Origin of the sequence: Zwartia vadi (assembly GCF_030410375.1) — a bacterium.
In the GTDB taxonomy this organism is placed as follows: domain Bacteria; phylum Pseudomonadota; class Gammaproteobacteria; order Burkholderiales; family Burkholderiaceae_B; genus Zwartia; species Zwartia vadi.
This window is the reverse complement of the sequence record NZ_JAUHHE010000005.1, coordinates 1-57,671: the sequence shown is the minus strand read 5'-3', so window position 1 is coordinate 57,671 and position 57,671 is coordinate 1. Positions and strand designations below refer to the sequence as shown.

General features: G+C 52.9%; 50 protein-coding genes and 3 tRNA genes (1 of these 53 running past the window's edge). 18 read left to right on the top strand and 35 right to left on the bottom strand.

The features are described 5' to 3' along the window. From nuoH to tpiA, 13 genes are all read right to left on the bottom strand, one after another. Positions 1–500: the 5' portion of an NADH-quinone oxidoreductase subunit NuoH gene (gene nuoH, locus QWY27_RS05615; RefSeq protein ID WP_290195562.1), read on the bottom strand. The gene continues 574 nt to the left of window position 1, outside the view; 500 of the gene's 1,074 nt are visible here — the first part of the coding sequence; the start codon lies at positions 498–500; its stop codon lies beyond the left edge, outside the window. Continuing rightward, positions 500–2,827, bottom strand: a complete 2,328-nt coding sequence (nuoG, locus tag QWY27_RS05610) for an NADH-quinone oxidoreductase subunit NuoG (protein WP_290195560.1) — start codon at positions 2,825–2,827, stop codon at positions 500–502. The genes nuoH and nuoG overlap by 1 nt, the downstream gene beginning before the upstream one ends. Positions 2,828–2,842: 15 nt before the next feature. After that, entirely contained in the window at positions 2,843–4,204 is a 1,362-nt protein-coding gene (gene nuoF, locus QWY27_RS05605; protein WP_290195558.1) for an NADH-quinone oxidoreductase subunit NuoF, read from the bottom strand. Beyond that, positions 4,201–4,701: an NADH-quinone oxidoreductase subunit NuoE gene (gene nuoE / locus QWY27_RS05600; RefSeq protein WP_290195556.1), complete on the bottom strand. Its 501-nt coding sequence runs from the start codon at positions 4,699–4,701 to the stop codon at positions 4,201–4,203. Before nuoE ends, nuoF begins: the two co-directional genes overlap by 4 nt. A 41-nt stretch (positions 4,702–4,742) precedes the next feature. Beyond that, positions 4,743–5,999: an NADH-quinone oxidoreductase subunit D gene (locus QWY27_RS05595; RefSeq protein WP_290195554.1), complete on the bottom strand. Its 1,257-nt coding sequence runs from the start codon at positions 5,997–5,999 to the stop codon at positions 4,743–4,745. Positions 6,000–6,001: 2 nt separating this feature from the next. Continuing rightward, complete coding sequence (locus tag QWY27_RS05590; RefSeq protein ID WP_290195552.1) at positions 6,002–6,622, bottom strand: NADH-quinone oxidoreductase subunit C; 621 nt, start codon at positions 6,620–6,622, stop codon at positions 6,002–6,004. A 61-nt stretch (positions 6,623–6,683) separates the two neighbouring features. Continuing rightward, the gene (locus QWY27_RS05585; RefSeq protein WP_290195550.1) at positions 6,684–7,160 is read right to left on the bottom strand and encodes a NuoB/complex I 20 kDa subunit family protein; all 477 of its coding nucleotides are present in this window, start codon (positions 7,158–7,160) and stop codon (positions 6,684–6,686) included. A 24-nt stretch (positions 7,161–7,184) separates the two neighbouring features. Beyond that, positions 7,185–7,544, bottom strand: a complete 360-nt coding sequence (locus QWY27_RS05580) for an NADH-quinone oxidoreductase subunit A (protein WP_290195548.1) — start codon at positions 7,542–7,544, stop codon at positions 7,185–7,187. Between the two features lie 171 nt (positions 7,545–7,715). Next, positions 7,716–8,870, bottom strand: a complete 1,155-nt coding sequence (locus tag QWY27_RS05575) for a porin (protein ID WP_290195546.1) — start codon at positions 8,868–8,870, stop codon at positions 7,716–7,718. Between the two features lie 435 nt (positions 8,871–9,305). Next, the gene (locus QWY27_RS05570) at positions 9,306–9,734 is read right to left on the bottom strand and encodes a universal stress protein (RefSeq protein WP_290195544.1); all 429 of its coding nucleotides are present in this window, start codon (positions 9,732–9,734) and stop codon (positions 9,306–9,308) included. Between the two features lie 226 nt (positions 9,735–9,960). After that, positions 9,961–10,045: transfer RNA gene (locus QWY27_RS05565), tRNA-Leu, on the bottom strand. A 70-nt stretch (positions 10,046–10,115) separates the two neighbouring features. Further along, positions 10,116–10,649, bottom strand: coding sequence for a preprotein translocase subunit SecG (gene secG / locus QWY27_RS05560; RefSeq protein WP_290195541.1), 534 nt, complete (start codon positions 10,647–10,649; stop codon positions 10,116–10,118). Between the two features lie 51 nt (positions 10,650–10,700). After that, positions 10,701–11,474 (bottom strand): triose-phosphate isomerase, encoded by a 774-nt coding sequence (gene tpiA / locus QWY27_RS05555; RefSeq protein WP_435433449.1) that lies wholly within the window; start codon positions 11,472–11,474, stop codon positions 10,701–10,703. Positions 11,475–11,565: 91 nt separating this feature from the next. Between tpiA and QWY27_RS05550 the strand changes: the two genes are divergently transcribed. After that, positions 11,566–11,655, top strand: a tRNA-Ser gene (locus QWY27_RS05550). Positions 11,656–11,722: 67 nt separating this feature from the next. Here QWY27_RS05550 and QWY27_RS05545 read toward each other — a convergent pair. Further along, positions 11,723–12,781 (bottom strand): ISL3 family transposase, encoded by a 1,059-nt coding sequence (locus QWY27_RS05545; protein WP_290195850.1) that lies wholly within the window; start codon positions 12,779–12,781, stop codon positions 11,723–11,725. Here QWY27_RS05545 and QWY27_RS05540 point away from each other — a divergent pair. Continuing rightward, positions 12,716–12,895 (top strand): hypothetical protein, encoded by a 180-nt coding sequence (locus QWY27_RS05540; protein ID WP_290195874.1) that lies wholly within the window; start codon positions 12,716–12,718, stop codon positions 12,893–12,895. The two genes, QWY27_RS05545 and QWY27_RS05540, sit on opposite strands and share 66 nt — an antisense overlap. A 119-nt stretch (positions 12,896–13,014) precedes the next feature. Here QWY27_RS05540 and QWY27_RS05535 read toward each other — a convergent pair whose 3' ends face one another. Both QWY27_RS05535 and QWY27_RS05530 read right to left on the bottom strand, forming a co-directional pair. Beyond that, positions 13,015–13,503 (bottom strand): DUF411 domain-containing protein, encoded by a 489-nt coding sequence (locus QWY27_RS05535; protein ID WP_290195539.1) that lies wholly within the window; start codon positions 13,501–13,503, stop codon positions 13,015–13,017. A gap of 119 nt (positions 13,504–13,622) precedes the next feature. Further along, positions 13,623–13,943, bottom strand: a complete 321-nt coding sequence (locus QWY27_RS05530; RefSeq protein ID WP_290195537.1) for a DMT family transporter — start codon at positions 13,941–13,943, stop codon at positions 13,623–13,625. A gap of 166 nt (positions 13,944–14,109) precedes the next feature. Here QWY27_RS05530 and moaA point away from each other — a divergent pair, with 166 nt between their 5' ends. From moaA to moaC, 6 genes are read left to right on the top strand one after another with little or no spacing between them, the layout of a single operon-like run. Next, the gene (moaA, locus tag QWY27_RS05525; RefSeq protein ID WP_290195536.1) at positions 14,110–15,102 is read left to right on the top strand and encodes a GTP 3',8-cyclase MoaA; all 993 of its coding nucleotides are present in this window, start codon (positions 14,110–14,112) and stop codon (positions 15,100–15,102) included. Between the two features lie 55 nt (positions 15,103–15,157). Further along, positions 15,158–16,381 (top strand): molybdopterin molybdotransferase MoeA, encoded by a 1,224-nt coding sequence (locus tag QWY27_RS05520; RefSeq protein ID WP_290195533.1) that lies wholly within the window; start codon positions 15,158–15,160, stop codon positions 16,379–16,381. Positions 16,382–16,402: 21 nt separating this feature from the next. Then, positions 16,403–16,660 (top strand): molybdopterin converting factor subunit 1, encoded by a 258-nt coding sequence (gene moaD / locus QWY27_RS05515; protein ID WP_290195531.1) that lies wholly within the window; start codon positions 16,403–16,405, stop codon positions 16,658–16,660. After that, positions 16,661–17,122 (top strand): molybdopterin synthase catalytic subunit MoaE, encoded by a 462-nt coding sequence (gene moaE / locus QWY27_RS05510; RefSeq protein WP_290195529.1) that lies wholly within the window; start codon positions 16,661–16,663, stop codon positions 17,120–17,122. Further along, complete coding sequence (gene mobA / locus QWY27_RS05505) at positions 17,113–17,712, top strand: molybdenum cofactor guanylyltransferase MobA (RefSeq protein ID WP_290195527.1); 600 nt, start codon at positions 17,113–17,115, stop codon at positions 17,710–17,712. The genes moaE and mobA overlap by 10 nt, the downstream gene beginning before the upstream one ends. After that, on the top strand, positions 17,709–18,194 hold the full coding sequence (gene moaC, locus QWY27_RS05500; RefSeq protein WP_290195525.1) for a cyclic pyranopterin monophosphate synthase MoaC: 486 nt from the start codon (positions 17,709–17,711) through the stop codon (positions 18,192–18,194). Before mobA ends, moaC begins: the two co-directional genes overlap by 4 nt. Here the strand turns inward: moaC and hemN are convergent. From hemN to QWY27_RS05465, 7 genes are all read right to left on the bottom strand, one after another. Further along, positions 18,191–19,588 (bottom strand): oxygen-independent coproporphyrinogen III oxidase, encoded by a 1,398-nt coding sequence (gene hemN, locus QWY27_RS05495; RefSeq protein WP_290195523.1) that lies wholly within the window; start codon positions 19,586–19,588, stop codon positions 18,191–18,193. The two genes, moaC and hemN, sit on opposite strands and share 4 nt — an antisense overlap. Further along, positions 19,570–20,781 carry an NAD(P)H-dependent flavin oxidoreductase gene (locus QWY27_RS05490; RefSeq protein ID WP_290195848.1) on the bottom strand — a complete coding sequence of 404 codons (1,212 nt, stop codon included), beginning with the start codon at positions 20,779–20,781 and terminating at the stop codon, positions 19,570–19,572. Before QWY27_RS05490 ends, hemN begins: the two co-directional genes overlap by 19 nt. Positions 20,782–21,577: 796 nt before the next feature. Then, positions 21,578–23,269 (bottom strand): GmrSD restriction endonuclease domain-containing protein, encoded by a 1,692-nt coding sequence (locus QWY27_RS05485; protein ID WP_290195521.1) that lies wholly within the window; start codon positions 23,267–23,269, stop codon positions 21,578–21,580. A gap of 9 nt (positions 23,270–23,278) precedes the next feature. Beyond that, positions 23,279–26,278 carry a type I restriction endonuclease subunit R gene (locus tag QWY27_RS05480; RefSeq protein ID WP_290195519.1) on the bottom strand — a complete coding sequence of 1,000 codons (3,000 nt, stop codon included), beginning with the start codon at positions 26,276–26,278 and terminating at the stop codon, positions 23,279–23,281. Beyond that, positions 26,265–27,680 (bottom strand): restriction endonuclease subunit S, encoded by a 1,416-nt coding sequence (locus QWY27_RS05475; protein ID WP_290195517.1) that lies wholly within the window; start codon positions 27,678–27,680, stop codon positions 26,265–26,267. The genes QWY27_RS05480 and QWY27_RS05475 overlap by 14 nt, the downstream gene beginning before the upstream one ends. After that, complete coding sequence (locus QWY27_RS05470) at positions 27,680–30,073, bottom strand: type I restriction-modification system subunit M (protein WP_290195516.1); 2,394 nt, start codon at positions 30,071–30,073, stop codon at positions 27,680–27,682. The genes QWY27_RS05475 and QWY27_RS05470 overlap by 1 nt, the downstream gene beginning before the upstream one ends. Then, complete coding sequence (locus tag QWY27_RS05465) at positions 30,070–35,490, bottom strand: DUF4011 domain-containing protein (protein ID WP_290195514.1); 5,421 nt, start codon at positions 35,488–35,490, stop codon at positions 30,070–30,072. The genes QWY27_RS05470 and QWY27_RS05465 overlap by 4 nt, the downstream gene beginning before the upstream one ends. A gap of 516 nt (positions 35,491–36,006) precedes the next feature. Between QWY27_RS05465 and QWY27_RS05460 the strand changes: the two genes are divergently transcribed. Both QWY27_RS05460 and QWY27_RS05455 read left to right on the top strand, forming a co-directional pair. Then, on the top strand, positions 36,007–36,237 hold the full coding sequence (locus tag QWY27_RS05460) for a helix-turn-helix transcriptional regulator (protein ID WP_290195512.1): 231 nt from the start codon (positions 36,007–36,009) through the stop codon (positions 36,235–36,237). 1,233 nt (positions 36,238–37,470) lie between these two features. Further along, entirely contained in the window at positions 37,471–37,743 is a 273-nt protein-coding gene (locus QWY27_RS05455; protein ID WP_290195510.1) for a hypothetical protein, read from the top strand. A 21-nt stretch (positions 37,744–37,764) separates the two neighbouring features. Here the strand turns inward: QWY27_RS05455 and QWY27_RS05450 are convergent, their stop codons facing one another. From QWY27_RS05450 to QWY27_RS05430, 5 genes are all read right to left on the bottom strand, one after another. Then, the gene (locus tag QWY27_RS05450; RefSeq protein ID WP_290195508.1) at positions 37,765–38,988 is read right to left on the bottom strand and encodes a tyrosine-type recombinase/integrase; all 1,224 of its coding nucleotides are present in this window, start codon (positions 38,986–38,988) and stop codon (positions 37,765–37,767) included. Between the two features lie 175 nt (positions 38,989–39,163). After that, positions 39,164–39,248: transfer RNA gene (locus QWY27_RS05445), tRNA-Leu, on the bottom strand. 41 nt (positions 39,249–39,289) lie between these two features. Next, positions 39,290–39,649: a Rap1a/Tai family immunity protein gene (locus QWY27_RS05440; RefSeq protein WP_290195506.1), complete on the bottom strand. Its 360-nt coding sequence runs from the start codon at positions 39,647–39,649 to the stop codon at positions 39,290–39,292. A 42-nt stretch (positions 39,650–39,691) separates the two neighbouring features. Further along, a complete protein-coding gene (locus QWY27_RS05435; RefSeq protein ID WP_290195504.1) occupies positions 39,692–40,990 on the bottom strand; it encodes a DUF3300 domain-containing protein in 1,299 nt (432 codons plus the stop codon). Between the two features lie 58 nt (positions 40,991–41,048). Further along, entirely contained in the window at positions 41,049–42,107 is a 1,059-nt protein-coding gene (locus tag QWY27_RS05430) for a serine hydrolase domain-containing protein (RefSeq protein ID WP_290195503.1), read from the bottom strand. Positions 42,108–42,311: 204 nt separating this feature from the next. Here QWY27_RS05430 and QWY27_RS05425 point away from each other — a divergent pair, with 204 nt between their 5' ends. The 5 genes from QWY27_RS05425 to QWY27_RS05405 are packed head-to-tail and all read left to right on the top strand — an operon-like array spanning position 42,312 to position 47,619. Next, entirely contained in the window at positions 42,312–43,871 is a 1,560-nt protein-coding gene (locus QWY27_RS05425) for an ABC transporter substrate-binding protein (RefSeq protein ID WP_290195500.1), read from the top strand. A 44-nt stretch (positions 43,872–43,915) separates the two neighbouring features. Beyond that, entirely contained in the window at positions 43,916–44,833 is a 918-nt protein-coding gene (locus QWY27_RS05420) for an ABC transporter permease (RefSeq protein WP_290195498.1), read from the top strand. Next, positions 44,793–45,662: an ABC transporter permease gene (locus QWY27_RS05415; RefSeq protein ID WP_435433448.1), complete on the top strand. Its 870-nt coding sequence runs from the start codon at positions 44,793–44,795 to the stop codon at positions 45,660–45,662. Before QWY27_RS05420 ends, QWY27_RS05415 begins: the two co-directional genes overlap by 41 nt. A 2-nt stretch (positions 45,663–45,664) precedes the next feature. Then, complete coding sequence (locus QWY27_RS05410; RefSeq protein ID WP_290195495.1) at positions 45,665–46,663, top strand: ABC transporter ATP-binding protein; 999 nt, start codon at positions 45,665–45,667, stop codon at positions 46,661–46,663. Then, positions 46,660–47,619 carry an ABC transporter ATP-binding protein gene (locus QWY27_RS05405; RefSeq protein WP_290195492.1) on the top strand — a complete coding sequence of 320 codons (960 nt, stop codon included), beginning with the start codon at positions 46,660–46,662 and terminating at the stop codon, positions 47,617–47,619. The genes QWY27_RS05410 and QWY27_RS05405 overlap by 4 nt, the downstream gene beginning before the upstream one ends. Positions 47,620–47,706: 87 nt before the next feature. On the opposite strand, the gene QWY27_RS05400 is transcribed toward QWY27_RS05405, so the two are convergent. The 3 genes from QWY27_RS05400 to QWY27_RS05390 all read right to left on the bottom strand — a co-directional run bounded on the left by QWY27_RS05400 (position 47,707) and on the right by QWY27_RS05390 (position 49,448). Continuing rightward, on the bottom strand, positions 47,707–48,306 hold the full coding sequence (locus QWY27_RS05400) for a thiamine pyrophosphate-dependent enzyme (RefSeq protein ID WP_290195491.1): 600 nt from the start codon (positions 48,304–48,306) through the stop codon (positions 47,707–47,709). A gap of 69 nt (positions 48,307–48,375) precedes the next feature. Continuing rightward, positions 48,376–48,912 (bottom strand): thiamine pyrophosphate-binding protein, encoded by a 537-nt coding sequence (locus QWY27_RS05395; RefSeq protein ID WP_290195489.1) that lies wholly within the window; start codon positions 48,910–48,912, stop codon positions 48,376–48,378. 59 nt (positions 48,913–48,971) lie between these two features. Then, complete coding sequence (locus QWY27_RS05390; RefSeq protein WP_290195487.1) at positions 48,972–49,448, bottom strand: Lrp/AsnC family transcriptional regulator; 477 nt, start codon at positions 49,446–49,448, stop codon at positions 48,972–48,974. Between the two features lie 154 nt (positions 49,449–49,602). On the opposite strand from QWY27_RS05390, the gene mdeB reads away from it, so the two are divergent. Together mdeB and QWY27_RS05380 are read left to right on the top strand one after the other, a co-directional pair. After that, complete coding sequence (gene mdeB, locus QWY27_RS05385; protein ID WP_290195846.1) at positions 49,603–52,239, top strand: alpha-ketoglutarate dehydrogenase; 2,637 nt, start codon at positions 49,603–49,605, stop codon at positions 52,237–52,239. A gap of 12 nt (positions 52,240–52,251) precedes the next feature. Then, positions 52,252–52,881 carry a PIN domain-containing protein gene (locus QWY27_RS05380; protein ID WP_290195485.1) on the top strand — a complete coding sequence of 210 codons (630 nt, stop codon included), beginning with the start codon at positions 52,252–52,254 and terminating at the stop codon, positions 52,879–52,881. Between the two features lie 27 nt (positions 52,882–52,908). On the opposite strand, the gene pnp is transcribed toward QWY27_RS05380, so the two are convergent. Next, positions 52,909–55,086: a polyribonucleotide nucleotidyltransferase gene (gene pnp, locus QWY27_RS05375; protein ID WP_290195482.1), complete on the bottom strand. Its 2,178-nt coding sequence runs from the start codon at positions 55,084–55,086 to the stop codon at positions 52,909–52,911. Between the two features lie 99 nt (positions 55,087–55,185). After that, a complete protein-coding gene (rpsO, locus tag QWY27_RS05370; RefSeq protein ID WP_290195479.1) occupies positions 55,186–55,455 on the bottom strand; it encodes a 30S ribosomal protein S15 in 270 nt (89 codons plus the stop codon). 182 nt (positions 55,456–55,637) lie between these two features. On the opposite strand from rpsO, the gene QWY27_RS05365 reads away from it, so the two are divergent. Next, entirely contained in the window at positions 55,638–56,195 is a 558-nt protein-coding gene (locus QWY27_RS05365; RefSeq protein ID WP_290195477.1) for a hypothetical protein, read from the top strand. Between the two features lie 27 nt (positions 56,196–56,222). Here QWY27_RS05365 and pssA read toward each other — a convergent pair whose 3' ends face one another. Beyond that, positions 56,223–56,966, bottom strand: coding sequence for a CDP-diacylglycerol--serine O-phosphatidyltransferase (gene pssA / locus QWY27_RS05360; protein ID WP_290195475.1), 744 nt, complete (start codon positions 56,964–56,966; stop codon positions 56,223–56,225). A 9-nt stretch (positions 56,967–56,975) separates the two neighbouring features. Continuing rightward, positions 56,976–57,635, bottom strand: a complete 660-nt coding sequence (locus QWY27_RS05355; RefSeq protein WP_290195844.1) for a phosphatidylserine decarboxylase — start codon at positions 57,633–57,635, stop codon at positions 56,976–56,978. Positions 57,636–57,671 lie beyond the last annotated feature (36 nt).

Genomic DNA, 57,671 nt, shown 5'->3' with positions numbered 1-57,671 from the left:
TAAGAAAGCATTTGAGCCGAAGCACGCATCGCTGCCAAAAATGCATACTTGGAGTTAGAGGCCCAACCCGCGACGATCACACCGTACACACCAATCGAAGTGATGGCCATGACGTACAACAGACCGGCATTGACATCAGCCAGAACATGCTCCGGACCAAACGGCACCACTGCCCATGCTGCGAGTGCAGGCATCAGTGTCACAACAGGCGCCAAAATAAACAGAACCTTGTTCGCCTGAGTAGGGACGACAACTTCTTTCGTCAGCAGTTTGAAAACGTCTGCAAAGGGCTGAAGTAAGCCTCGGAAACCCACGCGATTCGGGCCTAGGCGAATGTGCATGAAGCCAATCATCTTACGTTCCCAGTAAGTGAGATAGGCCACGCACAAAATAATAGGAATGGTGATGCTCAGAATCCTCAGAAGCGTCCAGACCACATGCCAAGCTGTTGGACCAATCAGATCCGTCGCAAAAGTTTCAACAGCACTGAACAATTCCATCAGGCACGCTCCACTTGAAGTTGACCGAAGGCACTGCCCAACGCGGCCGTTTGTTCAAACGCGGCGGCGATACGTACCGCACCTTGCACCAAGGTGCGGTCTGATTCAGCAATCAGGCTCACCTGCCCGGTTGAGGACTTGACACGCACAGTGTCTCCAGCTTGTACGCCCAGACCTGCGAGAGTTTGCGGGTGCATGCGCGCAACCGGCGCACGCGAAGCAGCTGTCGCCTGTAAAGCAGGCGCGCGACGCACCATTGCATCACTGCGATAGATCGGCACATCTGTGACGCGCTGTAAACCTTGGGTCGCGACAGTCACCAAACCAGGCTGTGCGTTCAGCGCATTAGACAAACGACCATCCACTCCGTTGGCCATGACCGCATCGCGCACAGTCTCGGAGGTTTCGTCTTCGAAACCATTGAGGTGCAAGACGTTACCCAAGACACGCAGCACCTTCCAAGCCGGACGGCTTTGTCCACGTGGGGCTGCAGTACCCTTAAAGCTCTGGGCTGTTCCCTGAGCATTCACAAACGTACCAGAGGTCTCTGTAAACGGCGCGACTGGCAACATCACATTCGCCCACTCGCGTGCGTTGGAGGCGTAAGGAGTCAAGGCGACCACAAAATCAGCCGCCTTGAGCGTGGCGACGGCCTGGGCACCATTGTCAGCATCCAAGAGCGGCTCAGCATGCAAGACGACATATGCCTTCAAGGCCTGGGACAACATCGATACAGCGCCTTTGCCGCCTTTCACAGGCACCGCACCGGCGAGATAACCTCCAACGGTATTGGCACCCGAGGTCAGGAAACCAAGTTTCCCGCCAGACAACTGGGCGACTAATTGAGCATTGGCGGCAATCGTGGTCGCTGTCGGAGCATTCACAGCCGTATTACCCAAGAGAATAGCCACGCGCTCACCGCTTGCGAGACTCTGCGCAATAGTTTGCGCAACGGCATCAGGCTGAATCGAAGCGAGTGCTGCGGGGACTTCCTGAGCCTTGAGCTTGCACAGGGCCACAGCAACCTGCGCAACAGTGTTCGCTAAGGCATCCGGTTGAACCGTCAAACGCGCGGTCAGCTTGAGCAAGGGATCATCACCAGCGATGTCGATGGCAGAAATCTGCGTGCCACGCTTGGCAGCCTGGCGCAAGCGCTGAGTCATCAGAGGATGGTCTTTGCGCAAAAACGAACCCACAACCAACACACGATCCAACGTATCGAGTTCGGCCACAGGAAAACCAAGCCATGGGGCGCCCGTCAAGGCAGCATCCAGCGACGCGTCAGTCTGACGCAGGCGGAAATCGATATTTTCAGAACCCAAGCCGCGAGTGACGCGCGCCAGTAGAGCCAACTCTTCGAGTGTTGAGTACTCGCTGGCCAAGGCACCAATCTGCGCGCCACCAAAAGCGTCACGCACATCCATCAACCCATGCGCAACGACCTGCAGCGCATCGGACCAGGTCGCTTCGTTCCACTGCCCGTCCTCGCCCTTAATCATTGGCACCGTCAAGCGATCTTCGTTTAATCCCTCGTAGGAGAAACGATCACGATCGCTGATCCAGCACTCGTTTAACGCCTCGTTTTCAAAAGGCACCACCCGGATGACCTCGTCGCCTTTGACTTGCACGACAAGATTTGCACCCAAACTATCATGAGGTGAAACGGAACGACGACGAGCCAACTCCCAGGTACGCGCCTGATAGCGGAAAGGTTTTGACGTCAAGGCACCAACTGGGCACACATCAATCATGTTGCCCGACAATTCAGACTCGACTGAACGGCCGACAAAGGTTGTGATCTCGGAGTGCTCGCCACGGCCCAGCATGCCGAGCTCCATGACGCCAGCAATCTCTTGACCAAAACGCACGCAACGCGTGCAATGGATGCAGCGGGACATTTCCTCCGCGGAAACCAAGGGTCCCATTTCTTTGTGAAAGACGACCCGTTTTTCTTCTTTGTAGCGAGAGGTCGAACCACCGTAGCCAACCGCCAAGTCCTGTAACTGGCACTCGCCCCCTTGATCGCAAATCGGGCAATCAAGTGGGTGATTGATCAACAGAAACTCCATCACACTTTTCTGGGCGGCGACTGCGCGCTCGGAACAGGTGTGGACTACCATGCCATTGGTTGCGGGCGTCGCACACGCAGGCATCGCCTTGGGTGCTTTTTCAACCTCAACCAGACACATCCGGCAGTTTGCCGCGATGGATAGTTTCTTGTGATAGCAGAAATGCGGCACATACACGCCAAGCTTATGCGCGGCGTGCATCACCATGCTGCCTTCTTGCACTTCGACTTTCTTGCCGTCGATGGTTAACTCAACCATAACTTTGTCCAGACCTTAGAGATAGGGGGCTACGACACATCGCTTGTGCTCGATGTGGTGTGCAAATTCATCACGGTAATGCTTGAGGAAACCACGCACTGGCATCGCAGCGGCATCACCTAACGCACAAATCGTACGCCCCATGATGTTGCCTGCAACAGAATCCAGCAAATCGAGATCCTCGGGCCGACCTTGACCATGCTCGATGCGGTTGACCATGCGGTAGAGCCAACCTGTGCCTTCACGACAGGGCGTGCATTGACCACAGCTTTCTTCAAAATAAAAATAAGACAAGCGCAAAAGCGACTTGACCATACAACGCGTATCGTTCATCACGATCACGGCACCCGAACCCAGCATCGAACCTGCTTTGGCGATGGCATCGTAATCCATCGTGGTGTCCATCATGATGTGGCCTGGAAGCACCGGCGCACTGGAGCCTCCAGGGATCACGGCCTTCAGTGCTGAACCGCCACGCATACCGCCGGCGAGTTCGAGCAATTTTGAGAAAGGTGTCCCAAGAGGGATCTCATAGTTGCCGGGACGTTCAACATCGCCGGTAATAGAAAAGAGTTTAGTGCCACCGTTGTTAGGCTTGCCGACCTCGAGATACGCTTGACCGCCATTGCGGATGATCCACGGCACTGCAGCGAAGGTTTCGGTATTGTTGATGGTTGTTGGTTTGCCATACAGCCCAAAACTGGCGGGGAAAGGCGGCTTAAAGCGTGGCTGGCCTTTTTTACCCTCGAGCGATTCGAGCAAGGCAGTTTCTTCGCCGCAGATATAGGCACCATAGCCATGAAAAGCATGCAACTGAAAACTGAAGCTTGAACCGAGAATTTTGTCGCCTAAAAAGCCAGCCTGACGCGCTTCTTCAAGTGCCTCTTCAAAACGCTCGTAGACTTCGAAGATTTCACCGTGGATATAGTTGTAACCGACCGAAATCCCCATGGCGTATGCAGCAATTGCCATGCCTTCGATCACGATGTGGGGATTCAGGCGCAGGATATCGCGGTCCTTGAATGTACCGGGCTCGCCCTCATCGGAGTTGCAAACGAGATACTTCTGACCAGGAAAGCTGCGGGGCATAAAGCTCCACTTGAGTCCTGTCGGAAAGCCCGCACCACCACGCCCACGCAAACCAGAGGTCTTGACCTCGGCGATCACTTCCTCCTGGCTCATGCCCTGAGTGAGGATCTTGCGCAAGGCCTCATAACCACCACGTTTGACGTAGTCGGCTAATCTCCAGTTGTTACCGTCGAGATCCGCCATGATTTGCGGACCGATATGGCGTCCGTGCAAGGCCATGGAATCGGCTAAAGTGCCGGGCGATGCATCCAAGCCTTGCGAATATTTAGACAGAATTGCGGCGCTCATGCTGCGCCTCCCTTGGCTGCGGCTTCTAAATCACTGATCATCGCATCGATTTTTTCGCGTTCCATGCGCACACACATATGATTGTTGTTCACCAACAAAACGGGCGAGTCACCACAAGCACCCATACACTCACCTTCCATCAGGGTGAACACACCATCGGGCGTCGTTTCGCGAAAACCGATGCCGAGTTTCTTTTTCAAGTAATCGGCGGTCATTTCACCATCACGCAACGCACAAGGCAGGTTGGTACAGACTGTGATCTTGAACTTGCCAACAGGACGCACGTCAAACATGTTGTAAAACGTTGCGTTTTCCTGAACCAAAATAGGAGGCTGACCGAGATAATCAGCAATATCCTGAATCACCTCGGGTGACACCCAGCCTTTTTCTTGCTGAGCAATCCCGAGAGATGCCATGATGGCGGATTGCTTTTGATCCGGCGGGTACTTGGCGACCTCGCGATCGATTTTTTTGTAGGCCTGTTCAGAGAGCAGCATGATTTAAATCCGGTGGTAGCACAGTCAAAGCGCAATGAGCATTAGCGGTCGATTTCGCCGAAAACAATATCCTGAGTGCCGATGATCGTGACAGCATCGGCGATCATGTGGCCGCGAGACATTTCGTCAAGCGCCTGCAAATGCACGAAACCAGGAGCACGAATCTTCAGACGGTAGGGCTTGTTCGCCCCATCGGACACCATGTAAATACCAAACTCGCCCTTTGGGTGTTCAACAGCGGCATACGCCTCACCAGCCGGGACATGGAAGCCTTCGGTGAAGAGCTTAAAGTGATGGATCAGCTCTTCCATGTTGGACTTCATCCCCGTGCGATGCGGCGGAGACACTTTGTGGTTGTCAATCATCACCGGACCGGGGTTGTTACGCAGCCACTGCACACATTGCGCGATGATGCGATTGCTTTCACGCATTTCTGCGATACGGACCAAGTAACGATCGTAGGAGTCACCATTCACACCCACTGGGATATCAAATTTCAGGCGATCGTAGACCTCGTAAGGCTGCATCTTGCGCAGATCCCAGGCCACACCTGATCCACGCAGCATGGGCCCAGTAAAGCCAAGCGCTTTTGCGCGCTCAGGATCAACCACACCAATACCTACCAGACGCTGCTTCCAGATCCGGTTATCAGTCAGCAAGGTCTCGTACTCATCCACACAAGCGGGAAAGCGATTGGTGAAGTCCTCGATAAAGTCAAGCAAGGATCCAGAACGCGCATCGTTCATCGCCTTGAGGTCTTTCGCTGAGCGGTACTGGCTGGATTTACCATACTGGGCCATCGCATCTGGCAAGTCGCGATAGACGCCGCCGGGACGGTAGTAGGCGGCATGCATCCGGGCACCAGACACTGCCTCGTAGCAATCCATCAAATCTTCGCGCTCGCGAAACGCATACAAAAACACCGCCATTGCACCCACATCAAGCGCATGGGAGCCAAGCGACATGAGGTGATTAAGCAAGCGGGTGATTTCATCGAACATCACGCGAATGTATTGCGCACGGACTGGCACCGTCACACCCATCATTTTTTCGATGGCCATGACATAGGCATGCTCGTTACACATCATCGAGACGTAGTCGAGACGATCCATGTAAGGCAAGGCCTGCAAGAACGTGCGATGCTCGGCAAGCTTTTCCGTGCCACGGTGGAGCAAACCAATGTGCGGATCAGCCCGTTGAATCACTTCGCCATCAAGCTCAAGCACAAGGCGCAACACTCCGTGCGCGGCCGGATGCTGAGGACCAAAGTTCAGGGTGTAGTTCTTTATTTCTGCCATGATTAGCGCCCTACTCCATAGCCGTCTTCGCGAATCACACGCGGAATGACTTCACGCGGCTCAATCGTCACAGGCTGGTACACCACACGCCCCTGCTCGGGGTCGTAACGCATCTCGACATTTCCGTAAATTGGGAAATCTTTGCGGAAGGGATGGCCGATGAATCCATAGTCCGTCAAAATACGACGCAGATCTGGATGGCCCTCAAAGACGATGCCAAACAAATCGAACGCTTCACGTTCAAACCAATTCACAGACGGCCAAACCTCAACAAGGGAGTCCAGTACTGGAAACTCAGCATTGATCGCATAGGTGCGCACGCGCAAGCGCCAATTGTGCTTGATCGAGAGCAAGTGTGCGACCACCGCGAAACGCGCCGCCGGCACGACCGCTGAGGCAGGCACTTCGCCCACACGACCTGCGCCGTAAGTCATGTAGTCAATGCCGCACAGATCTATACAGGTTTCAAAGTTCAAGCCTGGTTCATCACGCAAGCGCTGACAAGAAGACTGCCACTGCTCTGCTGAAATCTCGAGCGTGATCTCGTCTGTCGATAAAGTGATCTTTGCCTGCTCACCGAACAGTGTGATCAATTGTTGTTGCAGGTTTTCTAGCCTGGACATGTCTTAAGCCTGATTCAACCGCTGAGGTATCCTCATTAAAGGATGACTCAACGTATTTGATTTAACGTGCGATTGTGTTGGTCTGACGAATTTTGTTTTGCATCTGCAAGAGGCCGTATACAAGTGCCTCTGCAGTAGGCGGACAGCCTGGCACATAAACATCGACCGGAACAATGCGGTCACAGCCGCGCACAACCGAGTAGGAGTAGTGATAGTAGCCACCACCGTTGGCGCAAGACCCCATTGAAAGCACCCAACGAGGCTCAGGCATCTGATCGTATACTTTGCGCAAGGCGGGTGCCATCTTGTTGCAAAGCGTACCGGCAACAATCATCAGATCAGACTGACGTGGGCTGGGTCGGAAAATAATACCGAACTGGTCCAAGTCATAACGCGCAGCACCAGCATGCATCATCTCGACCGCACAACAGGCCAGTCCAAACGTCATGGGCCACATTGAACCTGTTTTAGCCCAATTGATGAATTTGTCAGCACTCGTGGTGACAAAGCCTTGTTTCAGAATACCGTCAATAGCCATAGGTGTCTCTCTGCATCAAGTGGGTTATTCCCAATCGAGCGCGCCTTTTTTCCATTCGTAGATGAAACCAACGGTCAGGACAGCCAGAAAAATCATGACCGTTACAAAACCAACCATACCTACCGCGCCATTTGCAATCGCCCAAGGGAACAAAAATGCAATTTCAAGATCAAACAAAATGAAAAGAATTGCTACTAGGTAATAGCGCACGTCAAATTTCATGCGTGCGTCACCAAAGGCCTCAAAACCACACTCATAGGGTGAGAGTTTTTGCGCATCCGGACGATTAGGGCCGATCAGCGAGCCCGCAGTAATCAGCGCAAAGCCAATCAACGTGCCCACCACAATAAATAATAAAACGGGAAAGTATTGTTCCAGATTCATCGAACGTTTCCGGCTGTTGAACAAAACTTTATGATTGTAGCATCCTGCACTAGAGTTTCAGCCGGAAAGACCTGCTAAAAAATAAGCGAGCCACTCAAAAGAGTGGCTCGCTTAATACTAACTAACTTGAAACAACCTAACCGAAGTCAGGCTGCCATTCTAAGCCGTTGCTTAGAATGCGTGACGCATACCGACACCAACAACAGTGCTCTTGGCAGTATCAACTGTTGCGTAGTTCTGGCTTGTACCGATGTAAGCATACAGGTTTGTACGCTTGGTGAAGTCGTATGTGTAGCCCAAGTTGTAGGAGTTCTGGTTAGATGCACCCAGATCCTGCATATTGCCGTTAGGTGTAATCAAAGTCCATGACAACAGAACACGTGAAACTGGGTTCACAGGAATTGTGCCACCAACGATGTAGGAGTTGTAACCGACGCTAGGTGCAAACACCAGGGCGCTGTTACCCGACAAGTTTGTAGCCAACTGAGCACCAGTTGAACCGGCACCGGAACCAGCCCAGAAGCCGTCACGTGTCTGGCCGTAAGCAGCAGCAATCTTCACAACTTTGAAATCGTACGAACCGCCGATGTTCCAGTTGCTGATTGTCTGGCCGCCCTGGGCAACGTTCGTGTTAGCAGCGTAGGCTTTTTCGTATGTTGCAGCAACCAAGATTGGGCCGTTAGCGTACTTAGCACCGATCGTCAACTGACGTGTGTTGTTCGAAGTTTCGAAGTTGTAGCCGGTCGCTGTACCGAATGCAGCAGCTGAAGCACCGTTCGAGCTCAAGCCAGTTGCAAAGGAGTAACCGATACCAGCTTGGAAGCCGCTCATTGTTGGTGTGCGGTACATCAAGGTGTTGCTCAGACGAACAGTGTTACCCGATGTGAAAGCGTGGCCCATGTTGAGCTGACCGAAGCCTGCTGCGAACGGGTCAAACGAACCGACCATCCAGTCTGATGTCAGGTTGGTCATGCGACCCAGGCGAACATCACCCCAGGAGTTGTTGCCAACGCCGAACCAAGCTGCACGACCGAAAATACGACCGTCCTGCTCCATCGTGCCGTTACCTAAATTGAAGCCGTTTTCCAACTGGAAGAACACACGGTTACCACCGCCGAGATCTTCCACGCCACGCAAACCAAAACGGTTACCTGACTGCGTACCGTAGGCTGCGCCAAAGTTTGAAAGGCCGCTGCCATTTGCAAAGCTGATGTTCTGGTAGCGCAAACCACCGTCGATAATACCGTACAAAGTTACTGATGATTGGGCCGAAGCGGCACCAGCAAAGCCGGCTAACAGGGCGGCGGCGAGCAGAGTCTTTTTCATTTAAGAAATCTCCGTAGATTTGAGTGACAAGAGCAACAAACAACTATTTGTTTGCCGCCCCCCTAACTCCGCTAAGGGAAGTTGACGCTATTGCATCAAAAATCGGCGGCCATGGCTATGAAACCAGACAGAAAAGATGCATATAGGGTCATTTATGTTGGGTTGTCGCAACAATACTAAGGATTTCAGTTAAAAACAGGGGGTTTACGCCCTGCTTTCTGTGGCAACGGCACAACAGCGCAAATGAGCCAAAATCGGGCATTTCGAGGCGATTTCAAAAAAAAAACGAGCCGGAAACAAATATTTCGGCTCGTCCTTTGAGTAACTTTGGGGCACTGGAGTAAAGAGATGATTTACACCATCTTTCTAAACTCCTGTCTGACTAGGTTAATAAGGAAGGACGGGGATTACCTCACCATCCATTCTTTGCCAACATTACTTCACCAATACGACTGGCTGCTTAGCCTGAGTCAACACGCGCTGAGCAACTGAGCCCAACAACATATCAGCGATCGCGCTTCGCCCTTTGGAACCCAGCACGATCATGTCGTACTTGCCCTTTTGGCCTTCAGCGACGATTTCCTGAGAAGCGTTGCCGGTGAGTATCACCATATTGTGCTTGATTCCCTGCTCGTTCAAAAACTTCATTGCTGGCTTGAGCTCCTTTTCGCTCAATTCGCGTAAATAGTCGGCAACCGCCTCTTTACCCACAAACGCTTTGGCATGACGAAGGCCTGCATCATCATGTACGCTGATCAGCGAGAGGCTCTTGGACTTGTCGGTACTGTTCTTCAACAAGTCTGCTGCGTACTTCACAGCGCGCATCGCATTTTTTGAGCCATCTGTGGCGACGAGAATTTTCATTATTCAGTCCTTCTTGGTTTGTAATAAGTGATCTTGCGTCAGGTTTTTTCGCCCGAGCGTGTACGTAGGCACAATATACCTAAAAGTTCTGGGCTTGGGTAATTGCGTAAAAGGAAAGCGGCCGAATGAGGAAAGCAGCTGTGAAAGAAAAGCGGGCTGTGCAAAGTATGCAAGATTTGTGGGGTGTGCAAGATATTCAAGATATGAAAACTTGCAAGACATTTTATGGTGCCGACGGCGAGACTCGAACTCGCACAGCTTTCGCCACTACCCCCTCAAGATAGCGTGTCTACCAATTTCACCACGTCGGCTTTTTATGTGGTCTTGATTAGCCAAAGATTGTAGCACGGCGCCACAATCTTTGACGTGTCGGCCAGCCCTTTAATTAGCTGCGGGTGCAGCAGGTGCAGAAGGTGCGGGGGGCGCTGCTGGAACAGAAGGCGTGGCGGGCACTGCGGGAACCGCAGGTGCGCTCGGCACACCAGGTACTGCATTAACAGGGGCTGAGGGGGCTGCAGGCGCTACGCCCGGAACACCTGAAACGCCAGGGACGGCTGGCACTGTCGGTGCTGTGGGTGCAGACGGCGCAACACCTGGGACTGCTGAACCTGCAGGCGGTGCAACTGGAGGCGTCTGCGTAAAGTTTTGCATGATGCCCGTGTCTTGTCCTGTGTTGCCGCGATTGGCCACATAGGCCAAGCCGATCGTTGAAATAAAGAACACAACGGCCGCCCACTTGGTTGCGCGCGACATGAAGTTTGCGGCGCCCGTGGCACCAAACAAACTGCCCGCCGAACCGCTACCAAAAGCCGAACCCATGTCTGCACCCTTGCCCTGCTGGAGCAGCACGAGAGAAATAATGGCTAGTGAAGACAGGATCTGCACAACAAGCAGAAGATTAAACATCCAAGACATTGAAACGCTCCGAAAACTAAATAGAGAGGAAGACTCTAGGCCGGCACTGCCCTAGGCAGCAATAGCCAGAAAATCCTCTGCAACTAAAGACGCCCCACCGACCAACGCACCGTCGATGTCAGGCATGGCAAACAAACTGGCGGCATTTGCCGCTTTCACGCTACCACCATACAAAATCTGTATTTTTTCAGCACCAATGCCCTTGAGTGCCGCACGAATCGCCGCATGCACTTCTTGGGCCTGCTCGGGAGAGGCTGTGCGACCTGTACCGATCGCCCAAACTGGCTCATAGGCAACCACCATTTTATTGACTGCATCCGCGCCGAGTGCCAAAACAGGTGCAAGCTGGCGTGCGATCACAGCTACGGCCTGACCTGCATCGCGCTCGGACAGAGACTCTCCCACACAGACGACGGGCGTCATCCCGGCTTTGAGCGCTGCTGCAGCCTTGTCGGCTACAAGCTGATCCGATTCAGCATGCATCGCTCGACGCTCCGAATGACCAACTAGTACATAACGGCATGCAAAATCATTGAGCATCGCACCAGAAACCTCGCCGGTGTAGGCACCATGGGCATGCACACTAATATCCTGAGCACCCCAAGCAATCAATGAGCCTTTCAACAATTGCGCAGTCTGTGCAAGATAAGGAAAGGGAACACAGACCCCCATCTGCGTGGAGGATGCAGTCCTTGGAGCAGCCAACAACGCGGTCAGCAACTTGGCGTTTTCGGCCAGATTGCCATGCATTTTCCAGTTACCAAGTACGAGTCGAGTGCGTGATGCAGTCATTTTGAGCGATGAATGAGAGAGCAGCAAACCCATGATTGTATCCTGTTGCCTAATCTAAAGGGGGTGCGTCGCCAATCCGCAGGAAAAATCTTGCTAAATCGTTTATGATTCAGCCCTTCTATATGGAAGCGTGGCCGAGTGGTTTAAGGCACCGGTCTTGAAAACCGGCGAGGGTTCACGCCCTCCGTGAGTTCGAATCTCACCGCTTCCGCCAAAAACTGGCTTTACTCCATTTAGGGGGGATGGGCATTGGCTCTACTCCATTTAGGGGGGATGGGCATTCACCAAACACGGTTAATTACGCCGTTCCAACCGCAATGAGCCAAGACTCTGATGCGGTAATTCTCAAAATTCCGAAACCCATACGCTCGTCTGGAAATCATCTCCATTTTATTGTGGAAACCCTCCGTGATGCTGTTCGTCTTGGAGAACCGCCACATTCGAACAATGGGTTCAATCCAGGACAGCATGGTATCAGCCAGCGCCTTGGCTGGACTTCGAACCAGCTGCCCGAGCAGCTCCATCAATCTGGGAATGAATCGCTTCGCTCGCTTGGCATTGAGTGTCTTCAGTGACATCAGCTTGTTTAAGCGATGCCGGGCGAAGTAAAGCGCCTTGAGAACAGGGTATCGCTCCAGATACTCCGTGAGCCTGACCTTCTGTGCCTTGCTCAAGTTCCACTGGTGCCGTCGCATCAGGCTGAGCAATCCCCGGTTCTTTCTGCCGACTGGATCCTGCAGCTGCCAGAGCTTGAGGAAGTGCTGGTTGATCAGCCTCACGACATGGAACCGATCTGCCACGATCTTGGCATTCGGAAAGTATTTACGCACGATCTGACGGTAGGTCTCAGACAGATCCATAACCACGATCTGCACCTGATCACGCCCTGGCAATCGGCTTAAATACTGCCTCAGACTGGCTTCGGAGCGCCCCAGCACCACGTCAAACACCTTGTGATTCTTCAAGTCCACCAGGGTGGTCGCGTAGCCCTTTCTACGGGTGAAGAAGTGCTCATCGATGCCCAGTACCCTGGGGCACGTCCTGCCTGACAGCTCGGACAGGCGTTGCTTGAGGTGGTGCTGATACCAGCGCTCCACAGTCGCACTGCTGACTCGGTGGGTCATGGAGAGCTTGCGCTGGGTGACACCCCCATCATGCGCCTCAAAGACCTCCAGCCGATAGGACTCTGTCGCACGCAACCTTGGGCGAATGCCTGCAAAACGATGTCGAAAGTAGCGGTGACAGGTTTTGCAGTGATACTTGGGCACACTCAGGTGCAGCACCATGATCTGATTGGCTTGGCGGGTGTGCTTGAGTGTGCGCCGGTGGGTGGCTTTGATCCGCAGGGCGTCACTGGCACAGTGCAGGCAGGATGGCCGCTCAGACGGCCTGGCCCAGACATGAATACTCTTCCTTCTCTCCACCCGCTGAATGACTACACCTGGCAGTCCTAGGATAGAATCAATTGGGGACATCGGTATTACCTCCATTAAACCCGTTCTTCGCAAAAACTAGTTTAATGAATACCCTTGTCCCCCCTTAATGATGAAGAGCCAAAAACTCACGAAAACAATTAGTAAGAGCTATAAATCTTAGACGTGCCGTCTTTTTGGATGAGCAAGACGTTATAAGCCTCTCGTTTGCCCCCATAAGCAGGACCATCCATCCCGGGAGAGCCAATTGGCATACCGGGAACTGCCAATCCCAATGCTGAGGGACGCTCCTGAAGTAACCGCTTGATATCAGCTGCCGGAACATGCCCCTCTATGGCATATCCCTGAACTTCCGCAGTATGACAAGACGCATATTTTGATGGAATCCCTAGTTGCATACGCTTTGCCTGATGCGGCGTATCCGCCACCTTGGTCACAAACCCATTGTTTTGCAGATGATCCATCCAGTCTGCGCAGCAACCACAGTTTGGGTCTTTCCAAACATTGATGACGACCTTTTGCTGAGCCTGCACATGCAGGGGGATCGCGCTTAGCGCCAGCAACCCTAATAGGATCGAGCGTCTAGTCAACATTTGTTCGGGCACCATGCTTTTCATCTGCACACTCATCTGTCGAGCTCCAATTTCTGTGACATATCTCTCATGCCATGACGATAGATGAATCATCCTTTCATGAGGGAATCAGTTTAATGACATGTTTGTCATAAAAAAGAATAAGGCGGACTTGCTCAACCCAGTTTCAACATCGTCACACCCATCACAATAAAAGCGATACCGACCCATCGGATGGGCAAACTCGGATCTCCAAAAAAGAATACGCCGACTGTAAACGTGCCGACTGCACCGATCGAGGTCCAGACTGCGTAGGCTGTACCGATCGGGATACCGCGCAAGGAAAACCAGAGCAGTGCCCCACTCAACGCCATACTGATGATGGCCAAGACAATCCCCCAGATCTTCATTCCCGGGATCGCGGTGATTTTCAAGCCAAGTGGCCAACCAATCTCAAATAGACCCGCTGCGAATAAGGCACCCCAGTATATATTCACGCTCACACCTAAAATTCAATAAAAACATATAGTTATAAGAACCATACCTTAAAAGGCTTGGTTAAAAGCGCCTATACCCAAGTTGTTAGAAGGGCTAGTTGATCATTCCCATTCAAAATGAGAGTACATTAAGAAAACTCGTTATGTTTTGCCGGATATAACTTTTATGACGCAAACATCTGCACCTTTAATCGACCGCTTTGGCAGAAGCATTGAGTACCTGCGCCTGTCTGTGACCGATCGTTGCGACATGAAGTGTACATACTGCCTGCCTAAAAGTTTTAAAGGCTATCAGGAGCCCAAAAACTGGCTGACCTTTGACGAGATCGAGCGTGTGGTGGGTGCCTTTGCTCGGCTGGGGACCTCGCGTATCCGCTTGACGGGCGGGGAGCCTCTGTTGAGACGGAATTTGCCTGAGCTTGCCGCACGTATCAGCGCCCTGCCCGGCATTCGGGACCTCTCACTCTCGACCAATGGCACACAACTCCCAAAACATGCTGCGGCTTTACGTGCGGCGGGCGTGACTCGCCTGAATATCAGTCTGGATAGTCTGAATCGTGAGTGTGTCACGCAAATTACCGGACGCGACACCCTGGATGATGTGATGGCTGGACTGGATGCCGCCGAACAACACGGCTTTTCACCCATCAAACTTAATATGGTGGTGATGCCTGGCGTCAATGCGCACGAAGTCGAAGCGATGACGGAGTTCTGTATCAATCGCGGATTTATTTTGCGCTTGATTGAAACCATGCCGATGGGAAGCACCGGCCTTGCCTCGGGCTACACACCACTCGGGCCTGTATTGGAACGTTTGCGTGAACGCTTCGACCTCATTCCTGAAATCAAAGAAATGGGTGGCGGTCCGGCGAGATACTGGCGCACGGCAGATGGCCGCGGACAAATCGGTCTGATTACACCTATTAGCCAACACTTCTGTGAAACCTGTAACCGGGTGCGCTTATCCGTCGATGGCACACTCTACTTATGTTTGGGTCAAGAAGAAAAAGTCGAGCTCAGGCCCTTGCTGCGCGCAGGCATCACAGATGCCGAGCTCGAGCAGACTTTGCGCGAGGGTATCGAGTTGAAACCCGAGCGGCATGAGTTCCGAGAAGCCCCCACAAAAATTATCCGCTTTATGTCCCAAACTGGGGGTTAATGCTTCCGTGCAGGTAGGTTAAAGTCTGGAATCAGTCTCACCAAAACGTATCAGTATGAAACCCAGAGCCAACCTCCTGAACTTTGAAGACGCACGCCAAACTTTGTTGGCGCATGCCACGCCCCTTCAAGCCACTGAAACACTGCCGCTGCTCGCTGCGCTCGGCCGCCCTCTCGCGCAGCCGATTTCTTCTCCCATCAATGTCCCAGGCTTTGATAACACGGCCATGGATGGCTACGCACTCCATGCGCAAGATATTCAGTCCTTGCCGGAACGTTTTCCGGTCGTTCAGCGTATCGCTGCAGGACAAACAGGTACGTTACTCGCTCCTAACACCGCAGCGCGAATTTTTACGGGCGCTCCGATCCCCGAGGGCGCCAACATCGTGGTGCCTCAAGAAAATACAGTAGAGAGCGAGGGATTGATCACGCTCACACACCCTGTCGAGCTTGGTCAACACATCCGTCGCAAGGGTGAGGATATTGCCGCGGGCAGTCTGGTACTGGCCACAGGTCAGCGTTTAGGTGCTCCGCAATTAGCAATGCTCGCTTCGATTGGCGTCGCAAACGTCACGGTATTCAAACCCTTGAAAGTCGGCGTCTTTTTTACTGGCGACGAGCTGACGGAACCCGGTCAAACCCTTGCGCCGGGAGCGATTTACAACAGCAATCGTTATGCCATCAATGGCCTGCTCGCTCAGCTGGGATGCACAGTCAAAGACTATGGAATTGTGCGCGATTCGGCGCAGGCAACACGTGAGGCGCTCAGCCGGGCCGCAAGCGAAAATGACGTCATCATCACGTGTGGCGGTGTGTCCGTTGGAGAAGAAGATCATGTTAAAGCGGCAGTGATGGCGCTTGGCAGCCTCGACTTATGGCAAATTTCCATGAAGCCTGGCAAACCACTTGCCTATGGGCGCGTTGGTCAGGCTGACTTTATCGGACTGCCCGGCAATCCGGTGAGCGCTTTTGTGACCTTTTTATTAATGGCAAGGCCCTTCTTGCTTAAACGCATGGGTGCGAGCGAGACAGCACTGAAATATCTGACTGCGACCGCGAATTTTGAATGGCCCAAACCAGATCGTCGTCGCGAGTTTTTGCGCGTCAAAATTTCGACGTCATCGACGGGCACACCCGTGCTCGATTTATGGCCCAATCAAGGCTCGGGGGTCATGAGCAGTCTGGCCTGGGCAGATGGCCTGGTTGATCTTGCGCCCGAAACAAAAATTGCACGGGGCGATGTCTTGCGCTATCTGGCTCTCTCTGAACTCCTTTACTAAGCAAACAAAGAGCCAAAGATCATGCAAATCAACATACTTTATTTTGCTCAGTTAAGAGAAAAATTTGGCGTGCCTTCCGAGATCGTTCAGACGCCCGCCTCTGTCAAAACTGCGCATGACCTGATCAAACACCTCTCTTTGCGAGGCGGAATCTGGGCAGAAACCTTTGATGGTTCTCAAGCTTTTCGCGTGGCGATGAACCAGGAAATGATCGCTCTGGACACACCTTTGACCGAAGGTGCGGAGCTTGCGATTTTCAGACCTGTTACTGGAGGCTGAATGAAAAGTCGTTTTAGCGTTGCTGTCCAGCAAGAGGACTTTGAACTTGGCCATGAGTATGCCGAGCTGTTGGCAAACGACAAGGGAATCGGTGCTGTCGTCGCTTTTGTCGGGACTGTGCGCGATCTCAACCTAGCTGATGATGTGGTCGCGCTTGAGCTTGAACACTATCCAGGCATGACAGAAAAGTCCTTAGGTAAAATTTTGGATGAAGCTGCCAAACGGTGGACTTTGCAAGCCGCTCGCATCGTTCATCGCATCGGAAAAATGTACCCCGGAGACCAAATCGTTATGGTGTTGACCGCCAGCGCACATCGAGGGGATGCCTACGAAGCCAACCACTTCATCATGGACTACTTAAAAACTGAAGCACCCTTTTGGAAAAAAGAATTTACTCCCGATGGACCACGCTGGATCGAGGCTCGAGACAGTGATGACAAGGCCGCTGCGCGATGGAAATGAAACAAGCCTACGATGCTTTAATCCTCGCGGGCGGTCGTGGTACTCGACTCGGCGGCAAAGACAAGGGATGGGTGATGTGGGAGGGCTTGCCGCTGGTCGAGCATGCTCTCTCGGTACTTTCAAAACAAACCCCGCCACCCGCGCGGATTCTCATTAGTGCGAACCGCAATGTGGATGCGTACCAACAAACCGGTCATACGGTTGTATCAGACGAGCGATCTAATTTTGTCGGCCCACTCGCAGGCATCGAAGCAGGTCTCATGCGTTGCAAAAAAAATAACTTGCTCGTCATACCTTGCGATACGCCTTTGCTACCTGCTAATTTGTTCGAAAGTCTTCAAGAGGCCTTATCAAACAATCCCGAGGCTCTCGCTGCGTATGCAACAACTTCTGAAGGACCTCAGTCCTTGTGTTGTCTCATGAAGCCGTCTGTGGCTGCCTCTCTTGGCAAGCAACTCGATGCCGGACACAGCGCAGTGCACGCATGGCTCGACACGATCAAAGCCCTACCTGTCATGTTTGATCATGCCGCATCTTTTGCCAATTTCAATACACCTGAGTCCTTGAACTCTCATCGGAATCCTTCATGACTCAAGATCTCACGCACTTTGATGCGAGTGGCCAGGCACATATGGTTGACGTATCTGCCAAAGAACAAACTCACCGGCGGGCCATCGCCACGGGTCGCATCACGATGCAGCCCGCTACATTTGCCAAACTCCTACAGGGTGATGCCAAAAAAGGCGATGTACTGGGTGTGGCCCGCCTGGCTGGCATCATGGCGGCCAAACAAACCGGCGCGTTGATTCCTCTTTGTCATCCGATTCCGCTCACACGCGTCACGGTTGATTTTGTCCCGGAAACAACGAGCTCCTCCGTCACATGCACAGCCACCTCAGAGACTGTCGGTCGTACCGGCGTAGAGATGGAGGCACTCACTGCAGCGTCGATCGCTTTGCTTACGATTTACGATATGCTCAAAGCCATCGACCGTGGGATGGTGATCGATGGTGTGAAGCTACTGGAAAAGCATGGCGGCAAGTCTGGTTCCTGGGTGGCGCAACAGCCTTAAATAACCTTGGAGTAACGCGCAGTTGTTTTGGCTTCGCGTAAATACCGGTCAAAACTCATCGCAACAATGCGCGCCAGAAAACGTCCTTTGGGCGTGATGCCAATCCGCTGCGCGCTGAGTTCGATCAGTCCATCTTCGGCAAGCAGCTCCAGCTGCTCAAGCTCTGGAGCGAAATAATGTTCAAAATCAATCTCCCATTGCGCCTCAAATCTTGGGATGATGATTTCAGATTGACACAACAAGTCATGAATGGCCGCACGCCGGAGCAGATCATCCGTGGTCATCGTCAAACCTTTGGACAATGGCAACTCTTTGCGATCAAGCGCGGCGTAATACTCCTCCAGCACACGATGATTTTGAGCATAAACATTGCCAATTCGACTAATCGCAGAAACACCTAATGCAATCAGATCGCAATCTGCCTGCGTCGCATAGCCTTGGAAATTACGCTGCAACGTGCCTGCCACTAATGCTTTGGCAAGCTCGTCTTCTGGCAAGGCAAAATGATCCATGCCAATGTAGATATACCCAGCCGCGAGTAAACGTGTGACGGCGAGTTTAAGCATCGCAAGCTTTACAGCAGGCATCGGCAGATCCGCTGACTCGATCCTGCGTTGAGGCATAAAACGCTCAGGCAAGTGGGCGTAGCTGTAGAGCGCGATACGATCCGGACGCCATTGCAAGACTGTGGTCAACGTCGCTTGCATGGTGTCGACGGATTGCTTGGGTAAGCCATAAATCAAATCAATATTGACGGAACGATATCCCAGGGATCTTCCCTCGGCCATGACACGCTCCGTGACCTCGGCGGGCTGGATTCGATTCACAGCCTTTTGCACCACAGGATCGAGATCCTGAACACCTATACTCATTCGGTTAAAGCCATGTCGCGCCAAAAGCGCCAGCGTCCCTTCGTTTAATCGCCTGGGATCAATCTCGACTGAACACTCCGCATGTTCCGTGAAGGTAAAAGAGCTTTTCAGCAACCCCATCAAACGCTCAAGCTGCTCGTTTGTCAGAAAGGTGGGCGTACCTCCTCCAAGGTGCAATTGGCTGACACGCGGAATCTTGGTAAAGCGTTTACGGACCAGCCAAATTTCCTTGGAGAGATAATCGAGATACGTATCCGCACGCGCCCGATCTTTGGTCGCGATCTTGTTACAGGCGCAGTAATAGCAAACCGTATCGCAAAAGGGTAAATGCACATAGAGCGACAAGTCTGCCTCGGGTCGCTCTGTTTGTCTGGCCTGTAAAGCATCGAGATAGGCCTGGATAGCATTGCCTTCAGTAAAACGATCCGCTGTGGGATAAGAGGTATAGCGCGGACCGCTACGATCATGCTGAGCAATGAGCGCGGGGTCAAAATCGACGGTAGCTAAGCTGGCGTTTGACATGTATATCCGTGCAGTAAGTATTCAATCAAATCTTTAACCGGTCGAATGGCATCCCCAAACGGTAGACGGCCGGCACCTCTAAAAAACAATCCTTTCTGTACATCGCCCTTCAGAGCCGCTGCAAGTTTGAGGTCGATACAAAACTGTCCCGCTTTACTGTTTCCGTCCCGCAAACCACACTGAGTCAGACAGTCCATCCGCTGCGAACAACGCCTGGGATCGGCTTTGGCAGCGGCCTGCATCTTTGGCTCATGCCGCTGGTACTGACGTAACCAATGGGTTGAAACTGCGCGCATAGGCAAGCCTGCAACACTCATCAACTCAACCATTTTTGAGGGAGTGGCCCCAAGCAACACCTGTTTGAAGTCGATGTGAGCATCGCCCTCCTCGCTCACGGCGAAGGCCGTTCCGAGCTGAACGGCATCAGCACCTGCATGCAGCCAGTGACGGACTTTTTCATGACTATCAATACCACCGGCCAGAATCAGTGGCGGGACATCTCGCCCAAGACCTAGCTCCAGAAACAGATCCTGACACTCTGCTATCACGCGTTCAAATTCAAAGCGCTCTGCGTGGATGTCTTCAATCTTGACCGCACCCAAATGACCACCTGCATGACCGGGGTGCTCAATGACGATGGCGTCCGGACGACGCCCTTTTTTTAGCCATTTTTTCATTACGATCGCGACGCCGCGGGACTCGGACAAAATCGGGATCAAGCCGACTTTAGGATAATCAGCGACCATTTCAGGCAAATCGAGCGGCAAGCCCGCCCCCATAACAATCGCATGCGCCCCGCTTTCGCAGGCCTGACGCACAAGCGCCGCATGATCACGCACGGCTTTCATCACGTTGACTGCGATCAGACCCTTGCCGTCGGCATGCGCGAGAGCAGCCTTGATTTCGCGGTCAAGGGCGATCAAATTCACCCGATCAATGATGTCACGATCGCGGACTTTTTCAGACTCTTCGAGCAAATCAGGATGATGGTGGCGCAGATCAATACTGGCAATCGTCCCCATCGCATTCTCGCGGGCGACGGCACCTGCCAGTCTATGCGCAGAAATACCGACTCCCATCCCACCCTGCACAATAGGCGAAAGGGAGCGGCCAAGAATATTGAGGTATTTAAACCAGGTGCCCGTCGAGGGCAACCAGTTGGAAAAGGTGGAACGTGTTGCGTCTTGTGTCATTGTCATGAGGAAAGTCCTTTCATGACGACTACATTAGCCTGACAGATCGCATTGGAGTGAGCGGAAGCTGGGTAAAGCTTGATCCAGCACAAACTTTAGTGGGAAAAAATGTTAACCATTTCACCGCACGATCTTGTGGTGCCCGAGCCGGAATCGATTAATTCAGATAAGTCATTGATTTTAAATGCTATTGTTAATTTTTATTTCCTTAAAGCCCCCAAATATACCCCCAAAAAAATTCCATCACACACTACAGTAAATTTAAACCCTTGGATAATCGCTACAACACTTAGGCAGCATGCCCCCCCCGGGACCAAATTTTGAAATACACCCGGGGCATGAGGACTCCACATACCTTAGATGACCCGGACGCACCCTTACTCACCGTAAATCAACAACATAATGAACAAGTGTCCTCAAGGTTTCGCCTTCAAAAAATGGCTTGGCTAGGGCTCTTTTGGTCCCGCAAATATTCACACAAAATAGCAACAAATCAAATGAGCTTTTAACTTTAAATTGAGTGAGTTTTCGAAACTTGATCAATCCAGTATGAAGACCTAAAACCTGCTCAGCAGGTCTCGAGGTAGCCTCAGGTCATGCGCCACGCAGGGCTTTTTGATTTGGGCTCATGACTGCAGCATGTGGGGTTGGCCCGGAAAAGTAATCTCAAACCGCGTTTGTTTCAAAACCTCATGACTTTTTCATACTTAGTTCCCAGCCTTGAATTTGAGGGTACAGGCAAAACAGGCTTTAAACCAAGCTGAATGAAATTTCGTTGTTCAGAGCGTTTTTGGCTTCAGCCGGTGATGAACACGTTGAGCCTGTTCGCGATTCGTTCGCGACGTACTTCAAGGAACTTCTTGTAGGCGGGAGTGTCAAGCAGCTCTGGGTCAACCGGTATCTCTTGGACGCTGAATCCCTCTTCGCCACTCTTTGCCGCAAAAAAGGCCAAGTAATCTTTTGGCGATTTGTCGCTGATTACACGGTTAGTCTTGCCGCCAATGAATGCCAAGTTGGCTATATCGTCCGCCTCTCGCGAAATCACGCCTGCCTTTGTGAGCACAGCCTTTGGAAAGATATGATGAAACTGGAGGCGATGTTGAACGCCATTGTGGTCAAGTGCAATCGTCAGATTGGAATGCCAGTCTTTTGCGCCAGCCGACCGGAAGGCCAAGAACATGGTTTTAAACAGTGCACTACGCTGGTTTCTACCAGATAGCTCCTCAGGGGAAATTTCGAGCCTGCCAACCTGTGAGCGTAGGCGGTCTATTAGGTCCTGGATGGTGCCCCCATCTCGAATCGAAGCAATATCCTGGTCGAGCAAAGTCTCACTAGATCCACGCGAGAACCTTCCTTTAGCGTTGGCTGCCAGCACCCAATAACGCAGCAGTTTGGACTCATCTGGCGAAATTTGGTAGTTGCGCTTGTGACCGAAATACGAAATGGCCACCACCATGAACGGCGAAGACAGCAATGCTGGGCTGTCAATCCCGACGTTGTTCTTCAGAAAATTCATGGCGAAGTTCATGCCTTCACATGCTTCATCCCACGCTTTTTGAAGCCGGGTAATGTCAAGCGAGCTCACCGTCTTGAAGCGAGACTGTCCAGTGGCCATAGCAACCAGATTCTTCAAGTGGATACCCAGCTCAAGATCAAATCCGACTTCTTTGCACTTACCTTGGAATGCAAGGAAGGAATGAAGTGAGTTTTTCCACTTCGCAGTGATTTGGGCCAGTGCAAGATCCGAGCTTCGAAGCTTTGCGCCAAGTGAGTTGACGCGCACAAAAATCTCAGTCACCTCGTCATAGGAAAGCGTACGCTCCAGTACATCCATGCGGTACACATACTTCTTGACGGCCCTGAGGCGATCAAGGCGCTGGCTGTAAAGGTCTGCGCGAGGGTCATCAAAGGAGGTAACGCCAGCCCGCTTGAGGAATTCGGTGTTGCTTGTGCTCTTGAAAACTTCTGAGACTTTGACCCAGCGCGGACTGCTTTCCAACTTACGGGTCGATACAACGAAGGTCATTCGGTCAAAACGCTGCTGAAGCTCATCCTCAGATGCATCTACCTGATCAGGTTCGGTGTCATCAACATCACTCTCTTCGTCAATTTCCATAAAGCCTTGAAGCTCATTTGGGTGTTCAAGGTTGAAAAGAATTTCAATAGGGCGCTTTCTGCCGCGCACATTTACAGGTTCACCTCGAATCACAGCGGAAAGAGATGTAAGCCGCTGCTGCCCGTCTAACAGTAGCCGAGTAGTTTTGTAGGGATTGCTTTGCTGTCCAACTGCCATCGCCTGCAATGGCACATCTTCATCGGTTTCCCAAAGCAAGATCGCCCCAGAAGGGTAGCCACGATAGAGGGAATCAAGCAAATCACGAACTCTAGTTGAGCGCCAAACATACTGTCGCTGCATCTCGGGCAAGCGCAGCTCGCCGCGTTCAATCATTCCTACTAGTTCTTCAACCGTTGCTTCTGCTTTTGCCATATTAAATTCTCAATTTCTAGCACCGATACCATGAGGATGAGCTGGTGTTGATTGCAGGCCAGGGTGATAAGTTGAATCAAAGACCATGTCGGTTAGCCAGCGCTTAAAACTGGGGTTGTCGCTGAACTGCTTGAACAGCTCGGTGTGGTCGGAGATCAATTCCAGCACTACGCGATTCAACGCCTTGTCGTGTTCCAGCTTGGCGTTTTGCTTGTCAGAGTTGGCCTGTGCGTTCTGATATGCCTTGTCCTGCGCTACACGAGCCGGAATCTCCTCAATGATGACCTTGCGAATCTTGTCACCGTCCTTCCACTCGATGTTTCCGAACATGTCGTTGAAAGCCCTGATGATGTTCGACAGTTTGTCGATGTCTGGCGTTCCACCGAAGCCTCCGGCTCCTTCTGGCGCTGGTTCGATGATTCCATCAGTGTCGTCCATTGACATCCTCAGCGACGCCTGCGCCTCTACCCGGTAACTGTCCATGTCGATAGCCTCCAACACGCCCTTGGATAGGTCTTCCTCCTTGGGAGCTGGTAGCTTCGGGATCAGGAAATTCAGGAAGATGGCCAACTTTTCCCACGCCGGGTGACCGTAGGTCAGGATCGCCGCGAGAAAGCCGTAGCTGCGCACGAATGCTTTTGCATTGCCCTTGAACTCGACTTGATCGTCTTCGACCAGCGCGTCGATGTACTCGGCAACGCAGGCATCAAGGATGGGATCGAGCTTGTCGCGGTCTGCGCCAGTGACGTAGAGCGCGACTAAATCCTCTACCTGCTGCCAGCTGTATACCTGCTTTGCATCGAGATCATTCTTCAGGTCGTGCAGCTTGTTGGAGTCGGTTTCGCCAGTTTGGATCGTGGCGCGGTAGTAGTCCTGGAACGCCGCTTTCACAGCCTCAGCGTTGTCGGAAAAATCTAGCACAAAGGTGTCGCGCTTCTGCGGGTGGGCACGATTCAGCCTTGAGAGCGTTTGCACTGCGAGCACGCCAGCCAACGGTTTATCCACGTACATCGTGTGCAACAGCGGCTCGTCAAAGCCAGTAACGAACTTGTTCGCGACGATCAGGAAGCGATATGGATCTTGTTTGAGCTTGGATGGAATATCCTTGCTCGGGAAGTCATTAAGATCGGCCTCGGTTTTCTTCACCCCGCCAATCTCAAAATCGCCCGAGTACGCGACAATTGCCTTGTACGGGCTTTTGATCGTAGCAAGATAATCCGACACCTCGCGGAAATAATCGATGGCACGTGCGATACCGTTGCACACAATCATGGCCCGCGCCTTGCCGCCGATCTTTTGTTTGCCCGCCACCTGGGCAACGAAGTGATCGACCATGATCTCGGCCTTCTTGCGGATGGCTTTGTCGTGCGATTCGACGTAATGCCGAATTTTCTTCAGCGCCTTGACCTTTTCGAAGTCCGGATCATCCTCGACGGTCTTGGCGACGTGGTAGAAGCTGTCCACCGACGTGTAGTTCGCAATCACGTCGAGGATGAATCCCTCCTGGATCGCCTGCTTCGTGGTATAGGTCAAATCTTCTGGCGAGCGGTAGCGCACTTCGCCGCCCTCCACGTAGCGCTCACCGAACAGCTCCAGCGTCCGGTTTTTCGGCGTGGCGGTAAAAGCGAAGTAGCTGGCGTTCGGTAGCATCTTGCGCGACGCAATCAGCTTGTTGACGGCATCCTCGACGGATTCTTCGTCATCCTCGTCATCACCCGGAGCACCGGACAGGGCCATATGCATCTTGGCGGTTGTCTTACCTCCCTGGCTGGAATGAGCCTCGTCGATCAACAGCGCGAACTTCTTGCTGCCCAGGTCGCCCAGTTCATCAAGGATGAACGGAAACTTCTGCACCGTCGTCACGATGATCTTCTTGCCTTTGCGCAGAAAGGTGCGCAACTCGGCGGCATCCTCGGAGTGACCGAAAATCGAAGCAACGTGGTCGTAGCTCTTGATGGTACGGGCAATCTGGGTGTCCAGCGCACGTCGGTCGGTAATTACAACGACCGAGTCGAATTGGGCCAGCATTGCATCGACAGCGGTCTTGAGCTCGACCAACTGGTGAGCCAGCCACGCAATGGTGTTGCTCTTGCCGCTGCCCGCCGAGTGCTGGATCAGGTAGCGATTGCCGACCCCGTCTTCGCGGGCGCGGCGAAGCAAGGCGCGGACGGTACGTAGCTGGTGAAATCTTGGGAACACTTGCTTGCGCCGCTTCTTGCCTTTTTCGTCTTCCTCTTCCACCACCTGTGTGAAGTTCTCGATGATGTTGGCCAGCGAATCTTTCAGCAGCACCTGCTTCCACAGATAATCAGTCTTTAATCCATGAGGGTTCGGCGGGTTGCCTGCGCCGCTGTTCCACCCCTGATTGAAGGGCAGGAACCAAGACGTCTTGCCTGTAAGGTGCGGACAAAAGCGCACCTCGACATCGTCCACCGCCATGTGTGCTACGCAGCGGCCGAGCTGAAACAGCAGCTCGTTCGGGTTACGGTCGGTCTGGTACTGCGTGATGGCATCAGCCACAGTTTGCTTGGTCAGCGAATTCTTTAACTCGAAGGTCAACACCGGCAGGCCGTTGATGAAGATCGCCATGTCCAACGAACGCTGCGACTCATCGTTGCTGTAGCGTAGCTGCCGGGTGACGCTGAAAATATTTTTGCCGAAGTTTTCGGCAGCGCTGACGTTACCCGGGGTCGGCAATAGCTTGTACAGGTCGACGTGCGCCGGACCGTGGCTGACGCCCTTGCGCAGCACATCCACCACGCCGCGCTTGGCGATCTCGCCCTGGATGCGGTGCAGGAACTGCGTGCGCTTGATGCCCTCAACAGCCAGCTCCAGCGCGGTGACGACCGTGGGCTGTGTAGCTTGCAGGAATGCAAACAACTGCACTGTGTCCACCGCCACGTCGCGGTTGTAGTCGGTGGGCTGGCCCTGCACGTAGCCGCCGCCGGTGCATAGGCCGAGGACGATCAGGGCTTCCAAGCCCTTCTCGCTAGTATCAGTCGTCGCCATCGTCTTCCTCCCCATCGGTATCGATTTCTTCGTCGCCACCCAATGCCGCTAAGGCTTCCTCAGTCACCACATCGTCCGGTCCAGGCACCCAGCCACGCACGTCCACTTGACCAGTGACGACATCGGCAATCTGTCGGTCGCGGTACTCGCGGATCAGCTTGATTTCCTCTTCGGCACGCTGGATGGCGTCTTCGAGTGGTTTGCACTCGTCGTCGATCCACTTGCAGATGGCCTTTTGTTCTTCGACTGGTGGCAATGCAATGACAGCGTTTTTCACGTCATGCTTGCCGAGTGCGAAGCGCGTGACGCCAGTTGCCAGCAAGTGAAACTGCTCGGCGATACGGGCAGACCCGATGGCGCGAAACAGGAACTCACCCTCGATGCGACCGGGGTCCGGGCGGAGCAATCCAAGGTGGTAGGCGCAGACCACACCAGGAAGCCCTTCCGGCACCCACGCTGGTACTGCGATGTCGTCCGGTGTTTCGGAATCCTTGGTGATGATCACGTCGCCTGCTTTCAGCGTGAGCCGGGCAATTTCTCCTGCCGTCGCAGTGGCGCGCATCAAATCCATGTTGTCAGTGATCTTGTCGTTTTTGTAGACGTCTGTGTAGTTGCACAGGCGAACTGGAATCTCGTGATCATGCGAGTGCTTGTCAACGCCACTGAAGCGCACATCAGCGACGTGCTTCACCAAGGCGACATCCCAGTGATTGGGAACGTCTCCCAGCCACTCGATGCCTGAAGGCTTCAACGCGACAGAAGCATTGATGCCTCGCGTGACGGCGTGATCGATGATGCGTAACTTCTGCTCGATGAGCAGTGCAATCAAGTCGCGTTTAACCTTGATGAGCCGCGCAATGTGAACGTCCTGCGCCCGGAGGTAGGCGACTATCTGATCTTGCTCGGTGCGGGGTGGGATCAGTGCCGAGACGTCATAAAAGTCGTCCGTGTACAGACGCCAAAACCCTTCAACAATACCTTTGGTGCGCCGCCGGAATTCGGCAACATAAAATGGTGTCTTGAATAGCAGCTCGCAGTAAGGCACTGAGACGTCGGACTTCGACCGAAACACGGAGTAGTCTGGGCTGATGACGCCCGTTTGTTTAGCCCGAGCGAATACACCGAGATGTGCTTTCAAGCGATTCAGAACAAGGTCACTCTCAGCGACCAACTTCCCACCGGCGTAGCTCTCAGACTGGAGACTTTTTCTACCGAGTGATTGACTGGGAACAAGACCATGAATCTGACTCATTGAAAGATGAGTCTCCTGGCCGTGCACAGAACGACTGTCAACTTCTCTAAACAGAAATCGGTTTCGGCGGGTTTGCCAATGACTTGGAATGTCTCCAACCCAAGCCAAGCCAGACGCTCTGTATTCGGTGTGGCGAGGAATTTGTTGCATCAAACATCCCCCACGATCTTGTGCAGCAAGCCTTCCGTCTGCTCCTCCAGCTTGAGGATGTCAGCGCGAATCTGATCCAGCGTGCGCAGCGGGGTCGGTTTGTAGAAGTAGCGCGCGAACGAGATCTCGTAGCCGATCTTGGTGGCGTCCATTGCAATCCAGGCATCCGACGCGTGGGGCAGCACCTCGCGGGCGAAGAAGGCGTCGATGCCGCCGGGCTCCTTGAGCGGCACCTGCTCGGTGTCGCGCAGGTCCGTATCGGCCTCGTACTCGACCATGAAGCGATCCTTGCCGATGGTTCCCAGGTACGCGCCGTCGTAGCCGGGTTCGAAATGCTCACCCGCCCTGAGCTTACTGCGCTTGGCAATGACCGGCGGGGCCGACTCATCGCGCCAACTTACCGCCTTGTAGATAGCCTTTTTCTCGGGTGCACCCAGCTTCTTGCCGTGCGCCTTCATCGTGGCATCAAAGCGCGTGCGGAACTCGTTGTGGTCGTCGAACACGCCTTCGCCTAGTTCCTGCTGCGCCAGCTTCGCCAGATCCACCAGGGTCTTGTCGCGCAGCCAGGTCGCGGGGTCGAGCAGCTTCTTGCGCCGCTTCTCCGGCACGGCCTTCTTGATGGTCTTAGCGTCTTCATCATCCGACTCGTCGTCTGCATCCTCGTCGCCGTCATCGCCCTTGAGCCACGCCTCGATCTCGGGCTTGAGCTTGGTGAGTTCCGTGTACAGCTTGTCGCTGTACTTAGTGTAGATCTCGCTACGCAGTGCCTCGTCGCCGGTAGCAAAGCGCAGGCTCTCGATGGCGCTGCGCGTGAGCTGGCTCTTGAGGCGCAGCGGACGCTCGACAGTGATCTTCCAGTAGCCAAAGTCGGCGTTGTCGAACCACTTGCATTCGGGCACCGCCTTCGCTGCATCCTCATCGGCGGGCGGCTGGTCGAGGTAGTGCTTGAGGATGCGGTCAATGTCCGCGTCCGCCAGCTCGCAGTTCTTCTTACCCAGGTTGCGCCGCATCGGCTGGAACCACTGCGAGGCGTCAATCAGTTGCACCTTGCCCTTGCGATGCGCGAGCTTGTTGTTGGCTAGCACCCAGATGTAGGTGGCGATACCGGTGTTGTAGAAGATGTTGAGAGGCAGGGCGATGATGGCTTCGAGCCAGTCGTTCTCCAGTACCCAGCGGCGGATGTTGCTCTCGCCTTGGCCTGCATCGCCGGTGAACAACGCCGAGCCGTTATGCACCAGCGCGATGCGGCTGCCCAACGGCGTGTTGTGCTTCATCTTCTGCAGCTTGTTCACCAGGAACATCAACTGCCCGTCGCTGGAGCGAGTGATGAGCTTGAACTCGGCATCGCCGCCGTGGTTGACAATGAAGCGCGGGTCGCTGAACTCCTTCTTGCCGCCCATCCGCTCGAGGTCGGTCTTCCAGCTCTTGCCGTAAGGAGGGTTGGAGATCATAAAGTCGAACTCGTGCGACCGGAACTGGTCGGCCGACAGCGTAGACTTGTCCGCGCCGCCGACGATGTTCTCGGCCTCATCACCTTCCCCCTTGAGTAGCAGGTCGGCCTTACAGATGGCGTAGGTCTCGGGGTTGATCTCCTGCCCGAACAGGTGAATCGAGACTTCCTTGTCGTGGCTCGCCGCCAGTTCGTGCAGCGCCTCTTCGGCCACAGTCAGCATGCCGCCCGTGCCGCAACTGCCGTCGTACAGCAGGTAGGTGCCCGACTGGATTTGGTCGGCTACCGGCAGGAACAGCAACTTGGCCATCAGCTTGACCACGTCGCGCGGCGTGAAGTGTTCGCCAGCCTCTTCGTTGTTCTCTTCGTTGAAGCGGCGGATCAGTTCCTCGAACACCGTGCCCATGCCATGGTTGTCCAATGCGGGCAGCTTGATGCGGCCATCCGCATCCTTGACCGGCAGCGGAGAGATGTTGACCTCTGGGTCTAGAAAGTCATTGATCAGGTGACCGAGAATGTCAGCCTCGACCATCGTCTGAATCTGGTCTCGAAACTTGAATTTCGCCAGGATGTCCTGAACGTTCGGCGAGAAGCCGTCTAGGTAATCAACGAAGTTGTCGCGTAGGCGCTGTCCTTGTCCACTGGCAGTGAGCGTGGCGAGGGTGAACTCTGAGGTGTTGTAGAACGCCTGCCCGGATGCCATACGCAGTGCGCCGTCCTGTTCGGCCACGCTGTGCGTGTCGAGAAACTTCTTGCGCTCCAGCACCACCAGCTTAGACGACTCCAACACGGCGTCGAGTCGTCGCAGCACGGTAAACGGGAGAATTACGTCGCGGTATTTGCCGCGAACGTAGACGTCGCGTAAACGGCCGTCAGCAATATTCCAAATGAAGTCAGCAACCCACTTCAGGTTGCTTTGATCTTGAGTTTCTTTGCTTCTCATTGTTCCGCTCGTTTAATTTCTATTATTTGGAAAGTCTTTGATGTACTACCAGCAAGATGCAGCAATACCTCATCCCCCACCACTGCGCCAATTAATGCTTGAGCAAGAGGACGATTTACATTGACGATGCCGTTGGCGAAGTCGTCTTTACCTTGAGTGATTTGAACGGTAAGCACATCATTTGGTTGCGCGAGATCCGCATAGCGAACAACATCCCCAACTTCAATTTCCAAGTCGTCCTCTGTATCGATAAGAACAGAGCTAACCGCTTCCCGGTCTGTCTCAGAATGAGCAGTCTGTTCAAATTTTTCAGCTGCATTACTTGTTTGTGCTGCAGCTTGCACCGACACATGACCCTCCTCGATCCAGGCTTCACTTGAAGCGTGTTCAGGTTCCCAGCTTGCGCGCTGATCTTCAAGGAAACGGATGAGCTTCTCAGTTTCTTGTCTTGGCGTGCGGAACCAATCTGTAGACCAGATCCGCCAAATGCGTCCACGCCAACCAAGAGATTCAAGGATTTCTTGACGAATACGATCACGATCTCTGACGGATAGTGCGGAGTGGTAAGTAGCCCCATCACACTCAATTGCTGCTAAATATGAGCCATGTGAATCTGGATGTTTGACGGCAATATCAATGCGATATCCTGCAACACCAAGTTGAGGAGTAACTTCATAGCCTCGCTGCTTCAGTACATCCATCACAGATATTTCAAAATCACTATCTGCTTCACGTCCCGTTTCTTCGACCGTGGCCAATGATCCTGTTCGTGCGAATTCAAGGTAATTTCGCAATGCTTTAGTGCCGTCAGGTGTTGTCCCATCCATAACGATGTCTTCAGGGCGCATCGACGTGTAAAGCGCAATTGATCTTTTTGCTCGTGTAAACAAAACGTTAAGTCGCCGCCAACCTCCTTGGCGACTGATTGGTCCGAAGTTCTGACGAACTGCACTAGAGCCAGGAGGCTTACCAAATGTTGTTGAGATGATGATCGCGTCGCGTTCATCACCTTGTACGTTTTCGAGGTTCTTGATGAACAGGGGTGCGCCTTCATTGATCCAGTTTTCACGATAGGTATCTGCACCTCGAACTGACCTGAGGCGTTCTTCAAGCAGCTCAGCGATTAGGTCACGCTGCTTGATATTTAGCGTAACAATGCCGAGAGATTCATTGGGACGGTTTGCGATGTGCTCAACAACCGCATCCACAACTCGCTTGGCCTCGCGCAGGTTAGTTTGGTTTTCGTAAATGGCGTCGGCCAAGTAAACAGCACGAACCCCCAGCTTCCCACCTTGTCCATAAGGAGAAGGAAAGATGATCAGGTTGCCACGGTAAAAGCTTTGATTTGAAAATGCGATTAGCGAATGATGCTGTGAGCGGTAATGCCATCGCAGCGACCGGGTCGGCCTGAAATGGGAGGAACAGACATCCAAAATGCTTTCGGCGTCAGTAGTGGTGAACTGGTCCTCGTTACTTTCTCCATCCTGTGACATCCGGGAGAAAAATGATGTAGGGGGTAGCTGTTTGGGATCACCTACAACGACTAATTGGCCACCTCGTGCAATTGAGCCAATTGCTTCTTCAGGTTTCAATTGAGAAGCCTCATCCATGATGACGAGATCAAACTTGATCACGCCTGGGGTCAGGTACTGCGCCACAGCTTGAGGTCCCATCATGAAGCAAGGCTTCAATGCCTGGATAGACCCACCAGCGCGGGTGAGGATTTTCCTAACAGGCATGCGTGGGCGTTGCTGTGGCATGAGGTAGTTCAGGAGAACCATCTCAGTACGATCGTCAACGCGGGCACCGTTTCTGCCGGGAGGAGGAGAGGCCTTGCGAGTGCACTCGTAAGAAATTGCCTTGCCACGCAGAGCAACGATCTCCTTGTCCAGTCGTTTGAACTCGTCGCGGATCTGGTTGTGTTTGAGGCCCGTGAAGCGTCCGAGCTGGGGAATGTTGCGGAAGGCTTCCCGAGTGATCGTGCTGTAGGTGCAATAAGCGTAGGCGTCTGGCAATTCATCGGGTTTAATGCGTTTTCTCTCAAGGAGCTCGACGAACTCAGACAAGGTCAGCTCGTTGGCCTCCTTGCGGCGAGTCAGGTACAGGGACCAAGGAATCAGAAGGTCCTTGTCCTCGACTGCCTTTTGAACTGCGTCATGCAGGGCGCTGACAAACAGCTCCAAGTCCTCGTCTGCAGGTACGCCAGTCCATGTGTCCAGCTCGAACTTCCCGAACTGGGACAGAGCATTGCTTAAGCCCTCAACCTGCTTCAATCCCGTGTGGACAGGTTCCAGTGCGGAAACCAGAGTTCGACAGGCTTCAATCGGATGCCCGGTGCGCAGCTTGCACTTGACCTGCGGCGACAAATTAAGACCGTCGATGCTTTGACCGAAGGACAGAGCCTCGAGGGCGGTCGAGCAGTCTGTGTCCACGCCCAGATAAATATCGCCCAGGAGCGACTTGACACAGTCATTGGCTTGAATCTGTGACTTCAGTGACGAGCGCTCCAAGGCTGCGTCGCATCCGATGATCACTTGGCTGAACGTAGCTTGGCTGCGAGCTTCCAACTCAAGCCATTCGAATCGGTCTTCGAGTGCTTCTGTGAATTCACTGATCTTCTCCAACACCTTGTCGAGCAGATTGCTGCCGCTGAATTCTGAGAGGCGTTTGAGCTTTGCGTTGATGTCTTTGAATGCTGCGATAGCAGTCGTGATTTCCAGCTTGACTGTCGAGAATTCCCGGCGCAGGGCGCGGGCTTGGTCGGTGGTGAAGCTGATTGGGTCGATCAGGACGGCTTGAATATCCTCTGAGGCAATTTTGATGCCTCGATTCCATTTCGCCAGCGCAAGGTAACCTTCCAAAGGCAAGGGGGTGCCTGGCGCGGGGAAGCCGAGGAATTGCGTCCAGGTCGGCGATGACTTCCACTGTTCTTTGAGGCCCAGCAGTTTGACGATTTGTTCGAGCTGCTCCAACCGCTTGTGGCCAGGCATTTTGATCTTGGTGCGTTGGAGTGCCTTGTGCAGCCCTACCGCTTTTCGCCACCGACCTTGGAAGATGCGATACCACGCGTCGCCTTCTCGCAGGGTCAGGATGGCTTGCTTGATATCTCCTTCATGCGGCAAGGTGTCCACATAGAGCGAATCCCCGAGTTCTTTCTCAAGACCGGTCCACTCTTCCTGGAGGGCATGCAACTGATCAAGGGCCTGGACTGCGCCGTCGCGAGTCAGTCCAGGGGTCTGAAGATGGAAGTGCTCCTCTGGGGCATCCAGCACGAGATCGGTAAAACCGAGCAACTGCTCGAGCTTCTGCGTCGATCCGTTGTAAGGAATCTTCTTCTCGCCCAGGAACATCACCAAGTTGGCGTTGGCCGTCGAAAGCTTGCCCGTAGTCTCAACCAGTTGTTGATGCAGGATGCGAAGCTCATTGAGCGTGCCCAGGTCTGCGCCCAAACTCCCCGCGATTCGCTGCAAGCCCTTTAGATTGTCGGTCCCTGACTTTGTGACGCTGGATTCGAGCTTCAGCGCTGTTTTGACCGCCCCTTCGAGGCTGTGAAACTGTTCGACTTGTTTGGCGAAGGCCTCAAGTGCCTGAGCGGATTTGGTTCCCGTCTCGTCGTCCTCAAAGAACCCAGGAATGAGGTGCAGAGGCAATTGCTGATTGGCAGTCTCAAGCAGTTTCTTGAGAACGGCCAATTGCTCACTGCTGAACTCCAGTGAGAGGTTGTGAACGCGGCCTCCGAGCACTTGCGAGTATTGCTTAGAAGCATCTACCAAGGCCTGGCCCCACTCATCTGCTGCTTCAAATAGTTGGGTGAGTTTGACTTCATCCCCGGGGATCAGGCGCTCAGGGTAGAAGCCCCAGAAGGTGCAGCTTGCGTCAAAGCCTCCGACCGACTTGTATTGGGAGCCCAGGTAACCCAGGCAGTCCATACGTCGACCGAACTCGAATTCGGAAATTTGAGTTGCATCGCCGATGCTGATCTGGCTGAGCATGCTCTCTTCGTTGCTCAAACCTTGGCGATGCTTCTCGGCTCGCCACATGATCTGATGCAGCGTCAAACCAAATGCGTTGTGCGCGATGGAATTGATCAGGTCTGTGTAGGCTTTGAGATCTTGGCGGTGAGCCTCCAGCTGCTGCTGCAGACGGGGAAGATCATTGGGGTGATTGGGCCTGAAGGTGGTGCGCTTAGCTATTTCCTCCAGCACGCGCTTCTTGTTGGTCTTGTTACTGTGCAGCTCAAGAACAAATGGATCGAGGCCAGCCAGTGACAGGCGGTTCTTCACGACTTCAAGAGCCGCCAACTTCTCGGCGACAAAGAGCACCTTCTTGCCTTCAGCCAGGCAGGCAGCAATCAAGTTCGTGATGGTCTGAGACTTTCCCGTACCCGGCGGTCCTTCGATCACCAGATTTTTCTTGAGTGACAAGACATCGATGAGGGCGCTGTGCTGAGAGCTGTCGGCGTCGTAGACCAGTGGGATGCTTGCCCCTGGGCCCTCTTCCACTAGATGCTCTTCGGCTAGGCTTAGGCCCGCTCCTCCGTCGTCAGCTCTGCCCTCGAACACCTCACGAACGATTGGGTGATCAATGAGGGAGTTCTCATCTCCGTTTGAAGGCCATTTGGTTGGATCTAAATCTCGAACCAGCAGCATGTTGCTGAAGCTGAGCAAGCACAAAGAGACTCGGTGCTTGAGTGCGAAGCCAGGTTGCTTTTTGATGATCGCTTGAATCTCGACAAAGTAGCCGTTGACGTCAATCTGTTCTTCACCAAGTTCAGGCAATACCAGCCCGAAGTCGTTGCGCAGCTTCTCTCGCAGTGAGAGGTTCTCGGAGATGTCGTCGCCCGTGTACTGCAGGGAGAATTGCTGGATGCCTGCAACTTCCTTCTTTTGCAGCGACACGGGTACGCTGATCAAGGGGGCTGTGAAAGTCTTATCGCTGTCTCGCTGATCCGGAAATTCCAAGAACCCGAGCACCAGGAACAGCATGTTCGCGCCGGTCTCCTCAATCGCCAACGTAGCCTCGCGCTCGATCTTGCGGCAATGCTTGGCCAGATCGTCCGGGTACATCAGTGCCCGAACATTTGACTCGTCTGATTCTTCCCCCGCACCTAAAATGTCATACCCCGTTGAGACGCCTACGGATTTTGCCCACTCACGGGGCTCGGGTCGCTGCAATCGCCCATTGCGATCAACCCAGTCTATTCGACCAGGTTCAGGCAGCCCGAGGACGCTAATATTGGCTTTGTTGTTAGTCTCAACCAGCTTTTGATAGATAGCGGCAGGATGCCCCTCGACAAACTGCAAAGATTTGCCCGCAGTGTGCTTGAAGTTAATAAGGCGGTTTCGCCCTGTCAGGTCGAGCAGTTTTAGGCGTAACTGCTCCAATGCCGATGTAAGAGGTGAAGCGCTATCGATCATGTTTTTCTCAAAAGACTGGCATCAAGCTGCTATTTCTCATCATGGTGTTGTCAGCTAGACTGGGTGGAATACTTATAGCTAAGACATAATTAGAAAGCATCAGCATAGAGCAAATCTACTAATCTGGGGACGCAAGACTGAAAGTTAAACACCCACGCTCACCGAATGTTAAACACCACACTCACCGAATGTTTAGGAGGGTTGGTCACATTATGCCGGTGCCTTTCAAGAAGCTGTCGACAGGAGATGGGTTTGTATTGCACCGTCCGATTAAGCACGATAAAATATACTTACGGTTACAACAAACGTTGACTGCGTTTTCTGTCCATATGTCTAAGCCTGTTGGATAGTTTATTTGGTAGGTTTGGTCACTACCCCCTTGATTGTGCGCCCAGCAGGGCAGGAGAGGATCGCCTTCCGTGAGGAGCAGGATCCAAAGATACCGAGGCTTGTGTTCACGAAAGTGCGCGCAGGCCTTTTTTTTGTGCGCAATTTCGTTCATTTTGGAAATCCAAGATGCAGGAAATTACATCACAACCGCAATTTCACTACCTTCGTCTTTATCAGATCATTGGACACAAGAAGAGAGGGGTACCCCCGCTTTTACCAGTGTCAGCCTCGACCTGGTGGGCAGGTGTCAAAAGCGGAAAATTCCCTCAAGCAATCAAGCTTGGAATGCGTATAACGGTCTGGCGCTCTGACGAAATTGATGCACTCCTGCGTGATCTCTCGGAGGTCAAGCCATGAGCAATCCAACCAAGGCTATATCCATCGCAGGAGTACCCCTCCATTCGCCGCAGGAGTGTCCTAAGTGGACTCGATGCTCAGCACCAATATGTCCGCTGGATCCATTGGCATCCGAACGAAAAATGCTTCCGGGTGAAGCAGTGTGTCCATACATCTCAGAAGCCGTCAAGGATGAAAGCTTTTTTACATTCGAAGCTGCCGATCTCGGTTGGTTGCATAAAGCAATCACTCGTGCGCTACCAGAGCTGGAGCGCCAGCACGGGCCTATTCGTAACAGGCTTACACGTGCCAAAAGCACTGGATCAAAAATGGCAGCAGCATCAAAACTTAGGAAGGGTTACAGATGAAAAAGAAAACAAAAAGACCACAGCGTGTAACGGGTGGCTACACTGCTCTTCCATGGGCAGTGCTTGACAGCGTTGCCTATCGTGGTTGTAGCCATACAGCCAAGGCTTTGCTACTTGAAATAGCGCGTCAGCACGACGGGTATAACAACGGCCACTTGCAAGCATCTTACCCGTGGCTGAAGTCGCGCGGCTGGAGTTCAAACTCAGTTGTACAACGTGCACGAAAAAATCTTGAGGATCGTGAGTTAATCGTCTGCACTCGCAAGGGAGGGTTCGGCATAGGCCCGAGTCGTTATGCTGTCACTTGGTATGGGATCAATAACTTTCAAGGTCTCGACATCTCACCGGATGGATACCGCCAAGGTGCATGGACGTTCTTGGAACCCTCCAATTTATCAATTCAGCAGGCCTCTAGAAGAACTACTACCGTTCCTTCTGAGAAACTGGTTCATTCACACCTCGTGCCTGTACAGAGTACGGTAAGGGCTTAAAGATTGAAAAGCCTGTGTCTTCTAAAGGGGATGATGTAAATTGCCATTACTCTGGGTGAAATTTTTACTCGGAGTAATGGCGTGAGTTAGCGCTTAGGCTTGGGTTCAAAATAAAAAATATTGGGTTGACGGCTAGGGGTTCACTCAGAAAAAAGTTTTCGTATGTTTCCAAAGCGTAACGTGAGCATTGAGTTCGACCTCAAAACCCTAGTGACTAGCATCGGCTGCAAGCACTCAACAGGTTGATAAGCGATGCTCTTACAGAAGTGTGGACTTCTGAACGAACCTAGATGAAGAGCACACAATGTCACACTTTATGTTGCTGCGTACAAACAGCGTTTAAAATACGTAACCAATTGATTTATAATGAAAATAATAAAACTTTAATCCAAAAAATGGCGATTGGCAAAAAAACGGGTGGGCGACTGCTCGGGACACCAAACAAAAAAACAGTTGAAATCAAGGACAGGTTAGCCAGCATGGGATGCGACCCGATACAGGGAATGGCGGACTTAGCGATGGATGCAAACAACACAGCTGAGCTTCGTGGCCGAATGTACGCAGAACTGGCGCAATACGTTGCACCCAAACGTAAGGCTGTTGAACACTCGCATGGCGAAAATCAGCCAGTCATGTTCAACCTGAATCTCAGGCCTGATGGCGTCTAGAGTAGAGGCGAATAGATGCCTTCACCTCAAGGCAGCGCGATTGATCGGAATCACGTCCGCCTTTTCCAGCTTTAACGCATCAAGATAATCGGCCCATCGCTGCATCATTTCGGTTCGCTGCTTGATAAATTTTGTACGGTTGTATGCTGCACCCAATGTGTCAGGTACCCTGTGAGCAAGCTGGTGCTCAATGACTTCTGGTGCAAAACCGAGCTCTTCGTGCAGAATTGTTCGTGCAGTAGCTCTAAACCCGTGCGCCGTCATTTCCTTGCTGGTATCGTAACCAAGTCGTCGCAGGGCTGCATTGATAGCCGCATCACTCATCGGACGTCTTGGGTCACGACCGCCGGGAAATACATGATCCCTATTCCCCGTAAGCATGCTGAGTTCTTTCAAGATTGCAAAGGCTTGATTACTCAAGGGCACTAGGTGATCTGTGTTTGTTTTGCTGACGGTATAGCGCCAAGTTGCTCGTTCAAAATCGACATCAGCCCACTTCATCGTCCGCAATTCTCCCGGTCGACAAAAGATCATAGGCAGTAATCGTAATGCACACAAAACGACAAACGTCCCCTTAAATGCATCAATCGCAAGCAACAACGCTTTGAGTTCCAGAGGCGAAACGAGTGCTGCACGGTGAGTCTCTCTAGCTGGTGGCAAGGCACCCCTAAGATCTTGGCATGGATCCCGCTCTGCTCGGCCCGTCACGATTGCATAGCGAATCACGCGGCTGATTTCGCTTTTGACCCTGTGTGCCGTGTACCGCACGCCTCTACCATCTATACGGCGAAGAACAGTCAAAACGTCCGATGCCGTAATTTCGCTCACAGGCTTGTTTCCGAGCCATGGAAGTACGTCTTTCTCGATGCGAGATCGCGATTTGTCGATCTGCGCCTGCTGGATCACACCTACCCGTGATTCCTGCCACTCTTGATATATGGCGCTAAAACTATTTTCAACAGATTGCAGCAGCTTGGCTTTGGCGCTCTGCTTGACTGCGCCCGGGTCGATTCCTTGATTCAGCTGCTGTCGCGCTTCAAAGTGCAATACCCTCGCAGGGGCGAGCGTAAGCTCAGGATAGGCACCAAGCGAAAGCGACTTTTCTTTTCCAGCAAATCGATACTTGTATCGCCAAAGTTTTCCTCCGGCTGGCGTGACCAAAACAAATAGCCCCCCACTATCGGAGAGCTTGTACGGCTTAGCCCTAGGCTTGGCATTTCTGATTGCAATGTCTGTGAGAGGCATATTGGGGGTATCTCCAAAAGATCATCGCTACAAATTCAGCGCATACCCCCAATTATACCCCCGTTGCCATGCGGATTTAGTCAGGTATTATTGGACTATATCGGACAAAATCAATCAGCAACACATTGATTTATATAGTTTTTATGGACTTCAAAAACTTTATTGCACGATCTTATGGTGCCCCGAGCCGGAATCGAACCGGCACGCCCTTAGGCTGCAGATTTTAAGTCTGCTATGTCTACCAATTTCATCATCGGGGCCACTCACGAGGCGCTATTGTATCCAAAAGCGCCGAGGTCCATCAGCCTTTGCAGGGAAAGCGGATCGGGAGGTAACGCAAAATCGATGCGGCGGCCTTTTCCTGATGATATTGGGGGTTGGCAATCGCCCAGCGAATAAACTCCGCCAGAACCTCGTCACGGGGTACGCCACCTGGTGGCAAGCACACTGTTTTAGGGGCTTTCGGATCCTTTGTAAGCTCTGATCCCTGGTAAACACCTTCGCCAAAACCATAGCAGAAAGTTTGTGCTTCGAGATCGGTGCGGCTTTGACATAAATTGATCATGGCGCCCAGAGAAACGTCGGACGGGGGAACATTTTGCGCACCAGAGGCAAAAGGAAGAGCCGCAAAGAGCGCGGTCGCTAATAGTTTATTCATCATGACTGTTTCCAAAAAAATTGAAGGGTTGAGCGGAAAAGACGACTAGCGTCTGAATCCACCGCCAAAATGTCCGCCACCAAAGCCACGGCCACCAAAACGATCGCCGCCACCGAAACGGTCACCTCCGCCAAAGCGGTCGCCTCCACCAAATCTGTCCGCATTAAAGTCACTACGGCCTTCGCGGCCTAACTGGTTTTCCTGACGCGCTTCACGCGCGCGGTTTGGATCGGCACGATCCTGAGTCCAGTCGCTTCGGGCCTGTTGATTCATTTGGCTGGCCTGACTGCGCTCTTGAGGGGTCGCACTGCGATTAAAAGCATTTTGCGCGTTTTGACGTGCTTGATCAGCGCGCTGCCTTTCCTCAGGCGTAGCGTTATTTCTCCAGTCATTGACTGCGTTTTGCTGGCGCGCGATATCGTTGCGGGTGATTGCGCTGTGGTTGCCCGCACCGTAGCGATTATTCAGTGCCGAATTGCCGTAAGGTATGCCATCGCGATGAGCGGGGTTATGCGACCACGTGCTGTCATTACCGAACCGATCAGAACGCAAGTTAGAAGCCGAATTGAAACGATTATTGAAATTGTTAAAGGTCGCGTTATTGATCGTGATGGATCCAGAACCCCAATGAGGCGTGGACCACAAGGCTGCACCGACTGCCATCCCGATACCAAAACTCATCAAACCCCAGGCGGGGTTGTAAACAGGATAAGGGGGGTAAGCGGCATAAGGCCAAGCACCATAAACCATCATAGGGTTGTATGTTGGCACGTACACGACTTGAGGATTCGCAGGAACGATGATGATGTTTGACTGTGCATCGCTCGAAACGGAAACCTGCTGATTGGACTTGAGGTTTCCAGACTGTCTCGCCTTGGCGCGCAACGCCTGTACAGCTTGCATCAGATCTTTTGGCTGGGCGAGGTATGCATCCCCAAGCTGTTGCGTCCAGCTCAAGTTGTTGCCAAGCATGTTGAGTGCGTCAGGGAACGAGACCAGAGACTTCACGCTGTTGTCCCAGGTTTGAGGCTTCAGCGCATTTTGTAGAGCATCACCCTTGAGGTGCGTGTTGTTACGCAACCAATTGGCAGCCTCGGCTACCTCGAGAGGATAGGTCGCAGCCATCAACATTTGCGATAACAATGAATCCGGGTATAACGCGATCGACGAGACCAACGACTCAAGCTGAGGCATGGTCAAGTTGGCCGACTGTGTCGTGCCCTGCGCGAAGGCAGGCTGGACTAGGGATGCGCTAAAAAGAGCGCCACCTGTGGCCAGCGTCAACACCATCGCAGCGGTCGCGGCAGTCAGTGAAAAATTGCGGACTTTATTTTTCTGCATCATAGATCCCGTTTCTGGGTTTAAAGATAAAAGGGGCGAAGTTAGCGCCCCGCCTTGTGTGTTAGGCCATGGCCTTGACTGCTTGATAAATCTTTCCAAACACTGCATCCGCATGCGCGGAGTTGAGCCAGCGAATAATCACCACCATACCCATTTCAGGCTCGATCCAGGTAAATGAACTACCCGCTCCGACCGCAAAATAGCTTGAAGCCGGCAAACTTGGAAATACCTTCTGCTGATCATTCAGCCAAACGAGGTAGCCATAGAATGGTGCCAGCTTGCAGGGCACTTGCATACGCTTGATCCATTCAGCTGACAGCACGCGTTTGCCATTGGCCATTCCCTCATCCAGCATCATCTGACCGATCAGGGCCTGATCTTCGCTGCTAATGGACATCCCCCCTCCCCAATGCGTTCCGCCGGGAACAGACTGGACACGTTTGCCGGCGATCTCCACCCAGGCGTCATCGTAACCAACCCAATTCCAGTTCTCTGTTGCGCCCACCGGACGCGTAATCGCCTCGCGAAAGACCTCAGGCAATGGACGCTGAAACAGGTGCAACAAAGCCAATGACAACTGGTTGATGCGAACGTCGTTGTATTCCCAATAGGTGCCGGCTGGCTGCAAAGGCCGCGCATCCCCTTTCACGCCGTCCGGTGCTTTGGCAAACGTCACGGCACGATAGCGATCCACCTGATCAGGCAGGCCGAACAATGTGCCCTCCCATTCACTGGTCTGTTGGAGCATCTGCTCCCAAGTCACTTGCGCATTATTACCTTCATCGAAACCGATTCCCTTCAATTTCCTACCAATCGGCTCGTTCAAGTCTTTGATCAGTCCACGATCAAATGCCACACCTGCTAACAAAGCGAGGTAGGTCTTGGCCACGCTAAAAGTCAGATCTGCACGCTTGGGCTCGCCCCAGGAGACCAGATGTTTGCCACGCAACAAAATAGTGCCTGAGTTCGGTCCACGAGAGTGCACGGGACCATAAAGCTTGTTATATGGCGCAGGATCGCCATGATGTACACCCCAATTACTGCTTGTGCAGTCACGGTCCCAAGTACTTTCATGATCGATCGCAAACTGTACGGCCTGTTCTAGTGCGGGGCTCTGCATACATCACCTTGTGAAATAAAAGTCGAAATGAGTATTTAATGTGTAAAAACTTTGATTGTGGACAATTTTGGCACAGTAATTGCATATACAACTATCAACTGGGTGTAAGTCCTAATTGCAACCTGTTGCCTGTGGGATGATTTACCTGTTAAAAGAAACATGCTTGCTAGACGATGTCGTGACAAACCGAATCAGAGGAAGACTATGAACTATTCGAGCATTGCTTTAAAAGCCCCTTTGGCTAAATTTAATCTGCGTGCAGGCTTGCTTGCTTGTGCCCTGGCCGCCACTGTAGCTTTCACTTTGCCTGCCCATGCGGGCAAAAAGAACGACACGCTAGGTTTTGCTTACGACCAAACGCCTGAGAACATCGACCCCTACTACAACAATGTCCGGATTGGCGTGATTATTGCCGCCAACGTTTGGGATACGCTGGTATACCGCGACCCCGTGACAGGTGAATACAAAGGTCAACTTGCAAAAAGCTGGAAGCAAATCGACGATCGCACTTTAGAGTTCGATCTGCGAGAGGGCATCAAGTTCCATAATGGAGAAGAGTTTGACGCGGATTCTGTTGTATACACGCTGAATTTCGTTTCCGACCCTGCTAACAAAGCACGACAGCAAACTGTGACAGGCTGGATTGAGAAAGCGGAAAAAGTTAGCAAATACAAAGTCCGAATCATCAGTAAACAGCCTTTCCCTGCCGCGATTGACTATCTCGCGACAGCCATTGCTATTCATCCGGCCAAGTACTACAAAGAAGTCGGTCCAAATGGCATGAACCTCAAGCCGATTGGCTCCGGCCCTTACAAAGTGGTTGAGCACATTCCCGGCAAGTCTTTGACCCTTGAGCGCAACCCAGATTACTTCAAAGACTCACCAAAAAAACAACCGACTATCGGCAAAGTCCGGATTCGCTTCATCCCTGACCGCCAAACACAGATGGCTGAGGTGATGTCTGGTGGCGAAGACTTCATCATGCACGTTCCAAAGGATCAGGCTGAAAAGCTTAAGTCCCTGCCTCACCTGCAAGTTCAAAGCGGTAACACGATGCGTATCGTATTCCTGCAGATGAACACACGTGATGGTACGCCCGCTCCTCAACTCAAGGACGTACGCGTCCGGCATGCCATCGCCCACGCGATAGACCGCGAAGCGATTTTGAAAAACATCGTGGGTGGCGGAGAGATCATCAACTCAATTTGCACACCCTCACAGGTAGGCTGTACCAGCCAAGGTGTCAAGGTCTACAACTATGACCCTGCCTTGGCGAAAAAACTTCTGGCCGAAGCAGGCTACCCCAATGGTTTTGAAGTGGATCTGATGGCGTACCGCGAGCGTCCACAAACCGAAGCCATGATCAACTATCTGAGCGCTGTCGGGATCAAGCCAAAGCTGAGCTTCATGCAATACGCAGCGATGCGGGACTTGGCGCGCGCCAACAAGACCTCCCTCACGCACCAGACTTGGGGATCGAACCTTGTCAACGACATGTCGGCCTCCACGCCGGTTTACTTTGGTGGCGGTGCAGACGATGTGAGCCGCGACCCTGAGGTCATCAAATTGCTGAACGAGGGCGACAGCACGGTCGATATGAAGAAGCGCCAGGAGGTATATCAGAAGGCTTTGTCGATTATTGCCGACCAAGCATACGCTGTGCCGCTTTGGACTCTACCTGTCTACTACGTTGCTAGCAAAGAGGTAAACTTCAAGCCCTACCATGACGAGTTGGTTCGTTTTTGGGAAATGAGCTGGAAGTAATCCTCTCTTTTTGTTTTTACTATTTGTATCTTAGGTAAGGCATCATGCTGGCATATATTACAAAGCGGCTAGGACTCGCTGTCCTGGTCGCGCTGACAGTTTCAATTCTTGCCTTCATGCTGCTTTACCTCTCAGGCGATCCAGCATTGGCGATCGCCGGAGAGGGCGCACGACAGGTCGACATCGACATGGTTCGCAAAACCTATGGTTTTGACCAGCCAATCATTGTCCAGTTTGGTAACTGGCTGCTTAAAGTGGTTCAGGGCGACCTGGGTCAGTCGATCTATTTCAAAACAGATGTAGGCAAGCTTATTTTTACCAAGCTTGAAACCACTCTTTTGCTTGCGATTTACTCGCTGGCTTTTGCCCTGCTTATTTCAGTACCGCTGGGCGTACTAGCAGCAATTTATAAAAACAGCTGGATTGACCGCCTCTGTCTGGGTGTGGCTGTGGTCGGTCAGGCGATGCCCAATTTCTTTTTTGCGCTGATCCTGATTATGCTGTTTTCAATTACCTGGCGCATGTTGCCGGTATCCGGTAGCGGCACCTGGCAACATTTCGTGATGCCAGCCATCGCGCTTGGCTATTACGCCGCACCTGCATTTATGCGTCTGATTCGGGCCGGCATGATAGAAGTACTCAGTGCGGACTACATCCGCACCGCGCGTGCCAAAGGCCTTCCAACCGGCACTGTCATTTTCAAGCATGCCTTGCGTAATGCGATTGTCCCGGTCGTGGCGCTCGCAGCTGTGCAACTCGGCTTTTTGCTGGGCGGCTCCGTCGTGATCGAGACTATTTTCGCACTCGATGGTCTGGGCTATCTCGCCTACCAAAGCATCATTCAAAAAGATTTCCCAGTCACGCAGGTGATTGTTTTGCTGCTGTCAGTCATCTATATCTTGTTGACCCTGGCCTCAGATATTGCCAACGCCTGGCTTGATCCTCGTATTCGAGTTGCTTGAGATGAAAAAAAATACGGCTCTTTATGTGGGTTGCGGTCTACTGCTTTTCATCGTCTTCTGTGCAGTATTCGCACATTGGCTGTCACCGTATGACCCCTACTTTCAGGATCTGACCAATCGGACTGTTCCGCCAGTCTGGTACGAAAAAGGTAGTTGGGCACATCCCCTTGGCACCGATCAGCTCGGTCGCGACTATTTGTCACGCTTGCTTTATGGCGCGCGTATTTCTTTGCTGATTGGCCTGAGCGTTGCTGTGATTTCAGGACTGATCGGCACCACGATGGGTATGCTAGCTGGCTACTTTGGCGGTCGGATCGACATGATCGTGTCCTTCATGGTGACCACACGCCTGTCCATGCCTGTCATTTTGGTGGCGCTCGCGACAGTTGCACTGGTTGGAGGCTCTTTGTGGGTCGTCATTATGGTGCTCGGCCTCCTAAAATGGGACCGTTTTGCCGTGGTGATGCGTAGCGCGACGCAACAAGTGCGATCCATGGAATATGTCTCTGCGGCGCAGTCTGCTGGCGCATCGACACTGCGCATCATGCTGACAGAGGTCCTGCCCAATGTAATGCCTCATCTGATTGTGATCGCCACACTCGAAGCTGCGAGCGCGATTTTGCTTGAAGCGGCACTGTCGTTTCTAGGGCTCGGTGTTCAACCCCCGCTACCCTCTTGGGGCTTGATGATTTCAGAGGCTAAGTCCTACATGTTCTTTTCATTTTGGCTGATTGCGATTCCCGGTACGGCTTTGGCTTTATTGATTTTCGCCATCAACCTGGCAGGTGATGGTCTCCATCAGCTCCTGACACCGGGCGAGAGAGCTTAATCATGGTGACTGACGAAATTGTTCTGGATGTACAGGGACTGACTGTAGATATCTCCACACCCCGTGGCACGCTGCATGTGGTGCGCGATATCTCCTTGCAGGTCAAACGTGGCGAAACACTCTGTATTGTCGGTGAATCTGGCTGCGGCAAATCCATCACCTCGCTATCCATGATGGGACTGCTGCCCAAAACCGCGACACGCAAGAGCCGTGTCTTCGAGTTTTTAGGCGAAGACCTCGCTCAAGCAAGCAAACAACGCATCAATGATTTGCGCGGCAATCGTATGGCCATGATTTTTCAGGAGCCGATGACCGCTCTGAATCCAGCCTATACGATTGGCGATCAACTCACCGAGCATTACCGCCACCACCGCAAAGCCTCCGCCGAAGAGGCGCGCTTGCGCGCGGTCGAGTTATTGGAAAAAGTGGGGATCGCCTCGGCTGCCGAGCGGCTCGGACAGTATCCGCACCAACTCTCCGGTGGTCTGCGTCAACGCGTCATGATCGCTATGGCGCTCATGTGCGGCCCAGAACTACTGATCGCAGACGAACCAAGCACGGCGCTGGACGTCACCATTCAAGCGCAAATTTTGCGTCTGTTGGCTGATCTCCAGGATGAGTTGGGCATCGCCATGGTGCTCATCACCCATGATCTGGGCGTGGTCGCACGTATTGCCGATCGTGTGGCCGTCATGTATGCGGGCCAGATTGTCGAAGAAGGAGCCGCGCAGGATATCTTTGCCGCGCCCCAGCACCCTTATACGCGCGGCTTGATCAGCTGTATTCCTATCCCGGGCAAAACAATCCCCGGCGGCAAGCTCGGCACCATTCCCGGTGTCGTCCCCTCACTCATCGGCGAAATGAAAGGCTGCGCCTTCAAGGATCGCTGCGCGCATGCTCAGGCACGTTGCAGTGAAACCATCCCCCTGCATCAGACAGCCCAGGGTCAACAATGGCGTTGTGTCATGAACGAACTGAACCAGAGCGGAGCAGGCCAATGACTGCCCTGATTGAAACAAAAGATCTGCAGCGCACTTTTTCAGTTAGTGCCGGCATGTTTAAGGCCCGTCAGACACTGCATGCGGTCAATGGCGTTGACCTCTCCGTGCAGCGCAAAGACGTGCTGGGTATCGTGGGCGAGTCAGGCTGCGGTAAATCGACACTGGCACGCATGCTGCTGGGGCTCACGCCCCCTTCCCGCGGGAGTGTGCTGATCGACGGACAAGATATTAATAAAATTGATCGCCGTGAACTCGCACGCCGGGTTCAACCTATTTTTCAAGACCCCTATTCCTCGCTGAATCCACGCCGCACGATTTCCTCCATCGTATCTTTTCCTCTTGACGTACTAGGCGTCGGCACTCAAAGCGAACGTCGTAAAAAGGCGATCGAGATGCTTGAGCGTGTAGGCTTGCCCGCTCGCTATGCGGACAACACGCCCGGACAACTTTCTGGTGGTCAACGTCAACGTGTGGCGATTGCACGCGCCTTGGTGATCAACCCTGAAATTGTGGTGTGCGATGAGCCAACCTCCGCACTGGATGTCTCGGTTCAAGCCCAGATTTTGAATTTGCTGTTGGACTTGCGCAAAGAATTCAACCTGACCTATGTCTTTATCAGCCACAACTTGGCCGTGGTTGAACACATTGCGACACAAGTTGCGGTGATGTATCTGGGTCGCGTGGTTGAACTCACTCAGACGGCTGAATTATTCAAACACCCCCGGCACCCCTATACACAGGCGCTCCTGGCCTCAGTACTGACACCTGAACCCGGTTTAGGCATTCCAGATATGGGGCTGGGACTCTCCTTTCCTGACCCCTTGCACCCGCCGACAGGATGCGCGTTTCATCCCCGATGCCAACAGCGCCGACCCGAATGTTCTGTTGAACATCCTCGTTTGCTACGGGACGCCCAGGGCGAGGTCGCCTGCCATCTGTATCCGGCAAAGAAGTAACTGCAGAAATTTGGTCACTGCAAGAATTTGATGCATTTGCTGCGACTGACTGGCCCCTTTTCTTATTGAATCGGGGCCAGTGTTTATTTAGAACGGTGCGAGACCCAGGGCTGCGCGGAAACGGTTTTTGACAAATACACCATCACGCGAAGGCAAGGCGCGTGGCAGATCGTCCGCTTTGACTAGAATCTGCGCAAAGGTCACACCCTGGCGGGCATTGACGTGTTGCTCGACCTGAGCCAAACCCGCCATATCCTTAACTTGATAAGAATTAGCAATCCCGCAAGCCTTGGCAACGGCGGACATATTCGTCCCGAGGCTGGAGTGACTGAACTGCATGCCGGTTTCGCCAAAGTGGCCATTATCGAGAACAACAATCGTGAGGTTGGCAGGCTTTTGAGCGGAGATGGTCGCTAAAGATCCGATACCCATCAACTGCTCGCCATCACCTGTGATCACCAGCACAGATTTGTCTGGCTGAGCCAGCGCCAGGCCGAGGCCCATTGCGGCCGCACCACCCATGGCACCCCACAGGTAAAAGTTTTTATCGCGATCGCCCGCAGCATAGACGTCATAAGTTGCGGAACCCAGGCCGGTGACGATCAAAGACTCTGGACATTTTGCAATCAGCGCGCGCACGAATTCGCGACGATCGATCACACTGTTAGAAGACTGAACTTGACTCATTAAAATTCCTATCTGATCATTGATGACTGATTCGCGATGAATGAGCGATTCGTTACGTCATCGTTAAGATTAGTTACGCAACCATTTCTTGCGGCCGATCAAGCGCTGCGAAAGCAGCACGGCAACAGGCTCTCCGCCTTCAAAGGCGAAATCGAGTGCGGCCCCCACAACGTCCTCAACCTCATCGGCACGCTCCGCACGGTATACCTTGATACCCATCAACTCCATCGAAGCTTGCGTCGCTTTACTCATCGGTACTTGCCAAGGATTGAACTCCGCATACTCGCCGCGCATCGTCACCAGTGTCAAAAACGGAAAGCGGCAACTTTGCAGCAACGACATCATGTTGATACAGTTACCCACACCGCTGCTCTGCATGAGCAATGCATGCCGTTGACCTCCGAGCCATGCACCGCCAGCGACTGCCACGCCCTCTTCCTCAGTCGTCAAGACGATGGCACGCATATCGGGATCTTCGTTCACGCGGCGAATAACATGCGCATGTCCGGCATCCGGCACGTAAGACACTTGCTGAATGCCACCTTCTTTGAGAACTTTGAATATTTGCTCTTGCCAGGCGGGTGTAGGGGTGAAGACTTCACTCATGTCCGACGAATCCTTAGATAAATTTTTAAAAACTAAATGGTTGCGCACTCAATTCGTAACTATACGTCTGTTTTTCTTGGAAGCGGCAAGGCGGTTTTATACCTGACCTGCTTGAGCGCAAAACTCGAACGGATTTTTTCAATTCCCGGAATCGGAGTCAGCTGCTCCAGGATGAATTTTTCCAAAGCGGCGATATCTGCGACTGCGACACGGATCAAATAATCGCTGTCACCTGTCATCAAATAGCACTCCATCACCTCATCATGCTCGCTGATGCGCTGTTCGAAATGCGCGAGTGCTTCCTTGCTTTGGCTTTTTAGACTGATATTGATAAATACGTTGAGACCAAGACCGAGTGCCGCAGCATTGGCCAGGGCGACATAGCGGTCGATCACTCCGGCGGACTCCAAGGCGCGTACCCGTGCCAAACAAGGCGATGGGCTCAGATGAATCCGTCGCGCCAACTCGATGTTTGACAGGGCGCCATCAGCCTGTAACTCAGACAAAATCTTCAAGTCTATCGAATCTAGTTTCATTATGCTGTTTTATTTATAAATTTAGAATTAAATGCTGCAAATAAGCATTTTAACTAGGATTATAGGCATCTAATGCTCGTGATAAATACCTAGAATGATGCTTAACAAACATGCGCTGCGCGCGACCTCAGACCAACCAAAGCCTGAACACATCATGAATGCTGCGATCGACCCCCGCCCTTCCTTTTGGCCCGATAGCGCCAAGGATAGCGACACCCAGGAAACCCAAGAATGGCAGCAGGCCTTGTTGGCGGTTCTGCAAACCGAGGGACCTGCGCGCGCTAAATTTTTACTCGACGAACTGGTACGCACAGCCAATCGTGCGCAAGTCGGCTGGCGCCCTGAGCTCAGCACACCCTACGTCAACACGATCTCTGTCGATCAGCAACCCGTTTTCCCCGGAGACCTCGCAATCGAAGAGCGACTAGCCTCGATCATGCGCTGGAATGCGCTGGCCATGGTGGTACGGGCCAATCAGGCCTATGGCGAGCTCGGTGGTCATATCGCCAGTTACGCCAGTGCGGCTGACTTGTTTGAAACAGGTTTCAATCACTTTTTTGAAGCGCGTCGCGGCACGGGGCCTGGGCAGCATCGCGGCGATTTGGTGTTTTTTCAACCTCATAGCGCCCCCGGCGTCTATGCACGCGCGTATCTTGAAGGCCGTCTCCAAGAGCAGGATTTACTTCATTACCGTCAAGAAATCCAAGCACTTGAACATGGCGCACAAGGACTCTCGAGCTATCCACACCCCTGGCTGATGCCAGATTTCTGGCAATTTCCAACTGGCTCGATGGGCATTGGTCCAATCAGCTCGATCTATCACGCACGTTTTATGCGCTACCTCACACATCGTCAATTATTGAATTGTAATGGACGCAAGGTATGGGGCGTTTTTGGTGATGGGGAAATGGATGAGCCCGAATCGATGAGCGCTTTAACTCTCGCCGCCCGCGAGGGTCTCGACAATTTGGTTTGGGTGGTCAATTGCAATTTGCAACGCCTCGATGGCCCGGTTCGCGGCAACGGACGCATCATTGATGAGCTGGAAAAGCTCTTTACCGGCGCTGGATGGAATGTCATCAAACTGGTGTGGGGCAGTGACTGGGATGGCCTGTTTGCACGGGATTTGACTGGCGCACTCACCCGAGCCTTTGCCAATACAGTCGATGGACAAATGCAAACCTTCGCCGCCAAAGATGGTCGCTTCAATCGCGACACATTTTTTGGACAAAATGAAGAGCTTGCCAAACTGGCACAAGGCATGACTGATGATCAAATTGACCGTCTCAAGCGTGGCGGACATGATCTCGTCAAGATACATGCCGCGTATGCAGCGGCGGCCAATCACTCAGGACAACCCACCGTGATTTTGGCGCACACCAAAAAAGGCTATGGCATGGGGAGTGCCGGTCAGGGAAAAATGACCACGCACAGCCAGAAAAAACTCGACGACAATGATTTGATTGAGTTTCGCAATCGCTTTAACTTACCACTGACTGATGAACAGGCCACCTCACTGAGCTTTTATCGCCCAGAGGCCGACAGTCCGGAAATGCAATATTTACTCAAGAGACGCCAAGCGCTTGGCGGGTATTTACCTAAGCGGGACACTACGTGTGACAGCGTCGCCGTCCCTGAGATGTCTCAATACAGTCAGTTTGCCGTGCAAGCGGATGGCAAGGAAATGAGCACCACGATGGCCTTTGTGCGAGTGCTTGGCAACTTACTCAAAGATCCTGTTCTCGGTCCACGTATCGTTCCAATTGTGGCCGACGAAGCACGAACCTTCGGCATGGCTAACCTGTTCAAACAGGTCGGAATTTATTCAAGCGTTGGTCAACGGTATGCACCCGAAGACATCGGCTCGGTGTTGAGTTACCGAGAGGCCCTGGATGGTCAAATCCTCGAGGAAGGCATCTCCGAGGCCGGTGCAATCGCGAGTTGGACAGCTGCGGCAACGAGCTATAGCGTGCATGGTCTGGCCATGCTGCCTTTTTACATTTATTACTCCATGTTCGGTTTTCAACGTGTGGGTGATCAAATTTGGGCTGCTGCGGATCAACGTCCAAGGGGCTTTTTATTGGGTGCGACGTCGGGTCGCACGACGCTGGGCGGAGAAGGCTTGCAACATCAGGATGGCACAAGCCACTTGCATGCTGCGACAATTCCGAATTGCAAAGCTTATGATCCGGCCTTCGCAGGTGAAATGGCGGTCATCATCGATCAGGGCGTGCGCGAGATGATGGTCGAACAACAAGACGTTTTCTATTACGTCACGCTCATGAATGAAAACTATGCTCAGCCGTCTTTGCCGGAGGGCGTACGCGAAGAAATCATTCGCGGGACTTATCTTTTTAATGTTTACCAAGCGAAAAATGAAACAGCGCAAGCTACCTTGCTGGGCTCTGGCGCCATACTGACCGAAGTGATCAAGGCCGCTCAACAGCTTTGTGCCGAAGGCATCACGACTTTTGTTTACAGCGTCACCAGCTGGAGCGAGCTGGCGCGTGATGGTTTGGCCTGCGAACGCGCAGCACTCTCAGGCGAGTCGGCGCCTGGTGTACCATTTATCTACCAGCAACTCTCCAAAAGCCAAGGACCCATTGTCGCAGCGACAGACTATGTGCGAGCAGTGCCGGAAACCGTTCGGGCGTACATCCCGTCAAGCCGTCGTTTTATGACGCTGGGTACGGATGGTTTTGGTCGCAGCGACACCCGCGCTGCGCTCAGGGCCTTTTTTGGAGTGGATGCAGAAACAATCGTCCGGGCAACGAAGCATGCTCTGACTTAATTTAATCCATGCATGATCGACGCCCAACATTTAACAGTCAGTTCGTCTCCACGCCCTGCCCTCGTTCTGGATGCCTGCATCATGATGTCGGGCTTGCTCAGGCCGCTCTTTCTCCAACTGGCTCAAACAGGGCTGTTTACGCCCCTCTGGACTGACAAGATTGGTCAGGAGTGGCAGCGTAACGCGGCGCGTTTATGGCCGATCGAGCCCGCGCTATTGAAAAGCGAATGGCAGGCGATGCAAGAGCAGTTTCCCGCCTCGAACATGGGTGACGTGACGTCCTTTGAGACCGCTCTCAAGCACACCGATCGCAAAGACAAGCATGTGGCAGCAACAGGCATCGCTGCGTTCACGGCTGCGCAGCATGGTCCAATCAGTGTCCTGACTTGGAATATCAAAGACTTTAGTCGTTCAGAGCTCAGGCGTCAGCAATTGGGATTAATTGACCCTGACCGCCTACTCTCCCAGTGGTGGCCGATTCATCGTCAAACACTGTTGGATGCTCTGGACAAAACGGTTAATGAACTCGTCTCAAGCAGCCGAAGACAACCGGAACCCATGCTGGGCATTTTGCGTCGCGATCGTCTGTTCAGATTGGCGGGGCTATATGAACTGGCACAAAAAAACCCTGCCGGCATCTAAGCTGGCAGGGTTCTTGTCTGGCGATACTTACTGAGCGGGTGTTGGCTGTCCTGCATCGGCAGCGGCAGGCGCTGCGGAGTCAGGCGCTGCACCACCTTGTTGCTCGATGCCGCCAATCGCTTTGACTGACAAACGCAAACGACCTTTGTCATCCGCCTCAATCACTTTCACACGCAAAGCCTGACCGACTTTGAGTACGTCATTAATATTGGCGATGCGGTAGTTTGCAATCTCGGATATGTGCAACAGACCATCACGACCTGGCAGGACTTGAACAATGGCGCCAAAGTCGAGCAAACGCAAGACGCTTCCGTCGTACTCTTGACCGACTTCGACATCAGCGGTGAGCTCAGTGATGCGACGCTGGGCTTCGTGTGCACGGTCCAGATCAGCACTCGAAATCACAATCGTACCGTCGTCAGAAATATCGATCTGGCAACCGGTTTCCTCGGTCAACGCACGGATCGTCGCGCCACCTTTGCCGATCACATCACGAATCTTTTCAGGATTGATCTTCATGCTCAGCATGCGAGGTGCGAAAGCTGACAACTCACCGCGCGAATTCTGGATGGCTTCGCGCATTTTGTTCAAGATATGCAGGCGGCCATCGCGGGCTTGAGCCAATGCAACTTGCATGATTTCTTTGGTGATGCCCTGGATTTTGATGTCCATCTGCAAAGCGGTAATACCATTTTCGGTACCCGCGACTTTGAAGTCCATGTCGCCAAGGTGATCCTCGTCGCCAAGGATATCGGTCAATACGGCGAACTTGCCTTCGTTGAGGATCAAGCCCATTGCAACACCGGCGACGTGATCCTTGAGGGGCACGCCAGCATCCATCATGGCCAGTGATCCGCCGCACACGGAAGCCATTGAAGAAGAGCCGTTTGATTCAGTGATTTCAGAGACCAGACGAATGGTGTACTGAAAGTCCTGAGCATCTGGCAAAAGAGGCACGAGCGAGCGCTTGGCCAGGCGACCATGACCGATTTCGCGGCGCTTGGGGGTACCCACGCGACCTGTTTCACCGGTCGCAAACGGAGGCATGTTGTAGTGCATCAGGAAGCGATCGCGGTACTCGCCCATGAGCGCATCGATTACTTGCTCGTTTTGCTTGGTACCAAGCGTGGCAATCACCAAAGCCTGTGTTTCGCCGCGGGTGAACAAGGCGCTACCGTGAACGCGTGGCAGCACACCCAAACGAATTTCAATCGGACGCACAGTACGTGTGTCACGTCCATCGATACGTGGCTCACCGCTCAGGATCTGACTACGAACGATTTTGGCCTCAAGGTCAAACAAAATGTTGTCGACCGTGACGCCATCTGGTGCTGCAACGCCTTGCGCCGCGGCAGCTTCAGAGAGCTTGGCGTGAACGTTGGCATACACCTGACGCAATTGGGTGGTGCGCTCTTGCTTTTGACGGGTCTGGTAAGCCGCGTAGAGTGCATCCTGTGCGGCAGCAGTAACCGAGGCGATCAGCGCTTCGTTCTTGGGGGCAGGCTGCCAGTCCCACTCGGGTTTGCCAGCTTCTCTCACGAGATCGTTGATCGCGCCGATCACAGCTTGCATCGCATTGTGACCAAACACCACACCACCGAGCATGATTTCCTCGGAGAGTTGCTGCGCCTCAGACTCAACCATCAACACGGCAGCCTCTGTACCGGCAACGATGAGATCCATCTGCGAGGTCTTGAGCTGCGTGGCAGTTGGGTTGACCAAGTACTGACCATCGATGTAACCGACGCGGGCTGCGCCGATCGGGCCGTTGAAAGGAATACCCGACACAGCCAAAGCTGCCGAGGCACCAATCATCGCAGGGATATCGGGATCGATTTCTGGATTGCAGGACAGCACGTGAATGATGACCTGGACTTCGTTGTAGAAACCCTCTGGAAACAATGGACGCAGAGGACGGTCGATCAGACGCGAGGTCAGTGTCTCTTTTTCAGAGGGCTTGCCTTCACGCTTGAAAAATCCACCGGGGATTTTGCCTGCGGCATACGTTTTTTCAATGTAATCAACGGTCAATGGGAAAAAATCCTGACCGGCTTTTGCATCTTTTTTGGCGACAACAGTCGCAAGTACGACAGTATCTTCGACCGTTACTAACACCGCACCGGACGACTGGCGAGCAATTTCACCGGTCTCAAGCACGACAGTATGTTGTCCATACTGAAACGATTTGGTCACTTTATTGAACATGACAATTTATTCCTTACAAATGAAAAACCGTGGACGTTGCGGCAGTAGTGCCGCACCGACCACGGTTGACTCACGGGGAGACTGCCCCATGGATACCGATCACTTACGCAGACCGAGTTTTTCGATCAGTGCACGATAGGAATCTGGGTTGCGGCTCTTGAGATAATCTAGCAACTTACGTCGGCGGCTCACCATGCGAAGCAGACCGCGACGTGAGTGATGGTCTTTCATGTGGGTTTTAAAGTGGCCCGTCAGCTCATTGATGCGAGCTGTCAGCAAAGCCACTTGGACTTCTGGAGAACCGGTATCGCCCTGTGCGCGTTGATATTGCGCGACGATTTCAGATTTTTTAATATCAGCAACAGACATTTTATGACCTCAGATGACAAGCGTCAGGACCGAGGCGTCCTGACGTGATTGATTAACCTAAAAGAACTAAATAACTAAAAATAACGATAAAGCCACGGAATTATAGCCGATTGGCTAAAATCAACCCAATCGGCATTGCAATTCAATGCCGAACCCACATAAGCCTTGATTCGAGCCTGAAAATGACCAAAATGACTACCAGTCCCGCTCCAGATATTGACCTGAGCCATTCGCCTTCAAGACCAAGAGGTATGGTGGCATGTGCCTTGTTTTCTGTTGTGCTGCTGGCCGGATGCGTCAACTACCAGTCCGTTCAGCCCGGCATGACGATTGAACAAGCCGTGCAAAAGCTCGGAAAACCCACTACCACCTGCAAGCGCGAGGACGGGACGCAACGCCTGATTTGGACCATGCAGCCATATGGCCAGTATGCCTGGGGCACCAACACCACCCCACAGGGAACCATCGTCGGCCTTCAACAACTGCTGACCGACGCCAATTTCCAGAAACTGGCGACCGGCAGATGGACAGCTGAGCAAGTACTTTGCGAGTACGGTGAGCCCGCTAACAAGTATGGCATCGCAAAAGGTAACGAAATCGTCTGGGCCTATCGCTACAAAGAAAGCGATACATGGGCGGCCATGATGTATGTGTACATGGGTCCTCAGGGTAACTTGGCCAACCGCTTTCACCCAGGGCCTGATCCTTTAACACTCAACGACAGCGACAGGGCGCGCTGAAAGTGAACTCGGATTTGAGCGCTGGCGCTACCGTTTAGCGCGGTGCCAGCGCCAAAGCCAGACTCCCCAGCCCGACAGTCCGTAAACAATAAACAAACCAAACAGGACAACGGGTGGGTTGCTGGAAATAAATACAAAACCGGCAACAAAAACCAAAATCACCCAAAAAGGGACACTACGCCCGAGCGCGAAGGACTTTCCGCTATAAAACGGCAGGTTCGACACCATCGCTACACCGCAATAAAGCGTGATGACGAAAGCGGTCCAGGCGAGCAGCTCTTTGGGAACCTGCAGGCGATTATCGACAACCAGCCAGACAAAGCCGGCAATCAACGCACCAGCAGCAGGACTGGGCAAGCCCTGAAAAAATCTTTTGTCGACCACCGCGATATTGGTATTGAACCGAGCAAGACGCAAAGCCGCCCCGCACACATAGACAAACGCGGCCAGCCAACCCCAGCGTCCCAAATCGTGCAACATCCATTCGTACATCACAAGCGCTGGAGCCACTCCGAAAGATGTCATATCGGAAAGCGAGTCGTATTGCTCACCAAATGCAGAGGTAGTTTTAGTCAGGCGCGCGACGCGGCCATCCATCCCATCAAGGACCATCGCAACAAAAATTGCAATAGCCGCCATTTCGAAACGGTTGTTCATCGCTTGAACAACAGCATAAAAACCCGCAAATAACGCGGCAGTCGTGAACGCATTCGGAAGCAAGTAAATGCTTCTGTGGCGTTGCTCGGGATCGCGCAAAGGGTCTACAGGCATAGTGGAAGCTTACGTAAGAGTTGCAGGCAAATCGGCCAGCACGGTAGTCGTCGCGCTCACCTTGTCCCCAATCGCCACGCGTGGACGCGAGCCTAGGGGCAAGTAAACATCAACACGCGAACCAAAACGTATAAAACCATAACGCTGACCACGGTATAAGGTATCGCCTTTTTTGGTGTAACACAGGATACGCTTGGCTACCAGGCCCGCAACCTGCACAGCCGTCACGGTGTGACCAGCCGGTGTGAGTAGAACCATGGCGTTACGCTCGTTTTCAAGAGATGCCTTATCCAGTGCCGCGTTGAAAAACTTGCCAGGAAAGTATTGCGTCATCAGCACTTCACCATCCACAGGGGAACGATTGCTGTGCACATTAAACACGTTCATGAACACGCTGATTTTGAGCGCGCGTCGGTTGGCATAAGGGTCCTGTGTTTCTTCGACCACGACAATCCGACCATCGGCAGGTGAAATCACAGCAAGTGGCTCAGTCGATCCCGATCTCGCCGGATCACGAAAAAACTGCAGAACAAAAATCGCGATGATCCAAAAAATCACTGACCAGGCAGGTGACCACCAGGTCACAAGCAAAGCAATCAAAATCGAACCGGCAAGGAAAGGCCAACCCTCGCGGGCAATAATCGGGTGGGGATAGTGAGGTGTATTCATCGTAGGGAGAAGGTTAACCCAAAAAAACACGCCCCG

What these genes read in the sequence shown, in the direction of transcription:
- nuoG (WP_290195560.1), bottom strand. Translation starts at nt 2,827, where the DNA reads ATGGTTGAGTTAACCATCGACGGCAAGAAAGTCGAAGTGCAAGAAGGC.
- nuoF (WP_290195558.1), bottom strand. Translation starts at nt 4,204, where the DNA reads ATGAGCGCCGCAATTCTGTCTAAATATTCGCAAGGCTTGGATGCATCG.
- nuoE (WP_290195556.1), bottom strand. Translation starts at nt 4,701, where the DNA reads ATGCTGCTCTCTGAACAGGCCTACAAAAAAATCGATCGCGAGGTCGCC.
- QWY27_RS05595 (WP_290195554.1), bottom strand. Translation starts at nt 5,999, where the DNA reads ATGGCAGAAATAAAGAACTACACCCTGAACTTTGGTCCTCAGCATCCG.
- QWY27_RS05590 (WP_290195552.1), bottom strand. Translation starts at nt 6,622, where the DNA reads ATGTCCAGGCTAGAAAACCTGCAACAACAATTGATCACACTGTTCGGT.
- QWY27_RS05585 (WP_290195550.1), bottom strand. Translation starts at nt 7,160, where the DNA reads ATGGCTATTGACGGTATTCTGAAACAAGGCTTTGTCACCACGAGTGCT.
- QWY27_RS05580 (WP_290195548.1), bottom strand. Translation starts at nt 7,544, where the DNA reads ATGAATCTGGAACAATACTTTCCCGTTTTATTATTTATTGTGGTGGGC.
- QWY27_RS05575 (WP_290195546.1), bottom strand. Translation starts at nt 8,870, where the DNA reads ATGAAAAAGACTCTGCTCGCCGCCGCCCTGTTAGCCGGCTTTGCTGGT.
- QWY27_RS05570 (WP_290195544.1), bottom strand. Translation starts at nt 9,734, where the DNA reads ATGAAAATTCTCGTCGCCACAGATGGCTCAAAAAATGCGATGCGCGCT.
- secG (WP_290195541.1), bottom strand. Translation starts at nt 10,649, where the DNA reads ATGTCTTGGATGTTTAATCTTCTGCTTGTTGTGCAGATCCTGTCTTCA.
- tpiA (WP_435433449.1), bottom strand. Translation starts at nt 11,474, where the DNA reads ATGGGTTTGCTGCTCTCTCATTCATCGCTCAAAATGACTGCATCACGC.
- QWY27_RS05535 (WP_290195539.1), bottom strand. Translation starts at nt 13,503, where the DNA reads ATGAGTGTGCAGATGAAAAGCATGGTGCCCGAACAAATGTTGACTAGA.
- moaA (WP_290195536.1), top strand. Translation starts at nt 14,110, where the DNA reads ATGACGCAAACATCTGCACCTTTAATCGACCGCTTTGGCAGAAGCATT.
- QWY27_RS05520 (WP_290195533.1), top strand. Translation starts at nt 15,158, where the DNA reads ATGAAACCCAGAGCCAACCTCCTGAACTTTGAAGACGCACGCCAAACT.
- moaD (WP_290195531.1), top strand. Translation starts at nt 16,403, where the DNA reads ATGCAAATCAACATACTTTATTTTGCTCAGTTAAGAGAAAAATTTGGC.
- moaE (WP_290195529.1), top strand. Translation starts at nt 16,661, where the DNA reads ATGAAAAGTCGTTTTAGCGTTGCTGTCCAGCAAGAGGACTTTGAACTT.
- mobA (WP_290195527.1), top strand. Translation starts at nt 17,113, where the DNA reads ATGGAAATGAAACAAGCCTACGATGCTTTAATCCTCGCGGGCGGTCGT.
- moaC (WP_290195525.1), top strand. Translation starts at nt 17,709, where the DNA reads ATGACTCAAGATCTCACGCACTTTGATGCGAGTGGCCAGGCACATATG.
- hemN (WP_290195523.1), bottom strand. Translation starts at nt 19,588, where the DNA reads ATGTCAAACGCCAGCTTAGCTACCGTCGATTTTGACCCCGCGCTCATT.
- QWY27_RS05490 (WP_290195848.1), bottom strand. Translation starts at nt 20,781, where the DNA reads ATGACACAAGACGCAACACGTTCCACCTTTTCCAACTGGTTGCCCTCG.
- QWY27_RS05485 (WP_290195521.1), bottom strand. Translation starts at nt 23,269, where the DNA reads ATGGCAAAAGCAGAAGCAACGGTTGAAGAACTAGTAGGAATGATTGAA.
- QWY27_RS05480 (WP_290195519.1), bottom strand. Translation starts at nt 26,278, where the DNA reads ATGGCGACGACTGATACTAGCGAGAAGGGCTTGGAAGCCCTGATCGTC.
- QWY27_RS05475 (WP_290195517.1), bottom strand. Translation starts at nt 27,680, where the DNA reads ATGCAACAAATTCCTCGCCACACCGAATACAGAGCGTCTGGCTTGGCT.
- QWY27_RS05470 (WP_290195516.1), bottom strand. Translation starts at nt 30,073, where the DNA reads ATGAGAAGCAAAGAAACTCAAGATCAAAGCAACCTGAAGTGGGTTGCT.
- QWY27_RS05465 (WP_290195514.1), bottom strand. Translation starts at nt 35,490, where the DNA reads ATGATCGATAGCGCTTCACCTCTTACATCGGCATTGGAGCAGTTACGC.
- QWY27_RS05460 (WP_290195512.1), top strand. Translation starts at nt 36,007, where the DNA reads ATGCAGGAAATTACATCACAACCGCAATTTCACTACCTTCGTCTTTAT.
- QWY27_RS05455 (WP_290195510.1), top strand. Translation starts at nt 37,471, where the DNA reads ATGGCGATTGGCAAAAAAACGGGTGGGCGACTGCTCGGGACACCAAAC.
- QWY27_RS05450 (WP_290195508.1), bottom strand. Translation starts at nt 38,988, where the DNA reads ATGCCTCTCACAGACATTGCAATCAGAAATGCCAAGCCTAGGGCTAAG.
- QWY27_RS05440 (WP_290195506.1), bottom strand. Translation starts at nt 39,649, where the DNA reads ATGATGAATAAACTATTAGCGACCGCGCTCTTTGCGGCTCTTCCTTTT.
- QWY27_RS05435 (WP_290195504.1), bottom strand. Translation starts at nt 40,990, where the DNA reads ATGATGCAGAAAAATAAAGTCCGCAATTTTTCACTGACTGCCGCGACC.
- QWY27_RS05430 (WP_290195503.1), bottom strand. Translation starts at nt 42,107, where the DNA reads ATGCAGAGCCCCGCACTAGAACAGGCCGTACAGTTTGCGATCGATCAT.
- QWY27_RS05425 (WP_290195500.1), top strand. Translation starts at nt 42,312, where the DNA reads ATGAACTATTCGAGCATTGCTTTAAAAGCCCCTTTGGCTAAATTTAAT.
- QWY27_RS05420 (WP_290195498.1), top strand. Translation starts at nt 43,916, where the DNA reads ATGCTGGCATATATTACAAAGCGGCTAGGACTCGCTGTCCTGGTCGCG.
- QWY27_RS05410 (WP_290195495.1), top strand. Translation starts at nt 45,665, where the DNA reads ATGGTGACTGACGAAATTGTTCTGGATGTACAGGGACTGACTGTAGAT.
- QWY27_RS05405 (WP_290195492.1), top strand. Translation starts at nt 46,660, where the DNA reads ATGACTGCCCTGATTGAAACAAAAGATCTGCAGCGCACTTTTTCAGTT.
- QWY27_RS05400 (WP_290195491.1), bottom strand. Translation starts at nt 48,306, where the DNA reads ATGAGTCAAGTTCAGTCTTCTAACAGTGTGATCGATCGTCGCGAATTC.
- QWY27_RS05395 (WP_290195489.1), bottom strand. Translation starts at nt 48,912, where the DNA reads ATGAGTGAAGTCTTCACCCCTACACCCGCCTGGCAAGAGCAAATATTC.
- QWY27_RS05390 (WP_290195487.1), bottom strand. Translation starts at nt 49,448, where the DNA reads ATGAAACTAGATTCGATAGACTTGAAGATTTTGTCTGAGTTACAGGCT.
- mdeB (WP_290195846.1), top strand. Translation starts at nt 49,603, where the DNA reads ATGAATGCTGCGATCGACCCCCGCCCTTCCTTTTGGCCCGATAGCGCC.
- QWY27_RS05380 (WP_290195485.1), top strand. Translation starts at nt 52,252, where the DNA reads ATGATCGACGCCCAACATTTAACAGTCAGTTCGTCTCCACGCCCTGCC.
- pnp (WP_290195482.1), bottom strand. Translation starts at nt 55,086, where the DNA reads ATGTTCAATAAAGTGACCAAATCGTTTCAGTATGGACAACATACTGTC.
- rpsO (WP_290195479.1), bottom strand. Translation starts at nt 55,455, where the DNA reads ATGTCTGTTGCTGATATTAAAAAATCTGAAATCGTCGCGCAATATCAA.
- QWY27_RS05365 (WP_290195477.1), top strand. Translation starts at nt 55,638, where the DNA reads ATGACCAAAATGACTACCAGTCCCGCTCCAGATATTGACCTGAGCCAT.
- pssA (WP_290195475.1), bottom strand. Translation starts at nt 56,966, where the DNA reads ATGCCTGTAGACCCTTTGCGCGATCCCGAGCAACGCCACAGAAGCATT.
- QWY27_RS05355 (WP_290195844.1), bottom strand. Translation starts at nt 57,635, where the DNA reads ATGAATACACCTCACTATCCCCACCCGATTATTGCCCGCGAGGGTTGG.